This is a genomic window from Streptoalloteichus tenebrarius, from assembly GCF_024171885.1.
Classification (GTDB): Bacteria; Actinomycetota; Actinomycetes; order Mycobacteriales; family Pseudonocardiaceae; genus Streptoalloteichus; species Streptoalloteichus tenebrarius.
Window position 1 is genome coordinate 204,629 of the sequence record NZ_JAMTCP010000003.1, and the last position, 56,336, is coordinate 260,964.

At 71.6% G+C, this 56,336-nt stretch carries 55 protein-coding genes and 1 pseudogene (1 of these 56 cut by a window edge); 27 read left to right on the forward strand and 29 right to left on the reverse strand.

Features of this window, described 5'->3' with window-relative positions:
* The 4 genes from LX15_RS04590 to LX15_RS04605 form a co-directional block, all read right to left on the reverse strand.
* A partial coding sequence (locus LX15_RS04590) for a lanthionine synthetase LanC family protein (RefSeq protein WP_253668208.1) occupies positions 1-1,734 on the reverse strand: 1,734 nt, incomplete at its 3' end.
* The gene (locus tag LX15_RS04595) at positions 1,731-2,510 is read right to left on the reverse strand and encodes a thiopeptide-type bacteriocin biosynthesis protein (RefSeq protein WP_308213411.1); all 780 of its coding nucleotides are present in this window, start codon (positions 2,508-2,510) and stop codon (positions 1,731-1,733) included. The genes LX15_RS04595 and LX15_RS04590, both read right to left, overlap by 4 nt.
* Positions 2,511-4,778, reverse strand: coding sequence for a lantibiotic dehydratase family protein (locus LX15_RS04600; protein WP_253668209.1), 2,268 nt, complete (start codon positions 4,776-4,778; stop codon positions 2,511-2,513).
* Positions 4,779-4,876: 98 nt separating this feature from the next.
* The gene (locus tag LX15_RS04605; protein WP_253668210.1) at positions 4,877-5,062 is read right to left on the reverse strand and encodes an FxLD family lanthipeptide; all 186 of its coding nucleotides are present in this window, start codon (positions 5,060-5,062) and stop codon (positions 4,877-4,879) included.
* A gap of 684 nt (positions 5,063-5,746) precedes the next feature.
* On the opposite strand from LX15_RS04605, the gene LX15_RS04610 reads away from it, so the two are divergent.
* Positions 5,747-7,258: a peptide deformylase gene (locus LX15_RS04610; RefSeq protein ID WP_253668211.1), complete on the forward strand. Its 1,512-nt coding sequence runs from the start codon at positions 5,747-5,749 to the stop codon at positions 7,256-7,258.
* Positions 7,259-7,370: 112 nt separating this feature from the next.
* Entirely contained in the window at positions 7,371-7,499 is a 129-nt protein-coding gene (locus LX15_RS32965; RefSeq protein ID WP_253668212.1) for an Imm1 family immunity protein, read from the forward strand.
* A 387-nt stretch (positions 7,500-7,886) separates the two neighbouring features.
* On the opposite strand, the gene LX15_RS04620 is transcribed toward LX15_RS32965, so the two are convergent.
* The 6 genes from LX15_RS04620 to LX15_RS04645 form a co-directional block, all read right to left on the reverse strand.
* A complete protein-coding gene (locus tag LX15_RS04620; protein WP_253668213.1) occupies positions 7,887-8,093 on the reverse strand; it encodes a DUF397 domain-containing protein in 207 nt (68 codons plus the stop codon).
* 167 nt (positions 8,094-8,260) lie between these two features.
* Positions 8,261-8,470 carry a DUF397 domain-containing protein gene (locus tag LX15_RS04625; RefSeq protein WP_253668214.1) on the reverse strand — a complete coding sequence of 70 codons (210 nt, stop codon included), beginning with the start codon at positions 8,468-8,470 and terminating at the stop codon, positions 8,261-8,263.
* Positions 8,471-8,634: 164 nt separating this feature from the next.
* Positions 8,635-8,841, reverse strand: a complete 207-nt coding sequence (locus tag LX15_RS04630; protein ID WP_253668215.1) for a DUF397 domain-containing protein — start codon at positions 8,839-8,841, stop codon at positions 8,635-8,637.
* A 167-nt stretch (positions 8,842-9,008) separates the two neighbouring features.
* Positions 9,009-9,212 (reverse strand): DUF397 domain-containing protein, encoded by a 204-nt coding sequence (locus LX15_RS04635; RefSeq protein WP_253668216.1) that lies wholly within the window; start codon positions 9,210-9,212, stop codon positions 9,009-9,011.
* Between the two features lie 165 nt (positions 9,213-9,377).
* Positions 9,378-9,569, reverse strand: a complete 192-nt coding sequence (locus LX15_RS04640; RefSeq protein WP_253668217.1) for a DUF397 domain-containing protein — start codon at positions 9,567-9,569, stop codon at positions 9,378-9,380.
* Entirely contained in the window at positions 9,566-10,426 is an 861-nt protein-coding gene (locus tag LX15_RS04645) for a helix-turn-helix domain-containing protein (protein WP_253668218.1), read from the reverse strand. Before LX15_RS04645 ends, LX15_RS04640 begins: the two co-directional genes overlap by 4 nt.
* Before the next feature lie 292 nt (positions 10,427-10,718).
* Between LX15_RS04645 and LX15_RS04650 the strand changes: the two genes are divergently transcribed.
* From LX15_RS04650 to LX15_RS04680, 7 genes are all read left to right on the forward strand, one after another.
* The gene (locus LX15_RS04650; RefSeq protein ID WP_253668219.1) at positions 10,719-11,069 is read left to right on the forward strand and encodes a hypothetical protein; all 351 of its coding nucleotides are present in this window, start codon (positions 10,719-10,721) and stop codon (positions 11,067-11,069) included.
* Positions 11,070-11,071: 2 nt separating this feature from the next.
* Entirely contained in the window at positions 11,072-11,443 is a 372-nt protein-coding gene (locus LX15_RS04655) for a hypothetical protein (protein ID WP_253668220.1), read from the forward strand.
* A 438-nt stretch (positions 11,444-11,881) separates the two neighbouring features.
* Positions 11,882-12,145, forward strand: coding sequence for a hypothetical protein (locus LX15_RS04660; protein ID WP_253668221.1), 264 nt, complete (start codon positions 11,882-11,884; stop codon positions 12,143-12,145).
* Positions 12,146-12,176: 31 nt separating this feature from the next.
* Positions 12,177-12,467 carry a hypothetical protein gene (locus LX15_RS04665; RefSeq protein ID WP_253668222.1) on the forward strand — a complete coding sequence of 97 codons (291 nt, stop codon included), beginning with the start codon at positions 12,177-12,179 and terminating at the stop codon, positions 12,465-12,467.
* Entirely contained in the window at positions 12,464-12,670 is a 207-nt protein-coding gene (locus LX15_RS04670; protein ID WP_253668223.1) for a hypothetical protein, read from the forward strand. Before LX15_RS04665 ends, LX15_RS04670 begins: the two co-directional genes overlap by 4 nt.
* Positions 12,671-12,672: 2 nt before the next feature.
* Entirely contained in the window at positions 12,673-12,882 is a 210-nt protein-coding gene (locus LX15_RS04675) for a helix-turn-helix domain-containing protein (protein ID WP_253668336.1), read from the forward strand.
* Positions 12,883-13,322: 440 nt separating this feature from the next.
* The gene (locus LX15_RS04680) at positions 13,323-14,132 is read left to right on the forward strand and encodes an alpha/beta fold hydrolase (protein ID WP_253668224.1); all 810 of its coding nucleotides are present in this window, start codon (positions 13,323-13,325) and stop codon (positions 14,130-14,132) included.
* Between the two features lie 104 nt (positions 14,133-14,236).
* Here the strand turns inward: LX15_RS04680 and LX15_RS04685 are convergent, their stop codons facing one another.
* From LX15_RS04685 to LX15_RS32190, 4 genes are all read right to left on the reverse strand, one after another.
* The gene (locus LX15_RS04685; RefSeq protein WP_253668225.1) at positions 14,237-15,412 is read right to left on the reverse strand and encodes a glycoside hydrolase family 27 protein; all 1,176 of its coding nucleotides are present in this window, start codon (positions 15,410-15,412) and stop codon (positions 14,237-14,239) included.
* Positions 15,413-15,600: 188 nt separating this feature from the next.
* Entirely contained in the window at positions 15,601-16,212 is a 612-nt protein-coding gene (locus tag LX15_RS04690) for a DUF6461 domain-containing protein (RefSeq protein WP_253668226.1), read from the reverse strand.
* Between the two features lie 67 nt (positions 16,213-16,279).
* A complete protein-coding gene (locus tag LX15_RS04695; RefSeq protein WP_253668337.1) occupies positions 16,280-16,966 on the reverse strand; it encodes a NucA/NucB deoxyribonuclease domain-containing protein in 687 nt (228 codons plus the stop codon).
* Between the two features lie 276 nt (positions 16,967-17,242).
* Positions 17,243-17,377 (reverse strand): hypothetical protein, encoded by a 135-nt coding sequence (locus LX15_RS32190; RefSeq protein ID WP_301303993.1) that lies wholly within the window; start codon positions 17,375-17,377, stop codon positions 17,243-17,245.
* 252 nt (positions 17,378-17,629) lie between these two features.
* On the opposite strand from LX15_RS32190, the gene LX15_RS04700 reads away from it, so the two are divergent.
* From LX15_RS04700 to LX15_RS04710, 3 genes are read left to right on the forward strand one after another with little or no spacing between them, the layout of a single operon-like run.
* The gene (locus LX15_RS04700; RefSeq protein ID WP_253668227.1) at positions 17,630-18,253 is read left to right on the forward strand and encodes a glycosyltransferase; all 624 of its coding nucleotides are present in this window, start codon (positions 17,630-17,632) and stop codon (positions 18,251-18,253) included.
* 8 nt (positions 18,254-18,261) lie between these two features.
* The gene (locus LX15_RS04705; protein WP_253668228.1) at positions 18,262-18,486 is read left to right on the forward strand and encodes a hypothetical protein; all 225 of its coding nucleotides are present in this window, start codon (positions 18,262-18,264) and stop codon (positions 18,484-18,486) included.
* Between the two features lie 14 nt (positions 18,487-18,500).
* The gene (locus tag LX15_RS04710) at positions 18,501-18,971 is read left to right on the forward strand and encodes a hypothetical protein (protein ID WP_253668229.1); all 471 of its coding nucleotides are present in this window, start codon (positions 18,501-18,503) and stop codon (positions 18,969-18,971) included.
* A 1,294-nt stretch (positions 18,972-20,265) separates the two neighbouring features.
* On the opposite strand, the gene LX15_RS04715 is transcribed toward LX15_RS04710, so the two are convergent.
* The 5 genes from LX15_RS04715 to LX15_RS04735 form a co-directional block, all read right to left on the reverse strand.
* The gene (locus tag LX15_RS04715; protein ID WP_253668230.1) at positions 20,266-20,712 is read right to left on the reverse strand and encodes an Imm1 family immunity protein; all 447 of its coding nucleotides are present in this window, start codon (positions 20,710-20,712) and stop codon (positions 20,266-20,268) included.
* Between the two features lie 33 nt (positions 20,713-20,745).
* The gene (locus tag LX15_RS04720) at positions 20,746-21,192 is read right to left on the reverse strand and encodes an Imm1 family immunity protein (RefSeq protein ID WP_253668231.1); all 447 of its coding nucleotides are present in this window, start codon (positions 21,190-21,192) and stop codon (positions 20,746-20,748) included.
* A 51-nt stretch (positions 21,193-21,243) separates the two neighbouring features.
* On the reverse strand, positions 21,244-21,690 hold the full coding sequence (locus LX15_RS04725) for an Imm1 family immunity protein (RefSeq protein ID WP_253668232.1): 447 nt from the start codon (positions 21,688-21,690) through the stop codon (positions 21,244-21,246).
* Positions 21,687-22,433 (reverse strand): DddA-like double-stranded DNA deaminase toxin, encoded by a 747-nt coding sequence (locus LX15_RS04730; RefSeq protein ID WP_253668233.1) that lies wholly within the window; start codon positions 22,431-22,433, stop codon positions 21,687-21,689. Before LX15_RS04730 ends, LX15_RS04725 begins: the two co-directional genes overlap by 4 nt.
* Positions 22,434-22,694: 261 nt before the next feature.
* Positions 22,695-23,552 (reverse strand): SDR family oxidoreductase, encoded by an 858-nt coding sequence (locus LX15_RS04735; RefSeq protein ID WP_253668234.1) that lies wholly within the window; start codon positions 23,550-23,552, stop codon positions 22,695-22,697.
* Between the two features lie 270 nt (positions 23,553-23,822).
* On the opposite strand from LX15_RS04735, the gene LX15_RS04740 reads away from it, so the two are divergent.
* Positions 23,823-25,013, forward strand: coding sequence for a glycosyltransferase family 4 protein (locus tag LX15_RS04740; protein ID WP_253668235.1), 1,191 nt, complete (start codon positions 23,823-23,825; stop codon positions 25,011-25,013).
* A 100-nt stretch (positions 25,014-25,113) separates the two neighbouring features.
* Positions 25,114-26,223: a glycosyltransferase family 4 protein gene (locus tag LX15_RS04745; protein WP_253668236.1), complete on the forward strand. Its 1,110-nt coding sequence runs from the start codon at positions 25,114-25,116 to the stop codon at positions 26,221-26,223.
* Here LX15_RS04745 and LX15_RS04750 read toward each other — a convergent pair.
* Positions 26,141-27,154, reverse strand: a complete 1,014-nt coding sequence (locus LX15_RS04750) for a glycosyltransferase family 9 protein (protein WP_253668237.1) — start codon at positions 27,152-27,154, stop codon at positions 26,141-26,143. The two genes, LX15_RS04745 and LX15_RS04750, sit on opposite strands and share 83 nt — an antisense overlap.
* Positions 27,155-27,211: 57 nt before the next feature.
* Here LX15_RS04750 and LX15_RS04755 point away from each other — a divergent pair.
* A pseudogene (locus LX15_RS04755) lies at positions 27,212-29,020 on the forward strand (glycosyltransferase); the annotation flags it as partial.
* Between the two features lie 16 nt (positions 29,021-29,036).
* Positions 29,037-29,960, forward strand: coding sequence for a dihydropteroate synthase (folP, locus tag LX15_RS04760; RefSeq protein ID WP_253668239.1), 924 nt, complete (start codon positions 29,037-29,039; stop codon positions 29,958-29,960).
* Positions 29,961-30,144: 184 nt separating this feature from the next.
* Here folP and LX15_RS04765 read toward each other — a convergent pair whose 3' ends face one another.
* The 3 genes from LX15_RS04765 to LX15_RS04775 form a co-directional block, all read right to left on the reverse strand.
* Entirely contained in the window at positions 30,145-32,295 is a 2,151-nt protein-coding gene (locus LX15_RS04765) for a catalase (protein WP_253668240.1), read from the reverse strand.
* 398 nt (positions 32,296-32,693) lie between these two features.
* On the reverse strand, positions 32,694-33,893 hold the full coding sequence (locus LX15_RS04770; RefSeq protein ID WP_253668241.1) for a M20/M25/M40 family metallo-hydrolase: 1,200 nt from the start codon (positions 33,891-33,893) through the stop codon (positions 32,694-32,696).
* Positions 33,894-34,005: 112 nt separating this feature from the next.
* Entirely contained in the window at positions 34,006-35,547 is a 1,542-nt protein-coding gene (locus LX15_RS04775) for an AbgT family transporter (protein ID WP_253668242.1), read from the reverse strand.
* Positions 35,548-35,689: 142 nt separating this feature from the next.
* Here LX15_RS04775 and LX15_RS04780 point away from each other — a divergent pair, with 142 nt between their 5' ends.
* Positions 35,690-36,775 carry an Lrp/AsnC family transcriptional regulator gene (locus LX15_RS04780; protein WP_253668243.1) on the forward strand — a complete coding sequence of 362 codons (1,086 nt, stop codon included), beginning with the start codon at positions 35,690-35,692 and terminating at the stop codon, positions 36,773-36,775.
* A gap of 246 nt (positions 36,776-37,021) precedes the next feature.
* Here LX15_RS04780 and LX15_RS04785 read toward each other — a convergent pair whose 3' ends face one another.
* Complete coding sequence (locus LX15_RS04785) at positions 37,022-37,291, reverse strand: hypothetical protein (protein ID WP_253668244.1); 270 nt, start codon at positions 37,289-37,291, stop codon at positions 37,022-37,024.
* Positions 37,292-37,717: 426 nt separating this feature from the next.
* Between LX15_RS04785 and LX15_RS04790 the strand changes: the two genes are divergently transcribed.
* Positions 37,718-38,587, forward strand: coding sequence for an NmrA family NAD(P)-binding protein (locus LX15_RS04790; protein WP_253668245.1), 870 nt, complete (start codon positions 37,718-37,720; stop codon positions 38,585-38,587).
* 199 nt (positions 38,588-38,786) lie between these two features.
* Here the strand turns inward: LX15_RS04790 and LX15_RS04795 are convergent, their stop codons facing one another.
* A complete protein-coding gene (locus tag LX15_RS04795; protein ID WP_253668246.1) occupies positions 38,787-39,773 on the reverse strand; it encodes a malate dehydrogenase in 987 nt (328 codons plus the stop codon).
* A gap of 249 nt (positions 39,774-40,022) precedes the next feature.
* Here LX15_RS04795 and LX15_RS04800 point away from each other — a divergent pair, with 249 nt between their 5' ends.
* Positions 40,023-40,415, forward strand: coding sequence for a type III secretion system chaperone family protein (locus LX15_RS04800; protein ID WP_253668338.1), 393 nt, complete (start codon positions 40,023-40,025; stop codon positions 40,413-40,415).
* Positions 40,416-41,303: 888 nt separating this feature from the next.
* Positions 41,304-41,852 (forward strand): G/U mismatch-specific DNA glycosylase, encoded by a 549-nt coding sequence (mug, locus tag LX15_RS04805; protein WP_253668247.1) that lies wholly within the window; start codon positions 41,304-41,306, stop codon positions 41,850-41,852.
* 25 nt (positions 41,853-41,877) lie between these two features.
* On the opposite strand, the gene LX15_RS04810 is transcribed toward mug, so the two are convergent.
* On the reverse strand, positions 41,878-43,605 hold the full coding sequence (locus LX15_RS04810; RefSeq protein ID WP_253668248.1) for an EAL domain-containing protein: 1,728 nt from the start codon (positions 43,603-43,605) through the stop codon (positions 41,878-41,880).
* A gap of 168 nt (positions 43,606-43,773) precedes the next feature.
* A complete protein-coding gene (locus LX15_RS04815) occupies positions 43,774-44,967 on the reverse strand; it encodes a lycopene cyclase family protein (RefSeq protein WP_253668249.1) in 1,194 nt (397 codons plus the stop codon).
* 633 nt (positions 44,968-45,600) lie between these two features.
* Here LX15_RS04815 and LX15_RS04820 point away from each other — a divergent pair.
* From LX15_RS04820 to LX15_RS04830, 3 genes are all read left to right on the forward strand, one after another.
* Entirely contained in the window at positions 45,601-47,175 is a 1,575-nt protein-coding gene (locus tag LX15_RS04820) for a deoxyguanosinetriphosphate triphosphohydrolase family protein (RefSeq protein ID WP_253668250.1), read from the forward strand.
* A gap of 166 nt (positions 47,176-47,341) precedes the next feature.
* Positions 47,342-47,980, forward strand: a complete 639-nt coding sequence (locus tag LX15_RS04825) for a hypothetical protein (RefSeq protein ID WP_253668251.1) — start codon at positions 47,342-47,344, stop codon at positions 47,978-47,980.
* Positions 47,980-48,795: an acVLRF1 family peptidyl-tRNA hydrolase gene (locus LX15_RS04830; protein ID WP_253668252.1), complete on the forward strand. Its 816-nt coding sequence runs from the start codon at positions 47,980-47,982 to the stop codon at positions 48,793-48,795. Before LX15_RS04825 ends, LX15_RS04830 begins: the two co-directional genes overlap by 1 nt.
* A gap of 169 nt (positions 48,796-48,964) precedes the next feature.
* Here LX15_RS04830 and LX15_RS04835 read toward each other — a convergent pair whose 3' ends face one another.
* Positions 48,965-49,747, reverse strand: coding sequence for an SDR family oxidoreductase (locus tag LX15_RS04835; protein WP_253668253.1), 783 nt, complete (start codon positions 49,745-49,747; stop codon positions 48,965-48,967).
* Positions 49,748-49,945: 198 nt separating this feature from the next.
* Between LX15_RS04835 and LX15_RS04840 the strand changes: the two genes are divergently transcribed.
* The 4 genes from LX15_RS04840 (at position 49,946) to LX15_RS04855 (ending at position 55,436) form a co-directional block, all read left to right on the forward strand.
* Complete coding sequence (locus LX15_RS04840; protein WP_253668254.1) at positions 49,946-51,574, forward strand: ABC-F family ATP-binding cassette domain-containing protein; 1,629 nt, start codon at positions 49,946-49,948, stop codon at positions 51,572-51,574.
* 231 nt (positions 51,575-51,805) lie between these two features.
* The gene (locus tag LX15_RS04845; RefSeq protein WP_073480963.1) at positions 51,806-52,015 is read left to right on the forward strand and encodes a helix-turn-helix domain-containing protein; all 210 of its coding nucleotides are present in this window, start codon (positions 51,806-51,808) and stop codon (positions 52,013-52,015) included.
* Between the two features lie 67 nt (positions 52,016-52,082).
* On the forward strand, positions 52,083-52,898 hold the full coding sequence (locus LX15_RS04850) for an enoyl-CoA hydratase/isomerase family protein (RefSeq protein ID WP_253668255.1): 816 nt from the start codon (positions 52,083-52,085) through the stop codon (positions 52,896-52,898).
* A 528-nt stretch (positions 52,899-53,426) separates the two neighbouring features.
* Positions 53,427-55,436, forward strand: coding sequence for an ABC transporter ATP-binding protein (locus tag LX15_RS04855; RefSeq protein WP_253668339.1), 2,010 nt, complete (start codon positions 53,427-53,429; stop codon positions 55,434-55,436).
* A 127-nt stretch (positions 55,437-55,563) separates the two neighbouring features.
* Here the strand turns inward: LX15_RS04855 and LX15_RS04860 are convergent, their stop codons facing one another.
* On the reverse strand, positions 55,564-56,336 hold the 3' portion of the coding sequence (locus LX15_RS04860; RefSeq protein WP_253668256.1) for an MFS transporter. The gene runs 424 nt beyond the window's last position; 773 of the gene's 1,197 nt are visible here — the last part of the coding sequence; its start codon lies beyond the right edge, outside the window; its stop codon occupies positions 55,564-55,566.

Here is a 56,336-nt window from a genome sequence, read left to right on the forward strand (position 1 = left end):
GTCGTAGGGGGCGTGGTCCGGCTCGCCGAGGGCGCCGTCGCCGGTGATCACCCGCACCCGGTCGTAGCCGGTCTCACCCAGGGCGGCGCGGGCGTGGTCGGTGACGTCGGGGTGGATGTCGACGGTGGTGACGCTGCCGGTCGGTCCGACGAGTTCGGCCAGCAGGGCGGCGTTGTATCCGGTTCCGGCGCCGATCTCCAACACGCGGTCGCCGGGTCGCGGGTCGAGCTGGCCGAGCATCATCGCCACCACGGTCGGCACGGAGACGCAGCTCGCCGGCCGATCCTCGCCGGGCTTGATGGTGATCGCCTTGTTCGCGTACGCCTCCTCGACCGAGGCGGCGGGCACGAACCGGTGCCGGGGCACGGCCCGCAACGCCTGCTCGATGCGCTCGGAGCGCAGGTGACCGGCGGTGCGGATGTGGCTGATCATCTGCTCGCGCAGGTTCTCGGGGCGGGTGCTGGGGGCAGTGCTGGTGAAGTCGGTCATCCGGTTCCTTTCGTGTGTTGTCACCGATTCGGGCGAGCTGATCGGTGCACCCGAGGGCGGGGCGGTGAGCAGACAGGCGTCCCATGTGGCGCCTGCGGGGAGGTCGGTGAGCGCGACGCCAGCGCCGCCTTCCAGCATCCCGCTGAGGTCCGAGGATGTCCGCGTTTCCTGGGTGCGGCGGCTCCACCAGCGGTGTTCCAGCCGGGCGAGGTCCTCGGCGTCTTCGCCGCCGGCGAGCATTCGGCGGGCGGTGTGCACCAGCCCAGCCCATCCGTGGCAGAGCGTGTCGTCGCCGAGCTGGTCGAGCTGGGCGTCGTCGGTGATGCACGCGACGAGCGCCGACTTGGCCTCGGTCTCTTTGGTGGGGGCGTCCAGTGCCTGGCCGGCCAGGTGCAGGGCGCGAGCCAGGCCAGGGGTGCCGTAGCACCAGGACGGCCGTTGCGGCCCCGGCGTCGCGACGGCGGCGTTGGTCCATTCCCGGCGCGAGATCATGCCCGGCCACCACGGTTGGTTCTCCGGGCCGCAACGCCAGGAGCTGAGCCACCGGTCGGTAAGCTCGACCGCCTCAGCCTGGCCGGGCACGGTGATGCCGCCGATCATGGCGACGGACAGCAGCGCCAGCGGCCCGGCGATGCCGTGCGCCATGCCCAGGTTGGCGTGACCGCCGGGCCAGCGGGGATCGAGGCGGCCGGACGGCCCGTCCGCGGTCCACCAGCCGGGCAGCCGAGCGCCGTCCACGGTGATCTCGCCGGTCAGCCGGACCACGTAGGCCAGCACGTCGCGCAGCAAGGCACCGCCGGGGTGACGCGGATCGGTCTGCACGGTGTGCAGCAGGTACACCCCGAGTCCGGTCAGCCCGTTGATCAGGTCGAACTCCCGCAGCGCGGGCAGTTCACCGTGGTCGATCCGCTCGTGCGCCCGGTCCAGGCGGGTGCGGATGATCCCGGCGATGTGCGCGTCGAGTTCGCGCAGCACACCGTGGTAGGCGGGCAGACCAGCGGTGCGCAGCACGAACGCGACCGCCGGGGCGCCCCGGTACAGGCTGGCGTCCGGGTCGGCGGCCACGCCGCCGCGGGTCATGGCCCTGACCCAGTGGTGGGCGCTGCCCCAGTCCCCGATCCCGGCACGGGCGTAGCCGATGTGCAGCAGCGCCAGCCCGGCGGCTCCGTTCGCCAAGGATTGGCCCCAGCCGGGCTCGGGATCGTGCTCGGGCGGTGGCGTGTGCGGGGCGGTGTAGGTCGTCACCGGGCCGCTCCGCAGGGACGGTGTCGCCAGGCGAGCGCGGCACGCCGGGCCAGGCGGCGGCAGGCGCGTTCGCTGTCCCGGTCGATGCCGATCAGCCGGTTGTGGTGCAGGTGCAGCAGCGACTCCAGCACCACGTCAGTGTTCGTTTCCGGGGGCAGCGCCTCGCGGTAGCCAGCCAGCGCGTCGGCGCGCCTGTTCCAAGCCCGCTCGATGTCACCGTGCCAGCCAGTCAGCGACCGCACCCTGGCCGGGTCCGTGGCGAGCCAGATCGCTCGCTCCGCCACCGCCCGGTCGACGGTGGCGGCCGGGACCGGCCTGGCGGTCAGCCAGCCCATTGCCTCGCCGATGTCGCCCACGAAACCGGCGACGATGCCCACCATGTTCGCCACGACCAGCGCGAGATTCGGCTCCACCGCAGGTAGATGCCGCAACAGCGCGGTCACGGTGGCGGAGTCGGCGACGAAGACGTTCTCCGCGGCTTCCAGCGCCTCACCCTGCCCGTAGCGGCCGACCTCCGGGAAGTAGGTGTCGAACACCAACCGCCCGACCAGTCCCGCTTGCCGCATCCGCGCTGTCCACTCCCCGACCGCTGCCGAGCACGCAGCGTAGCGGCCAGGGGTGGTGTGCAGCCGCAGCCGCAGGTGGTCTGTCTCCTGCGGGCTGCGGTAGCGCAGCCACCAGCACGCGGGGGTGCCCAGCGAGGTCAGCAGCTCGGGAAGGTGGGCGGTGATGATCTCGCCGATCCGTTCGGGGTGGGTGAACAGCTTCGCCGAGATTCAGGCGGTTTCCGGGGTGGCGGGCAGGTGCCCGTGGGTGTTGGTCACCGCGGGTAGGGCGCCGGACAGCGGGTGGGGTGCCGGCGGCCGGGTGGTGACGAGGGGCAGCGCGATCTCGTGGGCATGACCGCCGATCCAGCCGTAGTCGGCGGCCGGGGTGGCCGCGAACAGGATGGCCTGGCCGTGCCGTTTGAGGTGGGCGTGCAGGAGGGTGGCGTGGGTCGGCTCGTCGAGGGTCAGGCGCAGTGTGCGATCGGCGTCGCGGAGTTCGACCACATCGGGGCAGTCCCAGCGGCGCCGCCACTGGTCGAGCACCTGCCGCCACTGGCCGGGACTGGCCTTGCCGGGTGGGAGGTCGTCGGGGGTCAGCCGCCATTGGGCCGGGGACAGCACGGTGCGCCGGTAGCGCACGCACGGCAGGAACGGCAGCCGGAGCTGCGGTCCCCAGTCGAACTGGTACCAGGCGGCGGAGAACGCCCTGGGCAGGTGCGCCAGGAACCGGGCCAGTGGCGGGGGCTGCTTGTCCAGCGCGAGCGCGTGGAACACCTGCGGCTCCACGACCTGGTGCCGCGAGAGGCTGACCAGGTGCAGTCGGTCACCGGTCGCGGTGATGGCCAGGTCGTCCATCGTGAGCAGGCTCTCCTCGCCCGGCCGGCGGTGTTCGCCCAGCGGGAGGATGTGGTCGAGGTAGGCCGGGACGCGGCAGATGTTCTCCGCGTGCGGGTACAGCGGCCCGAACGACATCTGCGCCCGCAGTGCCCCGTCGGTGGCGGCGGGCAGCGTCCTATATGCCTGCGCCAGGCCGGTACCGGTGGCCGTCGGGGTGAACCGGCTGGTGAGGGTGCCGGCCGAGCGGGCGGGCGCGACGGAGAGCAGGAACTCGCCGCGTTCCAGCGCCTGCGTGGAGACGGCGTGGACGCGAGCGGACAGCTCCACATGCGGCGGGATGCAGTGATCGTCGAACGCCTCGTCGGTCAGCTCGCCGATCATTTTGTCGGTGAGGACGATCTCCCGGGTGCCGTCCGCCATCGCCTGCCAGGCCAGCGCCAGCAGCCGCACGTCCCGTTCCGAGGAACCTGGGGCCGGCGTGGGCAGCACGCTGCCGCGGTACCCCGCCGGATACCCCAGCCCGGAGTCCGGGTCGAGGACGTCAGCCAGCGGCACCAGCGTGCCCATGCCGTACTTGTCGAGGAAGGCCGCGTGGTAGTCGCGCCAGACGGTTTCGCCGGTCGGCTGCCGGGTCAGGCGCAGCAGGGCGCTGGCGGCCCGCTCCATCTCCTGGGCGACCTGGTGGGGCAGTGCCACTGCGCAGTCCAGCAGCAGGTCCACCGCCAGCGGGGTGCGGCCCTCCGGGGAGAGGTCCCGCATCCGGCGGGTGACCGTGGCGCGGATACGGCTCTGCTCGACCCGCGGGGTCGCCTCATGATTGTGACGGCGCAGCTCGTTCAGGATGGCGTCGAGGTTACCGATCAACGCCGCGACGTCGGCGATGGAGGCGGCGTCGACCTCACGCAGCCGGTCCATCAGATGTGCGAACGGGTCGGTGACGGTGAACGGGGCGCGCAGGCTGGTCAGCAGGTAGCCCTGCCGCACGAGTTCGGTGAGCATGTCCCGCGCCCGCGACCGTTCGGTGGTGAACTCCTCGGCCAGCGTGTCGATCAACGTCCCGAACCGGACCGGGGTCGCGGCCAGCTCGGCCACGGCCGCGACCGCGCGGGTGTGGCGGATGGTCACCCTGTTCGACCCTTGCGGCACTTCGAGTCGCCCGCCGCGGCGCACGGCGAGGTCGGTGACCACCACGTGCAACCGTTCCAACAGGTCGGGGCACCGTTCCAGGCGCCCAGTGATGTCAGCCAGCCATCCGGTGTTGGCACGGGCCACGCCCCGATGGTCCTCGCCCCAGGCCGCCTTCGCGGTCCTGGCCAGGACCGCGGGAGCCACACCGGCGAACAAGCCGAATGGGGTGGGGCGACCGATGCTGCGTAACAGGTACCGCGCGGTGGACAAGGTGGCGCTGCGGATCTGCTTGCCGCTCACGGTGTGTCCGGCGCGGATGGCGTCCACGCCTTCGCCCAGGGACGGGCTGGCCTGGCGCACGGCGTCGGCGAGATCGGGCCGGGACCACGTCTGCTCCAGCCACCGCCCGCACCCGTCAATGTCGGTCAGGTCGGGCCAGTCGTGCCAGGTGTCGGTCAGCGGTGCAGCAGCGGCCCGCAGCAACGCGACGTCGACGTGGCGGTAGAGCGGTTTCCTGTCGCGGGCACGCATCCAGCAGTCCTCCAGGCCATTGGGAGCGAGTGGGCGGGGAGGTGCCGGGGCCCGAAGACGTCTTCCGGCCCCGGCACCTCACGGTCGGCAACAGACCGTCACACACCGCCGCTGACGCAGGCGGACGCGCAGGTGGGGTCGCAGCCGTCGTCGGTGCCGCCCTTGCAAGCAGCCAGCGGATGACCGGCCGGAACGTCGGTGATGATCTGCACGTCGAGGGCGAACGGGTCCTCGACGGCGGTCATCGTCTCGACCGGGGTCTCGACGATGGTTAATGCGGACATGTCCTCTCCTTCCCTGGTGCACGGGTTTTCCCTCTCAACCCGGTCACCGAAGCCGATGTGGAGCAAGGCTTTCGGCGGCCAGGAGCTGGTTGCGCCAGACAGGATCGCCGGCTGCGCGGGGGAGTCCGTGGTGCTCGGTTTGGGGCGGATGCCGGGGGAACGCGCCACGTCGAGGGCCGTGGCCGCGATGCGGGCCCCAGCGGCGCGACGGCCCGCCGACCGGCCGACACCATCCGGGGCGCTGCGGGCAGCAGCGTGCTCGTCGGGTTGGTGGAAGCTCAGCGGGCTGCGCGGGCAGGTGCGGCGCGCGCACGCAGCGACCAGCTTCCCCAGTCGAGTGGATCGGATGCCGCACTCTTCGATCCGGCCAGACAGAGGAGACCTTTGTCGCGGCCGGCACCGACCCCCGGACACCACCTGCGCGCCAGCCCGGCGCGGATCGGCCACGGGAGGACGGCCAAGCGATTCCGGTGCCCTTTCCCATCCATGACTCGGCGTGCGGATTCCGCGAATCGTCTGGTCACCACAGGCGATCACGACAGGCCCACCCTCATCCTGAACTGATCGGAAGCGCACGCTGACAGGCCAAGAAGACCTCCCCCTGCGGATGTGCCACTAGGCTGAGGAGCGACTCACGGTGCGTTCACGCACACTCACGGCCCCCCGAGCTGGGTGGAGGCGGCGATGACGACAGGCTCGACCAGCACCACCGACACCGGCGAACCGGGCACCGAGGTGAACGTGTTCGCCGTCGAACTCGAACGCTGGCGCGACGTGCGAGGCTTCTCCCGCACCGGGCTGGCCAAGGCCATGGGCTACGACCGCTCCTACGTGTCCAAGGTGCTCTCCGGTGCCGAACCCCCCTCCGAAGCCTTCGCTGGGCACGCCGAAGCCGCGCTGCGCGCGGGCGGAGCCCTGCGCGCAGCCTTCCACGAGTTCGAAGCCCACCGCCCCACCAAAGTCCGCCCACCAGCGCCACCGGTGGTTGATCAGCAAACCGGGAGCCTGGTGGTCGATCACGACGACGCCACCCTGCGTTACGACGACGGCGTCTACCGACTCATCCAGCGCCGTCACCTGCTTAACCAGGGCGCTGGACCAATCACCCGCTACCTGATCCGCATCTCCGTCGACCGCTTCCCCGGCGACCCGGAACGCTCGAATCAGCTCTACAGCGAGAACCCACTCACCTGGGACGAGATCGACCTACACGCCTGGCACGGCCAGACCCGCTCCAACCCGATGGACTGGACAGCCCACCACGACCGCGCCGCGTTCAAGGAAGTCTGGCTTCTGTTCGCCGGCGAGCACGGACACTTCCCCCTGTACCCAGGGGAATCCTGCTGGATCGAATACGAGTACACCGTTCGCGGCGATCACTGGGGCAACTGGTTCCAGCGTGCTGTCCGGCTCCCGACCCGCACCCTGTCGGTCTGCCTCGATTTCCCTGCGGACCTCTCGGCCGCCGTGTGGGGACTGCACACCTCGATGACCGCGCATGCCATGCCCTTTGCCACCGCGATCACGCGGGACGACAACGGCGACCGGCACGTCTTCTCCTGGACATGCGAGGACCCGCCGCTCCACGCCCGCTACCGACTCGAATGGGACTTCCGCGGCCGCGACAACACCGACGACGGCCCACCGCCCGCACCGAACGAAGTGATGGCCTCCCTCGGCATCGTGCAGGACACCGATCCGGCGCTGCGGCGAGTCGCCCGCCGCTTCGACCTGCCGGCCGAGGCCGAGGACGCGCGCCGCGTGGTGACGGCGCTGAACTCCACAGCCGAGCGGGTCGCCCAGGCGCACACCTTCGGCAAGGGCATGGGCATCGCCGCACCGCAGATCGGGATCGACCGTGCCGCCGCGATCATCCGAACCCCGGATGGTGAGACGATCACCCTGTTCAACCCCACCATCATCGAGTCCGCGGGCGAGATCGACGAGCAGTACGAGGGCTGTCTGTCCTTCTTCGACGTCCGGGGCCAGGTTCCCCGCTCCCACGTGATCCACGTAGAGCACACCACCATCGACGGGCAAAAGAAGATCACCGTGTTCGAGCGTGGCGTGGCCCGCCTCGTCGCCCACGAGATCGACCATCTGCACGGCCACCTCTACACCGACCGGATGCGTGATGGAGTCAAGCCCATCCCCGTCGAGCAGTACCGCGGCACCGGCACCACCTGGAAATACTGACGGGCGGCTGACCTTCCGCCGGCGGCCGGACCAGCCGACGAACCTGGGCGAAAGCCTGCCCCAGGTCTGCGAGAACCTCGGCGAGGACGAGGGAGAAGGGGGCGAGCCTCCGGTGTGGTTCGAGGTGGGCTTCCCGCCCCGCGCCGAGGTGCTCGCCGAACTCGTGGTGGCGGCGCTGGACGAGTACCGCGTGACCGGCCGCCGGCCCACAGCGGTGCGCTGGCAGCCGATGGAGCTGTGAACCGCTTGGCAACGGCTGATCTGCCCGTTGCTCACGCTTGATGTTCCTGGTCGAGGGGCGGGGCCCTCGGGCCTCACGCGCATCCCCACCACGGACAGCCCCCACCCGCCCTGGGGGGCGAGCCCCGCTCCAGCCTATCCGTCCAACACGGAACCTCCAAGAGCATCACGCTCCGCTGTGGATAACTTCGGGGGATGTGGATAACTTGGCCAGGACTGTCATACCGAGCTGGGACAATCCCGCCGGAGGAACCCGCGCTGTGTCGCTTCACCAGCGCCGACGCACGGCCGCTGCCCAACGACACTGTCGCCGTACCTACCTCGAAAGGCTGCATGTGAAGCACCAGGGGGTGAGGCCGTCGGCCTCATCCCCGGGGCGCTCTCAAGGTCAGCTCAGGTCGAGTCGGCCAGACTTCACGGACTCGACGAAAGCGGTGAACGTGGCCGGGGTGAAGACGAGTGCTGGACCGGTGGGGTTCTTCGAGTCCCGCACGGCGGCGACGTCCGCCACGGACGCCACCTCAACGCAGTGTGCGTTGGTCGCTCCGCTGCGGCTGGACTTGCGCCAGGTCGTCCTGTTCCGGTTCGGGGGCATCCCGCGCTTCCTTCCGCCTCTGGGGCTGAGGCTTCGAGGGTGCCGGGGCGGGGGTTTGGCTTCCGTTGGTCGTGTCAGGCGGAGGTGCTGCGCCTCTCGGAGCGGTAGCGTGAGAACGCGACGGCGGGGGGCCATCTGGTCTGGCCCCCGCCGTCGGTCCGCCAGGGTTAGCTCAGGTCGAGTCGGCCAGACTTCACGGACTCGACGAAAGCGGTGAACGTGGCCGGGGTGAAAACGAGCGCTGGGCCGGTGGGGTTCTTCGAGTCCCGCAGGGCGGCGATGCCGTCTCGGTTGCCCGCCACCTCGACGCACTGGCCACCGTGGTTAGCGCTTCGGCTGGACTTGCGCCAGGTCGTCCTGTTCAGGTTCGGGGGCATCCCGCGCTTCCTTCCGCCTCTGGGGCTGAGGCTTCGAGGGTGTCGGGGCGGGGGTTTGGCTTCGGTTGGTGGGGTCAGGCGGAGGTGCTGTGCCGCTGGGAGCGGTAGCGTGACATGCGACGGCGGGGGCCAACACGCCTGGCCCCCGCCTCAGTCCGACCTCATCAGCGCAGGTCGAGTCGGCCAGACTTCACGGACTCGACGAAAGCGGTGAATGTGGCCGGGGTGAAGACGAGCGCTGGGCCGGTGGGGTTCTTCGAGTCCCGCACGGCGGCGACGTCCGCCACGGACGCCACCTCAACGCAGTGTGCGTTGGTCGCTCCGCTGCGGCTGGACTTGCGCCAGGTCGTCCTGTTCAGGTTCGGGGTCATCCCGCGCTTCCTTCCGCCTCTGGGGCTGAGGCTTCGAGGGCGTCGGGGCGGGGGTTTGGCTTCCGTTGGTCGTGTCAGGCGAAGGTGCTGGGCCGCTGGGAGCGGTAGCGTGAGAACGCGACGGCGGGGGGCCATCTGGTTTGGCCCCCGCCGTCGGTCCGCCAGGGTTAGCTCAGGTCGAGCAGCCCCTGCTTCACCGTGTTGACGAACGCGGTGAACGCCACCGGCGCGAACACGAGTGCCGGGCCGGTGGGGTTCTTCGAGTCTCGCATCGCAGCGGCATCCTTGACTGCCGCGACTTCGACGCAGGCACCGTTGCCCTGGCTCCTGCTCGACTTGCGCCAGGTCGTCCTGTTCAGGTTCGAGGTCATCCCGCACTTCCTTCCGCCTCTGGGGCTAAGGCTTCAAGGGTGCCGGGGCGGGGGTTTGGCTTCCGTTGGTCGTGTCAGGCGGAGGTGCTGGGCCGCTGGGAGCGGTAGCGTGACATGCGATGGCGGGGGCCAACAGGTCTGGCCCCCGCCGTCGGTCCGTCTGGGTCAGCTCAGGTCGAGTCGGCCCTGTTTCACGGTGTTGACGAACGCGGTGAATGCGGCCTTTTTCGGCGTGAGCTGGCCACCAGCCCGGTTCTTGCTGTCCCGGATCGCGACCGTGCCCGGCCCACCACCGATCTCGACGCACTGGCCGCCGTGGTTCCCACTGCGGCTGGACGTCTTCCATGTGTTGATCAAGTCGTCACCTCCTTCCGTACCCGCTCAATGAACACCATCGACTCGGCTGGACTCAAGCTCGTGATGCGCAGGGCGTTCATCACGGCGACCAACCGTTCGACTTCTTCGGGCTCGTCGACGAAGGTTCCTCGAACGACGCTCTCCAGATAGCCGATCCCGATCAGCGTGGTGGTGAACCCGAACACCGAGAAGGAGCCTTGCATGCTGGCGTGTGCACCAGCGTTCGCTGGGGTCACCTGAAGCTGTATCCCAGGTTGACGAGCGATCGCCATCAGATGGTCGAGCTGATCAGCCATGACCTGCGGTCCACCGACGACGCAGCGCAGCGCGCCCTCCGTCACGATGGCCCACACGCTCGGCGGGTTGCTGCGCTTGAACACCGCCTGCCGCTCCATGCGCTGCTGGACGAAGCCTTCGATTTCCTCGATGGACAACGCTGGAGCCGAAGCGGCCAACACCGCCCGCGCGTACTCCGGGGTCTGGAGCAGCCCGGGCACCGCCACGGCGTCGAACGACTCGATGGTGGTCGCGCTCTGCTCCAATCCCAGGAACAGGTCGAAGTCCTTGATGTTGGACTCGATGTGCGTCCAGGGATCGGTGACCTTCGCGGCCTCCACGAGTTGGCAGAAGTCGCGGATCTTCTCGGGCACGCCGTAGAACGTCAGCAGGCGCTCGGTGATCTGGGGCTTGGGCAGATGCCTCGCGGTCTCAAGCTGGGCCAGGTTCGCGCGCGACACGCCTGTGGCGGCTTGGACCTCCTCCTGGCTCGCGCCGACGTTCTTCCTGAACCGGACGAGCTGGAGCGCGATGTAGCGCTTGATCAGGGGCGGACTGATTCGCATCCATGACTTGGTCATGCCGGGACAGCCTCCAGGGCCTGGAAGATCTGACGGTTTCTCACATGTGAGATCCACCCGATAGGAGCATGGTGTCCGGGTGGCCGTCGCTCTACAGTCAACTAACAAGTGAGGTAGTGACCTGTAGCACAAGTTCACCGCTGACGTAACGATAGCGCCCGCCGCGCCAACCTGTTCGCCACCCCCTGGGTTGTAGCGCGACGCGGCGGTCTTCCCTCGGCGGACCCGCCTTCTCGCTCCACGTCAGGGTTTCGTCGCGCCATCTTCACGACGACACATGGGAGGTCTTCCCGTGATCCAGTTCGTGACTGCCGGCATGGTCGCCATGCTGCTCGTCGGCCTGGTGTTCGCCATGGCCCGACCCGCGCCAACCCAACCCGTCGGCACGCCCTCATCCCTGCCCCGCCACGCGCTCCGGCCCCACGGCGGCGGGGTGCCCGCCTCCGACCTTCTCCGCCGTCACCGGTGGAACCGTCCACACCGGACCTCTCACGCGAGAAACCCAGACACCCCCGAAACTTCCGCCGAGACTCAACGCCTGATCGAACGCACCCTGGACCGGCTCCACCGCCTCGGCCCCACCCCCACCCTCGGGTCCGACCCGGAGGCCACCACACCCCTGCCCGTGCTGCGGGAGGGCTAGCCATGGTCGTGAAATGGCGTCCGAAACACCCCCTGCCCTCGGCCCGCCACCGGATCCAACTGTTCCGCATCGAACGCGGCCGGCGCGTGCTGCGTTTCGAACACACCGAGCCCGAGGACGACGACTACTGGCACATCGTCCCCGGCGGACCCGAGGTCTACGCCACCGCCTACGCCCACGCCTACTTCCTCAAACACCACATCCCCGCCGGACAACGCTGGATCATCGTCGTCGACGTCCTCCCCACCAGCAAGGGCGACAGCCCGCAGCGGTTGTGCGAGGTGCACCTCGCCGTCCCACCCGAGGACGACATCGCCGAGAAACGCATCGGCCCACCCCAGCCGATCCTCAGCTACCTCCTCCGCACCCCCTAACCCCGGCCCGGCCCAGCGTGACGCGCCCCGACCGCACCCCACGCGCTGGGTCTCCCCAGGGGTGGCGGGGGCCGGCCCCCGGACGACCACGTCCCGGCCCCGCCACCCCCACCAACGCCTCACTCACACCTCTCCGCATCTGTCCACTGTGGAGGACGCCGTGACCACCCCGCACCCACGCCTGCCCGGCCTCACCTAGGTCGGCCACGCCGGACAACTCCACGCCTATCCCACCCCCACCCGTCCGAGGCTCATCACCGTCACCACGCTCTGCCGCCTCAATGTCGCCCCCGCCACCGGCAAGCCCCTTCCCGACTGGCCCTCCTGCTCGGCCTGCGCCACCCTCGCCCGCCACATCGCCCGCTGGCAGTCCACCCCCGAACCCGACCACACCACCCCCGATTCCCCTCACACGCACAACCCCACGAAAGCACCAGCATGCTCACCACCAGCGAGTTCGGTCTCGCCCTGGCCGAAAGCATCGCCCTGACCGCACCCCTGCGCCTCCAGCACTGGAACCAGTGCGTGAGGGTCGTCTGCTACGCCTGCGCCCGAGACAACACCATCCCCGCACCCCCGCCCGGGATCACCGTGGTCGACGACTCCCACTTCCAGCCCGGCCCACCCCTGCGGGAGCGCTACCGGCTCACCTGGTTCCTGATCCTGCTGCTCCTCCTCGCCGCCGGCCTCAGCCTCGCCTGACCCGCCCTGACACTGAAAGCGCCGACCTGTCATGCGATTCCGCACGAAACTGTGGAAGATCCTCCGCAGGAAACCCTCCACTGTGGACCCTCGGGTCCTGATGCCGAACCTCCGGGTGCTGCACCACCCCACCCCCGAGGAGACCGCCGCGTGGGAGGCCTCCATGGCCCCGCTGCGTCGCCGCCGGGTCCGGGTCGTCCTGCCCGTCCCACCCCGGGCGCTGCTGGCCTATGAACTCCGACAGCGCGAACTTCGACAGGAAAGCGTCAGCCAGCGCAAACGCGGCCAGCCTCGCCGCTCCTGGTGGAGGCGAGGTCGGTGACCACGTTCGTGATCAACCTGGCCGCGATCGCCGTCGACGTCATCATCATGTCCTGGCTGCTGCTGCCACCCGTGTTCCGCCGGGCCGCGCAGTTGTTCCGCCGGGTCCGCAGGGACCTCCGCCGCTGGAACCACGAACGCCGACAGCGCAGGGACGAGCCACCCACGACCCCGACGACGCAGGCCACGAGGAGCACGCGTTGAAGATGCAACCGGCTGCCCGGATCACCGGTCGGCTCCGCCAGCAGGTCGCCGCCGACCTGAAGAAGAAGTACGAGAAAGGAGCGAGCATCCGTTCCCTGGCGAGGGCCACCGGCCGGTCCTACGGGTTCGTGCACCGCATCCTCATCGAGGCCGGAGTCCAGCTCCGCGGACGCGGTGGCGCCAGGCGAAGGACCACCCGAAAACGACGATGACACCAGTGCCCCTGGCGGTCCCCGCACGGCCCTACCGCACGCACGCGAGGTCAGAAAGTATCGGCCCCGCCCACGCGGGGATGGTTCGACCATGTGTTCGTCCCACCCGATGGTGGTCCAATCGGCCCCGCACACGCGGGGATGAGCCGGACAGTCGCTACCTCGCGATCACCACTCGTCGCCTGGCTGCTGCTGCCACCCGTGTTCCGCCGGGCCGCACAGCTCTTTCGCCGGGTCCGCAGGGACCTCCGCCGCTGGAACCGCGAACGACGACAGTGCAGGGAACAACAACGCAGGGAACAACAACGCAGGGAACAACGCTGACCATCCGGTGCTCGCCATGACAGGATCAGAGGATGGGTTTCTCTTCGTCGGGCCAGGTCACGACACCGATTCTGGACATCGCGTACGAAAGTGCCGGTGACCCCGCCGGGACACCAGTGATCCTCCTGCACGGGTTCCCGTACGACGTCCGGGCCTATGACGACGTCGCGGCGATCCTCGCCGACCGGGGCGCACACGTGCTCGCGCCCTACCTGCGAGGCTTCGGGCCGACGCGGTTCCGTGACGACGCGACGCCCCGCTCGGGCCAGCAGGCCGCGCTGGCGCAGGACCTCCTCGACTTCATGGACGCCCTCGCCATCGACAAGGCCGTCGTCGGCGGCTACGACTGGGGTGGCAGGGCCGCGTGCATCGTGTCGGCCCTGTTCCCCGAGCGTGTGCGCGGCCTCGTCACCGTCGACGGGTACAACGTCCAGCACATCGCCAGCTCCGGCGAGCCCACGAAACCGGAATGGGAGAGGACCTACTGGTACCAGTACTACTTCCACTCCGAGCGCGGCCGTCTCGGGTTGGAGCGCAACCGCGAGGAACTCTGCGAGCTGCTGTGGCGCACCTGGTCTCCCACCTGGGAGCAGGCGTCGGCGGCTTTCCCCGCCAGCGCGCCGAGTCTGCACAACCCCGACTTCGTCGACGTCGTGATCCACTCCTACCGGCACCGGTACGCGCTGGTCGAGGGCGACCCCCGCTACCAGGAGTTGGAGGACCGCATCGCGCGGCAGCCGCTCATCACCGTCCCGACCGTCGTGCTCGAAAGCGGGGCGGACGGCGTCGGCGGGCCGAGGGCGTCCGGCGACCGGGACCTGTTCACCGGCCCGTACGAACACCGGTTCCTGCCGGGTGTGGGCCACAACGTTCCGCAGGAGGTTCCCCAGGCTTTCGCGGACGCCGTCGCGACTCTGTTGTCCTGACCGGGTTGTCCTGATCCTGTTGCCCTGACCGAGTTGTCCTGATCCTGTTGCCCTGACCGTCGATCCTCCCGGCGCCAGGCGGGAGGGTTTCCTCACACAGCAAGTCATTCAGTAGGCCAGATCCGGTACACGACCACGTCGTGTACCGGAACCTCGGCCTCGACCAGCGTGCCGGTCCTGGTCTCCTCGCCAGTCCACAGGTCGCGCAGGCGGTAGCCGGAGGCGAGCGGCAACCCCGTCTCGTCCGGGCGCACACCGACCGTGCTCGGCGCGTCGCCCCGGTTGAGCAACACGATCGTCACCGAGCCGTCCGACATCGGCTTCGCCCACACCTCCTGGTCTCCGTCGTCACGCACCCGGCGTCCCTGCATCCCGCCCCAGTCCTGGTTGACCGCGATCAGGTCGCGGTTGAGCAGGATGCGCCGCGTCGCCTCGGACATCTCCGCGACGTCGTTGCCCGCGATGAGCGGCGCGTTGAGGAGCGCCCACAACGAGAAGTGCGCGCGGTACTCGGACTCGGACATGCCGCCGTTGCCGACCTCCAGCATGTCCGGGTCGTTCCACCCTCCCGGCCCGGAGTGCTCCTCCAGCCCGGCCTGGCGGTCGAGGATCCCCAGGACGCTGTCCCAGGTGTCCTTGATGTCCTGGGTCGTGCGCCACAGGTTGCCGCCGACCTCACGGCCCCACTCCCACGGCGCGTTCTCGCCCCACTCGCAGATGCTGTAGACGATGGGCCGACCCGTGGCGCGCAACGCCTCACCCATCCGCAGGTAGCGCTCGAACGCCGGCCGGCCGAGGTTGTCGCAGTTGTCGTACTTCAGGTAGTCGACCTGCCATTCCGCGAACGTCCGCGCGTCGACCTCCTCGTGGTCCAGGCTCGCGGGGAGCCCCTGGCAGGTCCGGGTCCCGGCCGAGGAGTAGATCCCCAACCGCATCCCGCGCGCGTGGACGTAGTCGGCGAGCGCCCGGATGCCGGAGGGGAACCGGTCCGGGTCGGCCTGGAGCCTGCCTTCGGCGTCCCGTTCGGGCGCCATCCAGCAGTCGTCGATGTTCACGTGGTCGTAGCCGGCGTCGCGCATGCCCGACGACACGAGCGCGTCAGCCGTGCGACGGATCAGGTCCTCGTCGATGGCGCAGCCGAACCTGTTCCAACTGTTCCAGCCCATCGGCGGGGTCGCCGCGAGAGGCTCCTCGCGCCTGCCGTGCTCGGCGGCGTGCGCCGGGGCGGCCAGACCGGTCAGGAACACGACACCCGTGAGCACCACGAGAGGAAGACGCACGGCTACCTCCACCCCGAGCAGGGCATGTCCGAGCACCCGGATTGTCGACGAGGAGGCGCGCCGCGGCCACCGCATGGCCGCGCTGGCCCGGACCGACCGGCACTTTCACAGCCTGCCCACCCTTGACCAGCGCTGGCGCAAGCCGCGGAACCAACACGCCTGCCAGGGGCACACCCAACCCCTCACGTCTACGGCTGGCGCGCGTTGTCCACGTCCCGCAGCATGGCGTCAGGGTCGGGAATGCGGTAGGTGGGCAACGCGGTTTCCGTCCATTCCCGCTCGAACACGAGCCCGGTCTGGTGCTCCATCAGCGCCATGCAGGTCTGCCACGCCGAGTCCGGGTCCGCCTCCGGCCCGATCGACCACGGCGGCCGAATCTCTCCTGGTTGCGTGTCGGGCGCGATCGGGTACAGCGATTCGAAGTACGCGGTGACCTGGCCGTCAATCGCCTGACATACCGTGCCGGACGCATTCACGGTCCAGTACACGGAGAAGAACCGTCCGCCGTTCGCCGAGCACCGACGCGCGATCTCCGGGATACTGCCCGTCCACCCGTTGTTCTCCATCGCCACGACATGCCCGGCCGTGTCGAGAACCTGAACGTGGAACCGCAACGGTTCCAGTCCGCCCGGTCCTTGCAGGTCTCCCGCTTCCGGGAACGTGTAGTAGCCAACCGGGTTGCCGGCCTCGCCACCATAAGCGCGGATCACCTCATCAGCCGTGCGCCCCTCGATCACGGCGGCCGTCCACGCCTCGATATCCCGTGCCCACGTGTATTTCCCGGCCAGTTCGGTCAGCACAGACCCTGCTCCTTGGCGATATCCGTGCCCGTGAACGGAGCGGACGCGATCAGATCCGGGTACGCGATCACCACCAGGAACCGATCCCCGTCCTTGGGGTACTGCCTGCCGTACGAGCCCCCTGACAACTGTTCTCCCGGCCCGGCACCTCTTCCGTCCGCGCGCCACTGCCGCCTTCGTCCGTGGCCGCCATCGGGTATTCATCGCACGACCCACCGTAGGGTCTCGGGAAGCTACGCGGGCACGCCGCCGCCCGGTTGGCCGCTTGCCTACTCCGGTTCATGGTCAGGATGCCCGGACGGCCCGACTCCCACGCCAACTTCGTGTTGCGCGCGATGAACGGCATTCGGGAAGCGTCCACGATCAACACCGTGAGGTCCCCACACTGTCGCGCAGAGATCATCTGTTGCACCGTGCATTGCTTCGCGGCTGACGCGGCGGCCCTCGCGACCACCACCCGGTCACCCCCTTCCCCGATGATCTCCGATCCGTCAGCGATGCCGCCGAAAATGCCGGTCACCGTGTCAATGACCTTGTTCGCGCCGAACACCGCGACCAGGCCCACCACGATGACCACCGGGAGCAGTACCCCGCCCTTGGTGCGTGTCGCCACCCGAGACCCCTCGCGCTCGTTCCGGGGAGCGCCATGCGCGGGGACGCGGGCGCTACGTTGCGCGCCGAGGGTAACGAGACGTACCGACACCGTGACCGTTCCGCGCGCGCCGTTCACACCCACGGACCAGCCCGCGAGCATGATCAACCGGTCGATCCCGTGGGATCCCGTGGGATCAGATATGGCCGTCCGATGCCGCCCAGTGCCGTGTGTGGTCACTATCCCGCAAGCTCTGACCTGCACGGACAGTGGTTTTCGCTGGTCAACCGGAAGGGAGGACATGAGGTCGAACACCCATGCCCCGCCTCCCCTCCACCTCACCGCTGAGGTACCCCGGGTTCGCGCGCTCACGCATACCCGTGTTGGCGAGGAGGACGGCGCGGCGCGTGTGCTCCGCGCGCCGCGCCGTCTCGGGGGTCAGCCCTGCCCGCGTCGCGTCAGGTACTCCTCGATGACGTCCGCCCCGCGGCGCGCACCGCCGCAGTTCCGGATCGTCTCGCGCATCCGCGCGGTGTTCGCCCGGATCCGCTCGTCCTCGTGGACCTCCGTCACGGCCGCGCGCAGGCCCTCGGCGGTGAGGTCGGCCTGCGTTGGGTTGGTGGCGGTTTCGCGGGGTGGGAGAGCGCATCGAGGCTCTGGTGTCGTTGTAGGTGGGGTACAGAAACGGGGGCGGAGTGGCACGCGGATGCGGACAAACTTTGTCGAAGTGGCACCAAGGCCGGGTGGGGAGGCGTTTGGGTGGGGCGGAGCGGCGCAATGGGAGCGCGCTGCGGATGAACAGGTGAACGAAGACACCGAGGGGACATGAGCAAGCACTTCGCGTTCCTCAGCCCGCCCGTGTACGGCCACGTCAACCCGACCCTGCCGCTGGTCGAGGAGCTCGTCCAGCGCGGGCACCGCGTCAGCTACGCGACCGGCCGCGCCCTGGCCCCGACCGTGGCCGACGCGGGAGCCACCCCGGTCCCACTGCCGACCGAACCACCCGCCAACGCCCTGACCGACCTGAAGTTCACCACCGAGGGCCTGGTCGGCATCCTGCGCGGCGCCCTCGCGGGCACCAGGGCCGAGTTGCCGATCCTCCTCGACGTCTTCGGCGCGGACCGGCCGGACGCGGTGTGCCACGACCAGATGTCGTTCTCCGCCGTCCTGCTCGCCCACCGGCTCGGGGTGCCCCACATCGCGCTGGTGCCGACGTTCGCCGGCAACGAGTCGTTCTCGCTGTCGAGCGTGCTGATGTCGGAGCCGATCGACCAGGACCACCCCAGCCTGGCGGAGGTCAACGCGGAGATGCGGGCGCTGGGCGCCGAGCTGGGCCTCAAGGTTGACGAGGTTGATCCCCGCCCGATCGAGGGCACGGTCCCCGACCTGAACCTCGTGACGATCCCGAGGGAGTTCCGTGGGCGACCGCGTACTACTACAAGTACCTGAAGGAAGAGGTGCTGCCGAAGACGTCCAAGGCGGCCAGAGAGAACAACTCCGACTGGGACAACATGGACATGTACTACTACTGGGGCCACGACAAGGCACCCAACATCTCCCGGCCCGACGGCAAGGACTGGGAGGGTCAGCCACTAAACCACCGGAACGACATTCGCAAGATCCGGGACAAGGCGGATAAGATCATGTGTCACAGCGGTGTGTACATGTGCATCCCTAAGTAGGAGGAACCAGGGGTATGAGGGCGAAAGTGCTGACGTACGCGGTGGGGGTCCTGATGGGGATCGGTCTCTTCGTGGCATTGGTCAGCGGCGGCCTCTGGCTCCTGATATCCACCGCCCCCAGCGTTGACGGGAAGATGGAGGCGGTGCTCGGCCAGGTCCGTGTGGCCGAGCACCGCCTCGGCGGACGTCAGTTCGAGAACGTCCAGGACCGGCGTTTCCTGACCGCCTACTTCGTGGGCGCCCCCACCACCGGGAACGTCGAAGCCCTGGTGAAGGGACCCTTGCTGCACCCCTTCTTCGACCCGGAACGACAGACGGAACGGCCCCAGGGGCCGATCGACGGCTGCGGGATCTTCGGCAGCGGCATCCGCCTGCCAGCGGGGAAGGTGCCCGCCGAGGGTCTGTCTACAGAGGACGCCGAAGCGGTGCGGGCGGGCAGGTTGGAGATCATCCAGGTGAGCATTCTCTGTAGCTCCAACTGGTAAACGCCAGGACCAGGATCTCCCTCTCCCGTTTGTTCGTTCCTCGCCAGTGTTGCGCGCTCCGGTGTGTGGAAGATGCCCTGTCTTCACAGACTGTGCCGATGGAGCAGCCTGGTCGAGTACGAGGCCAACAACGAGCAGATCCGGCGGTACGAAGTCGACAGGTTCTGTTGACCCTGGTCGACCCGGGACGTGCCCGGACAGTCTGAAAGATACACGGGATGTGGCTTCTGGCACGGCTGGTCGCCGACATCGCGATGAGCAGCGGTGCATGCACGACGTCGCCAGCACGCCCAAGTCCAAGCCTTAAACGCAGGACTTGACGGCTTCCACGCGAGCGTGACGCCGACAACCGACCCGGCAACGCCCCGGGCGACGCACCGGACACATCCACAGATGGTGGAATGCCCGAAGGTCAGGCACACGCGCCGAGGGGGCTCTACAGCGGCCTGGGGTTCGCACTCCGCCTTTGACCGGCCAGCACGCGGTGGCCTCGCGGTCTACCTGATGTCTCCACCCTGGAGCCGCTGCTGCCTCTACACGCAGGTGAGGAAGCAGGGTGAACTCTCAGGCGCAGCCGACCGGTGCCGAGCCTGCCGCACGAAACTCGGCAGGGACGAACGGAACTCGGTAGGGTCGACGCGGCCCTAGCCGGGCAACTCGCGAGTTCCAACGGTCGGACTTGGCCTGAAGTCCGAACCTCACCGTGTAGCTCATCCTTGTAGACATGCGTACCAATGGTGTCGTGAATGACGAGTACCTGACCCGGAGCGAGTACTCGGGGAAGCAGTTCGTGGCAGCCTAACCATTCCTTGTCAACTTCGTTGTTACCCAGAATTCGTCCGGCTTTGTTCGGGCGGGTGGGTAATCGGGCGCGGGTTTGTCTTCCCCACTCGCGGTCCACGGGGAAGGGGCGCTGAGGTTCTGGCGCTGGCGCAACACTGCGGAACCAACACGCCTGCGATGGTGGCACCCAAGCCCCACGTCTACGGCTGGCGCGCGTTGGCCACCCGAGACCCCTCGCGCTCGTTCCGAGGAGCGCCATGCGCGGGGGCGCGACACTACGTTGTGCGCCGAGCGTAACGAGACGTACCGACACCGTGACCGTTTCGCGCGCGCGTTCACACCCACGGACCAGCCCGCGAGCGAGATCAACTGGCGGATCCCGTGGGATCAGATGTGGCCGTCAGATGCTGCTCAGTGCCGGGTGTGGTCACTGTCCCGCAAGCTCTGACCTGCACGGACAGTGGTTTTCTCTGGTCAACCGGGGCGGCACCGACACTTGGTGTTCTCTGCGTCACCATCCGTCGGCTGGTTGCCACTCCACGCAGGTTGGTCGGTGTCCGCCGGACTCGTGGAACTCGTGGACGGCGGCCCGGAGTTGGTCGAGGGTGATGGCCGCGTTCGCGGGGAACGGTGTGGCGGAGTCGATGTCGCGGTAGAGCCGTGGAGCGCGGGCAGGGGCTGGTTCTGCGAGTGACACCTGGGCGCCCTCGTAGTCCGGGCCGTAGTACCGCAGGGCCGCCATGTTCGCCTGGGGATCAACATCCATCGCAAGCTCCTGGGCGGGCATGTCGTTCCATTGCAGTCCATCAACCACGTACATCGCGGGGTTGTGGTTGAACGTGGCGGCAGCGGCGATGATCCGGTCCAGGGCGGCGTCGACTTCTTGTCGGGTACGCGCGTACATCGGCGTGGCCTGGTCGACCGCCGACTGTAGGTAGATCTCCAGCGTGTAGTTCATGACGCTGATCGTTGTATTTGACATCTTGAGTCGTCACCATCCGTCGGTTGGTTGCCATTCCACGCAGGTTGGTCGGTGTCCGCCTGAGTCGTGGAACTCGTGGACGGCGGCCCGGAGCTGGTCGAGGGTGATGGCCGCGTTCGCGGGGAACGGTGTGGCGGAGTCGATGTCCTTGTGCAGGCTGGCGCCGGAAACGCTCCGATCGGAGTGGGTCATCCAGGGAGAGTCGTAGCCCGGCCCGACCCAGGCGAGTGCCGCGGCCCCGCGCTCGGGGTCGACGTCGATCTTGAGTCCGTGGTCGGGAAACCGGAGGGGGCCGAGCCTTGGGCGCTCCAGTACGAAGGCCGTTGGGTTGTGGTTGAACGTGGCGGACGCGGCGATGATGCGATCCAGTGCGGCATCGACCTCCTCCGCGTTCCGGGCGATGATCGTGGCGTCATCGGTCACGGCTTCCAGGCCGAATTCCAGCGTGTAGTTCACGGCTCTGGCGTTCCTTGGTTGCGGGGCTTGTTGGTCGCGTGCGTGGCAACTTCACCAGCCGTCGGCTGGCTGCCAGTCCACGCATGTCGGCCGGAGCCCACCGGACTCGTGGAACTCGTGCACGGCGGCCCGGAGGTGGTCGAGGGTGATGGCCGCGTTGGCGGGGAACGGGGTGGCGGAGTCGATGTCCCGGTACAGGGGGGAGGCGTTCCCCGTCGGAAGGTTGGACAACGACATGGACGGACTGTCGGAGCCGGGGCCGAAGTACACGAGCGCGGCGATGTTCTCCTCAGGCGCGACGTCGAACTTCAGGCCGTGCCCTGGCTTGTCCTTCCACTTCGGGCCTTCGACCACGTAGGCGGTGGGGTTGTGGTTGAACGTCCCCGCGGCGGTGAGGACTCGTTTGATTGCCGCATCCACCTCCTCAGCGGTCCGCGCGGTCATCGGCAGCGCGTCCTCGGCCTCGGATTGCAGGTAGATCTCCAGCGTGTACGTCATGGCTGTGGTGTTCCTCGGTAGATGTGTGTGCCTGTGGTGTCGTGGATGACCATGGTTTGTCCGGGGAGCAGGACTTTGGGGAGCAACTCGTGACAGCCGTACTGCTCGCGATCAATCTTGTTGTTGATGGCCAACTCGGCGTACTGGGTGTTGCTGGCACGCATCCGGTACGCCACCTTCAGCTCCACGTGAGTGGCACCGCCTGGATTCTTCATGATCGCCGGCACCATCCCCTGCTCGACCATGAGCTTGGCTAGGGCGAGGTCCACCCCGTCCTCCTCTCGGCCGGAGCGAACTGGATGCTCGATGCCGTCTTCGTCGACGTAGATTCCCAGAGTCGGCCCCTTGTCGTTCGGGCGGGTGGGTAATCGCGCACGGGCTCGTTGTCCCCACTCGCGGTCCACGGGGAAGGGGCGCTGCGCTGCTGGCGCGGGTGCGGGCGCTGGGGCTGGTGGTGCGGGCGCCAGGTTTGCCGGTGCTGGTGGGGCGGCCAGGTTGTCGGCGAGGTTGTTGAGTCTGGTGCGGAGTTCGGCGAGGAGCTGGGTGACCTCCGCCAGTTGGTGGAGGGCGGAGGCGAGCCAGGTGGAGACCAGGGCGGGTTCCTCGGCCCAGCTTCCCTCCATGACCGCCGCGAACACGGTGTGGCAGTCCTGGAGGGCGTCCACCGCGATCGCGATCTCCTGGTCGGGGAGGCGGTCGGCGATGGCGCGAACAGCGGCGGCGACCTCCTCGATGGCGGACACGGGGCGAGCTTCGCGATCCCCACCGACAGAAGGAGGGACGTTCGCCGCGAGATCACCCGATTGGGCACCGGCGCGGTGTGGTGGCAGGCGATCAGGACAAGCGGGTGCCCGGCCACCACGGGCGCACGTGGTGGCCGGGACGGCCGATGACGGAAACGCCCAAGCCCCATGACCGCGGAGCCTGGAAGAACTGCCGGTCGATGGGGACGGCACGCGGGGTCCCGTCGGCGCGCAACGCCAGCGGTTTCACTCCCGCTCGGGTCAGCCCGGCATCGTCTCTCCGCCCAGCGGCGAGATGACCTCGCCGGTGTAGTAGGAGGACAGCCGGTTCGCGGCGAGGAACACGTAGGACGGGGCGATCTCGTCGGGGTGCGCCGCCCGGCCGAGGGGCACCTGCTCGCCGAAGCTCTCCACCTTCTCCGACCCGAAGGTCGACGGGATCAGCGGTGTCCACACCGGACCGGGGGCGACGCAGTTCACCCGGACGCCCCGATCGGCCAGCGCCTGCGCGAGCGCGTATGTCAGGGCGATCACCGCGCCCTTGGTGGCCGAGTAGTCGATGAGCGTCTTGTTGCCCCGCAGCCCGTTCACCGACGCGGTGTTGATGACGCACGACCCCTCGGCCAGGTGCGGCAGCGCCGCCCACGTGGTCCGGTAGAAGCTGTGGATGTTGACGTCGAAGGTGCGCATCCACTGCTCCTCGGTGACCTCCTCGGGGGAGGACACCGGGCGCTGCATCGCGACGTTGTTGACCAGCAGGTCCAGCCCGCCCAGCTCGTCGACGGTCTGGCTCACCGCGCGGCGGCACTGCTCGCCGTCGGCGAGGTCGCCCGGGATCAGCACGTACCGCCGCCCGGCCTCGCCCACCAGCTCCGCGGTGCGCCGGGCGTCCTCGTGCTCGCTCAGGTACGCGATGGCGACGTCCGCGCCCTCCTTGGCGAAGGCCACGGCGACCGCGCGGCCGATGCCGGAGTCACCACCGGTGATGAGGGCCCTGCGCCCGTCGAGCAGGCCCCGGCCCTCGTAGTCGGCCATGGAGTCCTTCGGCTCGGGGCGCATCTCCCCGGTGACGCCCGGCGGCTCCTGCTGTTGCGGGGGCAGGCCCTGAAGCTCGCTCATCGGGTTGTCTCCCTCCTCGACGTTCCCACGTCGGCTCGGCGTGTCCCGTCAGGACCCGTGGGGCGGCGGTCCAGGGTGGACCGCCCTCCGGACGAGTGAGGACGCGCGTACTTCGGCACCAGCGGGATACCCAGAACCGGCGCCGTCCCGGCGGCGCGCCCCCGAAGGCGCTCCGGGCGGCTCCCTGCCGGTCGCCGCGTGGTCGCCGCGTCCACGCGGACGCACGGTCCGCCGTCGGCGCGACGGCGGGGCAACCGGAAGGGGGATGCGATGCGTGTCCTGCGGTTGTCCTCGGTCTTCGAACCCGCGCGGGACGGGGAGTTGCCGCCGGCCCGCTTCGATCCCGTCGGCGGCATGCAGACCCACACCGGCGAGCTGACCCGCGCGCTCGACGCCCTCGGCGTGCGCCAGACCGTGGTCACCACGGGACCGCCGGGCAGGGTCCGGTGTTCCACGTTCGGCCGCCACGCCGTGCTCGTCCGGCTCGGAGCCGGCGTCGCCTGGTTCCGCCAGTGCTACGCCCTGCCGGCCGCCCGGCTCGTGCCCCGGCTGGCCGCGCGGGCCGACGTCGTGCACGCCCACCTCGGCGAGGACCTGGCGATCGTGCCGATCGCCGTCCTCGCGGCGCGCTGGCACCGCCTGCCCCTGGTGCTCACCATCCACAGCAGCCTCCGCCACACGTTGGCGGTCAACGGCTTCCGCTCCGCGTTGTTGCGCGTGGTGGGCGGCGTGCTGGAGGGATACGGCGAACACCGCGCGCACGCGGTGATCACCCTCACCACGCGTCTCGCCCGCCTGCTCGCGGCGGACGGCGTCGCCCCGGAGCGGCTGCACGTGATCCCGTCCGGGGTTCGGCGCGCGCTGTTCCACACCGTCGACGGCGCTCCGCTGGCCGACGTGCCCCGGCCCCGGGTGCTGTTCCTCGGCCGACTGCACCGGCAGAAGGGCGTGGCCGATCTCGTCCGCGCGCTCACGCTCGTCCCGTCGGCGCGGCTCGTGCTGGCGGGCGACGGCCCGGAGCGGGACCGCCTCGCGCGGCTGGCGGACGCGCTGGGCGTGGCGGACCGGGTGCGGTTCCTCGGGTTCGTCCCGCACGACCGGGTGCCCTCCCTGCTCCGGGACGCCGACCTGCTGGTCATGCCGTCGCGGTACGAGGAGTTGGGCACGGCGCTGGTGGAGGCCCGGCACGTCGGGGTGCCCGTGGTGGCCACGCGCGTGGGCGGCATCCCGGACGTCGTGCGGGACGGCGTCGACGGCCTGCTCGTCCCGCCCGGTGACATTCCCGCGCTGGCCTGCGCCCTGCACCGGCTGGTGCACGACCCGGCCCTGGCGCGGCGGCTGGCCCGGCAGGCGCGCGCCCACGCCGACCAGTACACGTGGGAGGTCCTGGCGGGGCAGGTGCTCGACGTCTACCGCGAGGTGCTGCGCGAACGCGCGTTGACCCCGCAGGGGGACGGGTGATTCCATGGCCGACCCGTCGCCGCCTCCGGACGGCGTTCCCCCAGTTCCCCTTGTTCCCCCTGTTCCTCCAGTTCCCGCGCCTGGCCATGAGATCAGGGCCGTGTTCATTGTGGACAGTGACGCGTTCGGCGGCGCCGAGATCTACGTGCGACGGCTCGTGCGGCTGGCCCCGCCCTGGTTGCGTTGCCACGTCGTGGTGAGCGAGGAGGTGTCCGAGCACTTCGTCGGCCGCTTCCCAGGAACAGACGTCGTGGTCGTGCCACTCGCCCGACACCGGCCGACAGCACCTGCGATCACCGAGGCGTTGGCCGCGTTGCATCCAGACGTCGTGCACGTGAACCTGGTTGACCCGGCGAGCAACCAGGCGGCGCTGTCCGCCGCGCTCGCGCTCGCGCCGACGGTCGCCACCCTGCACCTGGAGGGGGAGACCGGCCACGGCTCCGCCTGCGACCGGCTCCAACGCACCTACAGCCGGCTCACCTCCGTCATCGCACCCTCGGAGCCGATCGCACGCCAGCTCGTCGGGACGCTCGGCGTCCCTCCCGCGCGCGTCGTCCGGGTGCGGCACGGAGTCGACATCCCGCCCCGCCCCCGACCTCCGGTCGACCACGAACCACCCGTCGTGGTCGCCGTCGGCCGTCTGACGCCGCAGAAGGGGTTCGACCTGCTGTTCGACGCCGTCGCGGAACTGTGCGCGCGAGGACGTCGGCTCCGGGTGGTCGTCGCGGGCGAGGGCCGCGACGCCGCCGCGCTCCGCGACCGGGCCGACGGACTGCCGGTCGAGTTCAGGGGACTCTGCCGGGACGTGCCGGCCCTGCTGGCCTCCGGCGACGTGTTCTGCCTGCCGTCGCGCCGGGAGGCGTTGTCGTTGGCGTTGCTGGAGGCGGCGGCCGTGGGGCTGCCGGCGGTCACCACGGACGTCGGCGACCACCGGTCGGCGTTGGCCGGGGCGGCCTTGATCGTCCCGCCCGGCGATCGGATCGCGCTGACCGAGGCGCTCGGGCACCTGCTCGGGGACGTGGCGTTGCGGCGCGAGCTGGGAGCCAGGGCGCGGGAGCGCGCGGTGCGGGACTTCGACGCGCGCGGAATGGCGGCGCGGACGGCGGCGGTGCTGGCCAGCGCGGCGCTCACCACAGTAGACGGTCCACTTCGGACAGAACAGCGTCGGCGGGGAGGCGGAGGGCACACCGGAAGTCGATGGGGCAGGTGAGATGCGGACAGGGGTTGCAGCCAACCGCGACCCGGCAGACGCGGTGCCGGGGGCCGGGGTGCGCCCAGCGGACGGGGTCGCCGGAGAGGAAGACGACCACGGTCGGCGTACCCACGGCGGCGGCGAGATGGGCTGGGCCGGTGTCGTTGCCCACGAGCAGGGCCGCGTGCCGCAGGACCAGCGCGTAACCGCCGAGCGACGTCCGTCCGGTCAGGTCGTGCGCCGGCCGGCGCATCGCGCCGCGCACGGCGTCGGCGAGGTCGCGCTCGCCGGCGACCCCGCCGATCACCACCGCGTACCCGCGCTCGACCAGCGCATCGCCCACCTGGGCGAACCGGTCGGTCGGCCAGCGCCGGCTCGCACAGCTCGCCCCGGGGTGCAGCACGACGTAGCGGCCGGGCCGCAGCCCGTGCTCCAAGGCCAGACGTCGGAACTCCTCGTCATCACCGGGCAGGGTGGTGAACACCATCCGGTCGGCGTCTGGCCGCAGCCGCACCCCCAGATGCTCCACGCAGCGCAGGTGCCGCCAGACCTCGTGCTCCTCCCGGGGGTAGGCCAGATAGGTGGGGGCGTCCTCGTCCCGCCACCACCCCTCGGCCCGGAACCCGCCCCGCGCCGTCGCGCCGAGTCGCGCGGTGACCTCGTTGGCCGCCGGGTTGTCCCCGTAGGTCTGGATCGCCAGGTCGAAGCGGCGCTCCCTGGCCAGGCGCAGGAACCTCGGCCACGCCAGCGGGTCCGGCGGCCGCTCCGGGATGCCCGGGAAGCCGGGGAACGGCAGCAGCTCGTCGACCTCGCGCCGCATGTGCGCCAGCAGCGGGGCGGTCTCGGGCCAGGTGATCACGGTGACCCGCAGGTCGGGCCGGAACGCGCGCAGCGCCCGCCACGCGGGCCACGAGCAGAGCAGGTCCCCCAACCCGACCCGGGGGCGCACGAGCGCCACCCGGCGCACGCGCGGGTCGCGCAGCGGCGGCGGGAACCGAGGGTCAGCGTCCTGATGCCGGCCTACGGCCAGGCGGCCTTCCTCGGCAGGGCCGTCGGCAGCCTGTTCGCGCAGACCTGCCCCGACTGGGAACTGGTGGTCGTGGACGACGGGTCGCCCGACGACACGCGCGCCGCGCTCCGGCCGTTCCTGTCCGACCCCCGCGTGCGGTGCCACCGGCTGCCCGACAACCGCGGCCTCGGGGCCGCGCTCAACGTCGGGCTGGGGCTGGCCCGCGCCCCGCTCGTCGCCTACCTGCCCTGTGACGACCTCGTCCATCCCGACCACCTCGCCGCGCTGCTGGCCGTGCTCGCCAACGAACGGATCGTGCTGGCCTGGTCCGGTGTCCGCCACCACAGCGGCCTGACCAGCCAGGCGGGTCCGGAGGGGCACGGCCTGCAACTCGTGCAGGTCATGCACCGGCGCACCCCGGACCGCTGGCGGGAGCGCGACGACGTGGAGAGCGACGACCTGGAGGAGCTGTTCTGGAACGCGCTGCGCGCCAGGGGAGGAGCCGCCGGCACCGGGCGGGTGACCTGTGTGTGGACCGACCACCCCGGGCAACGGCACAAGGCGATCCGGGAACGCCACGACGGCGGGCTCAACGTCTTCCGGCACCGCTACCGGGTCCGGCAGCCCTTGCGCTTCCACTCGCGGGACTCCGGCCTGGTCGACGAGGTCGCGCTGTACCGAAGGTTCCGGGAGTGGCGCCCGCCGCGCGCCGACGGCCTCCGGATTGTGCTGGTCGGGGAGCTGTCGTTCCACCCGGAACGGGTCCTCGCGCTGGTCGAGCGCGGTGCCCGGCTGTACGGGCTGTGGACCTCGGACGGCCTCGGCTCGAACGCCGTCGGCCCGATGCCGTTCGGTCACGTGACGGATCTGCCGCGCGACGACTGGCGCGCCGCCCTGCGCCGGCTGCGGCCGGACCTGCTCTACGCGCAGCTCAACTGGCGGGCCGTGCCCTTCGCCCACGAGGTGCTCGACGCGGCGGGCGGCGTGCCGTTCGTCTGGCACTTCAAGGAGTCGCCCCAGCTCAGCATCGCGCGCGGGGAGTGGGGCCAGCTCGCGGCGCTCTGCGCCCGCGCGCACGCCGTGATCTTCTCCAGCCCCGAGGAGCGGGAGTGGTTCCACCTCGCGCTGCCCGGTCGCCTCGACGCGGAGCGCACCCACGTCCTGGACGGCAGCCTGCCCAAGGCGGACTGGTTCGCCGGAGAGCCAGCGCCCCGACTGTCCTCAGTGGACGGAGAGCCGCACACGGTGGTGCTCGGCCGCCCGCTCGGGCTCGACCCCGACCTCCTCGACGCGCTGCGCGCGCACCACGTCCACGTCCACTTCCACGGGCTCAGCGACGGGCCGGGTCCCCAGGGGCAGTGGCGCTCCTGGCTCGGCACGGCGTTGCGCCGGGGCGCCGGCTACGTGCACGTGCACGCCGCGGTCGACCAGCGGGGCTGGCTGCCGGTGCTGTCCCGGTACGACGCGGGCTGGACGCACCTCTTCACCAGCCACAACGACGGCGACCTGCGCCGTGCCACGTGGGACGACCTCAACTGCCCCGCCCGGATCGGCACGCTCATGGCGGCCGGGCTGCCGATGCTCCACCGGCGCAGCCCGGGGTCCACGGTGGCCGTCGCCCGCCTCGTGGAGCGCCTGGGGATCGGCCTGCTCTACGAGGACGTTGAGGACCTGTGCGCACAGCTCCACGAGCCGAGCCAGGTGAGGGCCGCGCGTGACGCGGTCAGTGCGCACCGCCACCGGTTCACGTTCGACCACCACGCCGACGCGCTGCTCGCCTTGTTCGAGCGGCTGGCCGGCGGCTGAGCGGGGAGAGGACGTCATGCGACTGCGGCTGGGACGCGACAACTACGACATCACCTACCGGCCCCTGGTGATGGGCATCCTCAACCGCACCACGGACTCCTTCTACGACGCCGGGCGCTACTGGCACCTGGACGATCTGTTGCGCCACGCCGAGGACCTGGTCGCGGACGGCGCGGACCTGCTCGACGTGGGCGCCCGCCCCGGCGGGGTCGGGGTGCGCGAGGTCTCCGTCGCCGAGGAACTGGACCTCGTGGAGGAGACCGTCGCCGCCCTGCGGTCGCGGGTCACCGTGCCGTTGTCCGTCGACACCCGCCGCGCCGTCGTGGCGGAACGCGCCTTCCGCGTCGGAGCCGTCGTCGGCAACGACATGAGCGGCTTCCGCGATCCCGACTACCTCGCCGTGGCCGCGTCCTTCGGCGCGACCGTCGTCGCCACCCACATCCGGCTCCCGCCCGGCGTCCCCGACCCCGAGCCGGTCTACGACGACGTGGTCTCCGACGTCCGCGCGGCGCTGCGCCACCTCGCGTCGCTGGCGAGGGACGCGGGCCTGTCCCGGGAGCAGGTGATCCTGGACCCCGGTCTCGACCTGGGCAAGACGTGGTGGCAGTCGGTGCGCCTGCTCGCCGCGATGGACCGCTACGCGGCGCTCGGCCACCCGCTGCTGCTGGGCGCGTCCCACAAGATCTTCCTCGGGCGGCTGCTCGGGCTCGACACGCACGAGCGGGGACCGGCGAGCGTGGCGGCCGCGACGATCGGCGCGCTGCGTGGCTGCCGGGTGCTGCGGGTGCACGACGTGCGCGGTGCTCGGCAGGCCGCCGACCTCGTCGCGGCGATCCTGCGCGCGGACGAGGAGAACGCCGACAGCACAGGGGGCGCGCGGAGCGGGAGCGCGTCCGGCGAGGGGAACGCTGGTCGCCGGACGGAACGCGCCACCCAGTAGTCAACCCGTGGGGGGGAAGACCGCCGAATCTGTCCACAGAGGACAGTCGCTTGTCGACGGGACACCCGAGACCGGCGGACGGGACACCCGAGACCGGCAGGAGGTCACAGGACGCCGCAGGACGCCGCCCCCGCCCGGACCGTCGCGGGGCCGAGGCGGGGGCGGCGCGGGATGGTCAGGTCCGTCAGGCCGGCACGCCGTCGGTGCTGCGATCCCAGGCGCGGTGCCGCGCCAGCGCCTCGCAGAACGCGTCGGCGAACTCCGTCGGCAGGTCGCCGCGCGCCGCCGAGGACGTCACGACGCCCTGGTCGACGACGACCGACTCGTCGTCCCTGGCCAGCTTGACGCTCGCCCACGGCTGGTCGAGCAGGTCGATCCCGGCGCCGAAGGCCGCCACCGGCTTGTGGTGCTTGAACGCCTCGGCCACGAAGTGCACGGCGTAGCCGTCGGAGGCCAGCATCCGCACGCTGTCCGGACCGCACGGCACCACCACGCCGTCGTAGAGCACCGACGCCATCGTGTTGATCGCCCGGTCCACCGGGAGCTCCTCGCCGTCGGCCGTCCGCACCGCGCCGTCGTGCGGCGCCAGCAACTCGGGCATGGTCCCGCGTTCCCTGAGCTGCTCCACCAGCGTCCGCACCCCGACGCCGTCCACGCCCTCCGCGACGAGGATGGCGACCTTCCTGGTGGCGGGGCTGACCGTGCCGCCCAGGGACATGGTGATCTGGCTCAGCGCGGGGGAGCTGCGCCCGTGGTTCGGCGTGACCTCGCGCTCCGGCGGGTTCACGCCGACGCCGTTGGCCACCATGACCGCCAGGTTGTGGTCGACGTGGTTGAGCTGGTCGACCACGGCCTGGCGCACGTGCTTGTGGTCGACGTGGCCCAGCTCGAACCGGAAGGCCGCGACGATGTGCTTCTTCTCCGGCTCGGTCATGCTGTTCCAGAACAGCGTCGCCTGGCTGTAGAAGTCCTTGAAGCTCTCGCTGCGCTTGCGGATCTTGTGGCCCTCGACCTTCTCCTGGTAGTGGGAGAAGACCTCGGCCCCCGGCGCGGCCAGCGCCGGGCAGCCCCCGCCCAGGCTGTTCTTGAAGTAGCTCGTCCGTCCCTTGTGGATGAACGACTGGTGGTAGCCGTCGCGCTGGTTGTTGGTGACCGGCGCGACCGGCCGGTTCACCGGGATCTGCGGGAAGTTCGGCCCGCCCAGCCGGATGAGCTGGGTGTCCAGGTAGGAGAAGTTCCGCGCCTGCAACAGCGGGTCGTTGGTGAAGTCGATGCCGGGCACGACGTTCGCGGTGTGGAACGCGACCTGCTCGGTCTCGGCGAAGAAGTTGTCCGGGTTCCGGTTCAACGTCATCCGCCCCACCGGGCGGACCGGGACCTGCTCCTCGGGAATGATCTTGGTTGAGTCCAGCAGGTCGAAGTCGAACGCGAACTCGTCGCTCTCCGGCACGAGCTGCACGCCCAGCTCGTACTCGGGGAACTGCCCGGTCTCGATCGCCTCCCACAGGTCGCGCCGGTTGTAGTCGGGGTCCTTGCCGCCGATCTTCTGGCACTCGTCCCACACCAGCGAGTGCACGCCGAGCACCGGCTTCCAGTGGAACTTCACGAACGTGCCGCGCCCCTCGGCGTTGACCAGCCGGAAGGTGTGGACGCCGAAGCCCTGCATCATCCGGTAGCTGCGCGGCAGCGCCCGGTCGGACATCAGCCACATGATCATGTGCAGTGACTCGGGCTGGAGCGAGACGAAGTCCCAGAACGTGTCGTGCGCCGACTGGGCCTGCGGGATCTCGTTGTGCGGCTCCGGCTTCACCGCGTGCACGAAGTCGGGGAACTTGATCCCGTCCTGGATGAAGAACACCGGCATGTTGTTCCCAACCAGGTCGTAGTTGCCCTGCCGGGTGTAGAACTTCGTCGCGAACCCCCGCACGTCCCGCACGGTGTCGGCCGAGCCACGCGACCCGGCCACCGTGGAGAACCGGACGAAGGTCGGGGTCCGCACGGCCGGGTTGGTCAGGAACTCCGCGACCGTGTACTCGGCGAGCCAGTCGTCGTAGGGCTGGAAGACCCCGTACGCGCCCGCGCCGCGCGCGTGCACCACCCGTTCGGGAATGCGTTCGTGGTCGAAGTGGGTGATCTTCTCCCGCGCGTGGAAGTCCTCCAGCAGGGTCGGCCCGCGCTCACCGACGGTCAACGCGTCGTCGGTGTGGTCGATCCGCACCCCCTGGTCGGTGGTCAGCTCGGTGCCGGTCAGGTCGAGCCGCACGTCGTCGAGCTGGCGCTGCTTGTCGTCCGCCCCGCCAGGGTCGGTGTCCCGTCGATCGGACGAGGTTGACATGCGCACCTCCGCATCAGGTCTGCCTGGTCACGCCGCTCCCGTGACGAGCCGGGGGAGGCGTCGCGGGTGCCCTCGCGCCCTCGCGACCCCGCACACCCAGTGGCCCCCCGCGGCGAGTGCGTGGCGCGCGCGGCGTCGCCCGCGCGCCGGAAGGGGCGTACCCGTCCGGACCAGCCGGGAAACCCGGCGTACCCGGCGTGAGGGGGTGACGCGGCCGTGGGGCGCGCACGCGACGGGCGGGCCGGGGAAGCCCCGGCCCGCCCGTGCGCGTGACCGTGTCAGTCCTGGTCAGTCCTGGTCAGTCCTCGTCCGTCTGATCGGTCCTGGTCGGTCCTGTGTCGCTCCGGTCGGTCCTGTGCTGGTCCGGTCGGTCCTGTGTCGGTCCTGACTGGTCCTGCTCAGTGGTCGGAGGCGGTGGCGGCCTCCTGCGGCGTGGTCGTCGCGAGCCGGGCGACCACCCCGGCGACCAGCGCCGCCTGGTACGGCATCCGGTCGACCAGCACGTGCTCGGTCCTGGCGTGCGCGCCGCCACCGACCGCGCCAACCCCGTCGAGCACCGGGCGGCCGAGGGCCGAGACGAAGTTGCCGTCGCTGGCGCCGCCGACGCTGACCTCGTCGAGGACGCCGCCCAGCTCCCGGGCGACGCCCCTGGCGATGTCCAGCAGACCCCTGCTGCCGAGGTTGGGCGTCATCGGTGGCCGGTTCCACTCGCCCGTCACGCGCAGCTCGACCCGGGGGTCGCTGACCTCCATCCGGGCCAGCTCCCGCTCCACGCGGCGCATCTCCGCCTCGGTGCTCACCCGGACGTCGACGTCGGCGTGGGCGCGGCCGGCCACCACGTTGGTGCGGGTGCCGCCGGCGACCACACCGGGGTTGAGCGTGGTGCCGGCCCCGGGGTCGGCGATCGACCGCAGGGCCAGCAGCGCCTCGGCCAGCGCCGTCACCGCGCTCGCGCCCTTCTCCGGCTCCAGCCCGGCGTGCACCTCCACGCCCAGCGTCTCCACCCGGAACAGGCCGATGCCCTTGCGCCGGGTCTTGACCCGCCCGTCGACGCCGGGCTCGGGCACCAGGGTGGCGACCGCCGCCTCCGCGGCCCGCTCGATCACCGGCCGGGAGCGCGTGCTGCCGATCTCCTCGTCCGGGGTGAACAGGAACCGCACGGCGGGGTGCGGGAGGCCGAGCCGACGCAGGGCCGCCACGGCCCACACGGCCTGGACGATGCCGGCCTTCATGTCGAACGCGCCCGGCCCGCTGGCCACCCCGTCGACGACCGTGAACGGCCAGTCGGCCAGCGTGCCCGCCGGCCACACGGTGTCGTAATGGCCGACCACGAGGACCTCGCCGGCGTCCCCGGCGTCGCCCCGGACCACCGCCTCGACGATCCCCGCTCCGTCGTCGTCCGGCCGGAGTCGGCGCAGCGCCACGTCGGGCAGGCGGGTCGGCAGCCAGTCGTGCAGCAGGTCCGCGGTGCGGTCGAGATGGTCCTTGTCCGTGCTGGGCGACTCGCTGTCCACCAGCAGCGCCAGGTCGGCGACCAGGTCGTCAATCCGGGCGGTGAGCCAGCCCAGGGGCTGGTCCGTCGGCGTCGCCGACGTCATGGGTGTCCTCCTCGGTGTCGACAAACAGTGCGGTCAGGTGCGGTCAACGGTCGTGGTCGACGTCGGTCGACGGTCATGGTCGACGGTCGCCGTCGACGGGGCGGTCGGCGGCTCAGCGGATCGGAACGCCCGGCCCCAGCGGCAGCCCGAGCCCCCACCAGGCCATCAGGACGGCGACCCAGGTCGCGAACATCGCGGCCACGACGGGCAGGGTCATCGAGGTGAGTGTGCCGATGCCGACGTCCTTGCGGTACTGCCGCATGAACCCGAGCGTCATCACGAAGTAGGCGCTCATCGGGGTGATCGCGTTCGTGCACGAGTCCGCGATCCGGTAGGCGGCCTGGGTCAGCTCGGGGGAGACCCCGAGCAGCATGAACATCGGGACGAAGACGGGGCCGATCAGCGCCCACTGGGCGGAGCCGCTGGTCACCACCAGGTTGATGAAGGTGACCACGACCATCATGCCGAGCAGCAGCAGCGGGGCGGGCACCGAGCCGCCGTGCAGGAAGCCCGCGCCCTTCACCGCCACGTACGGCCCCAGGTTCGTCCACTTGAAGTAGGCCAGGAACTGCGAGATCGAGAAGAACAGCACCAGCGCGGGCGCCAGCGGCTTGGTCCCCTCGGCCATCAGGCGCGGCACGTCGCCGGCGCGGCGCACCGTGCCGACCGCGAGGCCGTAGGCGAGCCCGGCCAGGAAGAACAGCACGAAGATGACGACGGCGACGTCCTTGAGCAGCGGGGAGTCGAGGATGCCCCCGTTCTTGCCGCGCAGCGGCGAGCCCGACGGGACCAGCGCCACCACGCAGGCGAGCAGGACCAGCCCCGCCGCGACGCCGGCCCACCGCAGGCCCTTCCGCTCGGCCGCGCCCAGCCGCATGTCCCTGCCCGCGTCGGCGGTGGCGGCCTCGGCGGCGTCCGCGTCGATGCCGATCGCGTCCGCCCTGCGCACCAGGACCTTCTCCGTGACCAGGGTGATCACCCCGGCCAGCACGACCGACGACGCCAGCGCGAAGAAGTAGTTCGCCAGCGGCGACACCGTGTAGGAGGGGTCGATCAGGTGCGCCGCGGAGGTGGTCAACCCGGCGAGCAGGGTGTCGGTCGGGGTCACCAGCGGGCTCGCGTCGTACCCGGCGGACAGCGACACGAACGCCACGACGACGCCCAGCAGGGGGTTGCGGCCGCGCACGGCGAACACGACCCCGCCCAGCGGGACCAGCACGACGTAGGCGCTGTCGCCCAGGACGTGCGCGGTCATGCCGGTGAACGCGAGCGCGAACGTGAGCCAGCCGGCGGGGACCTTGACGATGCTCGCGCGCAGCAGCGCGTGCAGCAGGCCGGTCTCGGTGGCCAGCGCGACGCCGAGCATCACCACGAGGATCAGCCCGAGCGGCGGGAACGACACGAAGTTCTCCACCGCGTCGCCCACCATCGTGCGCAGGCCCTCGCCGGAGAGCAGACTGCGCACCACGATCGTCTTGTCCTGGCCGGGCGCCTGCGCGGTCGCGCCGCTGGCCAGCGCGCTGACCACCAGCAGCACGCCGCTGAGGATCCAGAACAGCCAGAACGCGTCGGGCAGCTTGTTGCCGGCGCGCTCGACGGCGCCCAGGAAGCGCAGGAGCGCCGGCTCCCGTCGTCGTAGCCCGGTGTCAGCCATGCGTCACTCCTCGTGGGCACCTTGGACGTGCGAAGACGTACGATATGGACGGGAAGGGAAACATCTGCGTACCGATGCGTCAATAGGCAACCAAGAATCGTTCGATTTCGACATGGCATCGGTCGGACCTAAGATCCGTCCCATGGGTAGAGCGGCGCGCCGACCGGCGGCGGAGGCCGCGCGCCCGGCGCCGGCGCGGACCGACCCGGGCAGCGCGGCCGGCGTGGCCGGCGTGGATCTTGACGAGGTGGACCTGGACGTCATCGCGGCGCTCCAGCTCGACCCGCGCGCGCCGTTCGACCGCATCGCCGACCTCCTCGGCGGCTCGGGCCGCACGGTCGCCCGCCGGGTCGAACGGATGGTCGACGCGGGGATCCTGCGGTTCGTCGGCGAGGTGCACCGGTCGTTGCTGTCCGAGGGCTCCCGCGTCCACAGCTTCGTCCGGACCGAGCCGCAGCGCATCAACGACGTCGCGGCGGCGCTGACCGAGATGCCCGAGGTCGCCTTCTGCTGCACGACGGCGGGCCGGGCCAGCGTCTACTGCACGGCCGTGCCCGCCGGCGGCGCGCGCGCCGACTTCCTCACCCGACGCCTGCCCGCCGTCCCCGGCATCCTCGCCACCCGCAGCGAGATCGAACTGCGGGTGCTGCGCAAGGCCTCGTCGTGGCGGCTCCCGCGCCTGACCCCGGCCCAGCGCAGGGAGCTGACGCGCCCCGAGGGGGAGTTCGCGCTGCGGCCCCGACCGCTGTCGGAGGAGGAACGCGGCGCGGTCGAACTGCTCCGCGCCGACTCCCGGCTCGCCTTCGCCGACCTCGCCCGCGCCCTCGGCATGACGCAGCCCAGGGCGCGCCGGCTCGTGCTCGGCCTGTTCGAGGAGGGCCTGGTCCGGCCGAGGGTGGACATCGAGCCGTCGGCGCTCGGCTACCGCACCGAGGCGATCATCAGCCTCAACACGCGGTTCGGCCGCACCGCCGCCGTGGCCGACGCCCTGGCCCGATACGAGGGCACCCGCTACGTGGCCAGGGTGGCGGGCACCGCCAGCCTGTTGTGCCAGGTCGTCTTCCGCGACGAGACGGCCCTCGCCGACTTCATGGACGGTCAGCTCTCCGGCGTGGACGAGGTGGTGCAGGCGGAGGTCTCGGTCATCCTCGACGTCACCAAGCGCCTGTGGATCCCCCGCCACGGCGCCCTGCTCGGCGAGCCCCGCTTCCCCGACCTCCTGGCCTGATCATCCGTCCTCAATGGACGGACTGTGTGACTTCTCTCCTTGTCCGGTCGGAAGTTTCTCCGCGAGTCCACATTGGACATCTGATCTACCGCTCGGGTGATCGGCGGGGACGCGAGGGGTGGGGACGGCGGTCGTGGCCGGCGCTGGTGGGCGCGGCGGGCACGAATCGGCGGCGGGACCCGGTCGTCCCGCCGCCACTCGTCGTGGTTGGTTCGTTCCTCGGCTTCGCTGTGGGGGGTGCTCCGGCTACCCGGAGCGCGGGGCGTACGTGGGCTGGCGGGTGGAGCCGAGCAGCAGGCGGGACAGCCAGACCGGCATCCAGGAACGCGTTTCCAGCCAGCGGAACCCCGCGTAGACGCCGCTGATCGCGACCGGGACGAGGAGCGTCGTGGCGAGGCCGCGCGCGTCGTCGGCCAGGTCGCCGGGCAGCAGCCCGACGCCGACGAGCCACGCCACGGCCGTTCCCCAGAGACTGGGGACGAGGGTGCGCACGAGCGAGACCGCCTTGTCACTCACCGGGCACCTCCCGCGAGCTTCGGAGCGTCGATCGCCGTCTCCCCGGTGGTGCTTCCCTGGTTGCCCGACACGTTGACTGTGGTCACGAGCATCACCCCCTTGTGCAGGTAGGGGCGCCGGGAGGCGCGTGAGCCGAGTTTCCTCCCCGGTCGGGGCGCGGTCTCCCGCCCCGACGTGGATTTCCGTCGGACGGCCCAGCGGCATGGCACGGACGGCGCACCACATCGAGGGGACACGGCGTCGGTCAGGGCAGCGGGGGAGCCGCGCGGCGGCGCGACCGGCGGATCTGACCGGCGGATCTGACCGGTGGATCTCCGGCGATCTTTGGTGATCTCCGCTGATCTCCGGTGATCGAGGACGCGAGCTGTCCGGAACTCGTCCTAGTGTCGGCCGGACCCAGGAGTCAAGCAGTGAGGAGACGCACTGATGCGCATCGCGGTCACCACACCAACCGGCAACGTGGGGCGGCACGTGGTCCAGATGTTGCTGCGTGGCGGACTGCGCCCCACCGTTCTGCTCCGCGACCCCGCACGCCTCGCCCCCGAGATCCGGGACCGGGTGGACGCGGTGGCGGTCGACCAACGCGACCGCGCGGCGGTCGTCGCCGCCACCAGGGGCGTCGACGCCCTCTTCTGGCTCAACCCGCCCATCGTGTCCGACGACCCCGCGGGCGAGTACGCGCGCGTCGGCGCGAACACGGCGGCGGCGGTGCGGGAGAACGGCATCGCCCGCACGGTCTTCCTCAGCAGCGTCGGGGCCGAGAAGCGCCACGGCATGGGAGAGATCGACGGGCTCGGCCGCACCGAGGAACTGCTGGACGCCACGGGCGCGTCCGTGGCGCACCTGCGGTGCGGCTACTTCTTCACCAACCTGCTGACCCAGCTCGACGCCATCCGCGCCGGCGTGATCCCGGTCGTGCTCCCCCTCGACCACCCGATGGCGTGGGTGGACCCGCGGGACATCGCGGAGGTCGCCGTGCTGTGGCTGTTGTCCACCGACTGGTCCGGCCGCCACGTGCGCGGGGTGCACGGCCCCGAGGACCTGAACTGGCGACAGGCCACCGTCATCGTTTCGGAGGCCATCGGACGTCCGCTGCGGGCGGAGCAGATCCCTGACGACGAGATGCGCCAGATGCTGCGTGGTGCGGGTCTGAGCGAGGGGATGGTTGAGGGCATCATGGGCATGTCGACGGGACAACGGGACGGGTTCGTCCCCGAGCAGCCGCGCACCGTCGAGACGACGACGCCGACCTCGCTCGCGTCCTGGGCCTACGCGGTGCTGCGCCCCCTGCTCTGACTCCCGCCGCCTGTCCGTCCACAAAGGACGGACGGAGGATCGACCCGGAAAGCCTGGCGCGCCGCACCTTCCGGATGCGGCGGGACGCGGCGGCGCCGCCGGCGGGGGAGAACCCGCCGGCGGCACACCGCGTCGTTGACCGCGTCGTTGACCGCGTCGCGACAGTGTGTGGCAGTGCCGCGACGGTGCCGTCGCTGGCTCAGACCAGGCCGAGCTGCTTGACGGCGTCGCGCTCCTCGGCCAGCTCCGCGACCGAGGCGTCGATCTTCTCGCGGGAGAACTCGTCGATCTCCAGGCCCTGGACGATCTCCCAGCGGCCGTCGCGGGACACGACCGGGAACGAGGAGATCAGGCCCTCCGGCACGCCGTAGGAGCCGTCCGACGGGATCGCGGCCGAGGTCCAGTCACCCTCGGGGGTGCCGTTGACCCAGTCGAAGACGTGGTCGATGGCCGCGTTGGCCGCCGAGGCCGCCGACGACGCGCCCCGGGCCTCGATGATGGCCGCGCCGCGCTTGGCGACGGTCGGGATGAAGGTGTCCCGCAGCCACTCCTGCTCCACCAGCTTCGCGGCGACCTCGCCCCGCACCTCGGCGTGGAACAGGTCGGGGTACTGCGTGGCCGAGTGGTTGCCCCAGATCGTCATCTTCTTGATCTCGGACACCGGGACCTGGAGCTTGCCGGCGAGCTGCGACAGCGCGCGGTTGTGGTCCAGCCGCGTCATCGCGGTGAAGCGCTCGGCCGGCACGTCGGGCGCGTTGGCCTGCGCGATGAGCGCGTTGGTGTTGGCCGGGTTGCCCACGACCAGCACGCGCACGTCGTCGGCGGCGTGGTCGTTGATCGCCCGACCCTGCGGCTTGAAGATGCCGCCGTTGGCCTCCAGCAGGTCGCCGCGCTCCATCCCCTTGGTGCGGGGGCGGGCGCCGACGAGCAGCGCGACGTTGGTGCCGTCGAAGGCCTTCGCCAGGTCATCGGTGATGTCGATGCCCTGAAGCAGCGGGAACGCGCAGTCCTCCAGCTCCATCGCGGTCCCCTCGGCGGCCTTCACCGCCTGCGGGATCTCCAGCAGCCGCAGCTTCACCGGCGTGTCGGGGCCGAGGAGCTGACCCGAGGCGATGCGGAACAGCAGGGCGTAGCCGATCTGGCCGGCCGCACCCGTGACGGTGACGTTGACAGGAGCCTTGGCCATGACTTCCTTTCCCCTCAAGGGATGCTTTTGGCGGGGATGCTAGTCGCCGTCCGCGCTGGCCAGTGGCCCCCGTCCGCAACGTCACGTGGCGCGCGGCGACACGCGTGGGTCTGCTCACACCGCGCTCACGTTCCGGTCCTCGCGCGGTCACGGCGCGCCGCCCGGTCAGTTGCTTTCCGTGACCGCGGTCGCGGGCTACTCTCGGGCCGCCGCATCGTGTTGATCAACGAGGCCGAGGGGGACACCGGCATGGCGACCTGGGACGACCTGGTCAGTTTCGTGCGCGAGGAGTACACGGTGGTCGGGCAGACCGACGGAGAGCTGCGCGTGCTCGTCGAGTTCGACGACGAGCGCAGCCAGCTCGTCGTCCTCTGCCGCGAGGTGCTGGACCGCCGCCACGAGTGGGTGCAGATCGCCTCGCCGTGCGGACTGGTCGCCCACGTCGACCTGGTCGGTCTACTGGAGGAGGTGGGCAGCGCGACGGTCGCCGGCGGCGCGGCGATCATGGGCGACCACGTGGTGATCCGGCACTCGCTGCCGCTGGAGAACCTCGACCTCAACGAGTTCGTCGACCCGATGAGCCTGGTGGCCGGCACCGCCGACCAGTTGGAGGAGCAGTTCGCCGGCGGGGACGCCTTCTGACCGACCGGCGCCCCTTCCGGAACGGCCCTCAGGTCCGGAACGGCCCTCGGGATCGGTCGGTCTGTCTCGGCCGGTGTGGCTGGGCCGGTGTGACTGGGCTGGGACTCGGCTGGTGTGACTCGGCTGGTGTGACTGGCCGGTCCGAATCAGGCCGTCTGACTGGGGTCCGTCTGACCCGGTCCATCTGGATCAGGCGTCTGACTCGGCCCGTCTGAATCGGTCCACAGTCGACAGTCGCCCGGACCCGCCGGCGGCCGTCGAACGGCGGAGTCCGCGGTGGCGCCGTCGACACGGCGGGGGCCGCGCCGTCCCCCGGGAGGCTCGCGTGGCGCGCGGGCGCGAGGCGGGCGTCAGCCCGCGTCACCTCCCGACGTCGTCCCCCTGGGACCACCTACTGAGCTGTAGTAAGGGGGACCCCCTTTTCAGATCATGGCAGTGGGGTCTGACAGTTCTGGTGGTTCCGGCTGTTGCCGCGTGGGTGAACTCGTGGCTGGACCGGGGGATGTCTTCGCGTGCTCCCGGTGACGCCCTCCATCGCTCCCGGCGGCGCCCTCCTTCGCGGCGACGTCCTCCCTCGCTCCCGGTGATGCCCCTGGGACCATCTACTGAGCTGTAGTAAGGGGGACCCCCTTTTCAGATCATGGCAGTGGGGTCTGACAGTTCTGGTGGTTCCGGCTGTTGCCGCGTGGGTGAACTCGTGGCTGGACCGGGGGATGTCTTCGTGTGTTCCCGGTGACGCCCTCGCTCCCAGGCGATGCCCTCGCTCGTTGGCGGTGTCTTCACTCCTGTCGACGATGTCGTTCTCGACGACGACGACGTTCGCCTGCGGCGCCGCCCCACCAGAACGCCCATGCTCCGCCGCCCCGCCGAGTCCGTGCGAGACTGCGGGTGATGACCCGTCCCACCCCTGAGCAGCTCGCCGCGGCCCGTGACCGGGCCATCCCCGAAGTGATCGCACCCGACCTGGACGTGGTGTTCTGCGGGATCAACCCGAGCCTGTACTCCGGGGCCACCGGTCACCACTTCGCCCGACCGGGGAACCGCTTCTGGCCGGCCCTGCACCGCTCGGGTTTCACCCCGCGCCAGTTGCGGGCCGACGAACAGCACCTCCTGCTCGATTTCGGGCTCGGCATCACCAACCTCGTCAACCGCGCGACCGCCCGCGCCGACGAGCTGTCCGCCGACGAACTGCGCGCCGGCGCCGCCCGCGTCACCGCGCTCGCGCGCCAGTACCGCCCGCGCGTCATCGCGATGGTCGGGATCACCGCCTACCGCACGGCCTTCGGGAACCGGCACGCGCGCGTCGGACCGCAACCCGAGCGGATCGCCGATGCGCACGTGTGGGTGCTCCCCAACCCCAGCGGCCTCAACGCGCACTACCAGATCGACGACCTCGCCGCCGAGTTCCGCGCGCTCCGCGAGTCCCTGGGGCGCTGACCGCCGACGCGGCCCTCGACCCCGGTCACGCCACCCCGCCGACCGGGCCGGCGTGCGCGGGGGAGCGGGAGTGCGCGCCGGCGGGCGCGCCGCGCAGCACGTCGACCCTCGGCGACCCCGGCCGCCCCAGCACCCAGCTCGACCCCAGCAGCGCCTTCGCCTGCTGCTTCAACGGCGCGAGCAGTCGCGACACCTCCCGGTGGTCGGCCACGCTGCCCGGCGCGCACACCAGGGTCGCCAGGGACAGGCTGATCGGCATGCCCGCGACCGACCTCGGCGCGTCGAGCACCGCCGTCGCCAGGGGCACCAGGTCGTCCAGGTCGGCCACCACCAGGAAGTCGTCGCCGCCGACGTGCCCGACGAACACCGACCGCAGCGGCGCCGCCGCGTCGGTGAGGCTGCGGCCGATCGAGCGGATCAGGTCGTCGCCGGCGGCGAAACCCGCGCCGTCGTTGACCCGTTTGAAGCCGTCGACGTCCAGCCAGCACGCGGCGAACACCTCGCCGGCGGCGATGCGCCGGTGCACGTCCCTGTTCACCGCGTCGCTTCCCGGGAGCCGGGTCAGCGGGTTGAGCGCGGCGGCCTCCTCGACCTTCAGCTCGGCGACGCCCCGCACGATGTCGCTGATCCGCACCACGCCCAGGCACCGCCCCGCGTCGTCGACGACCACCACGTCGTCGTACCGGCGGTCCGGCTCGCCCCTGGCCACCGCGTCCAGCACCTCCATGGCGGTGGCCGCGCTGCCCACGGCCCTCGGCCGGTCGGCGAGCCGCTCCGCGCCCCGCTTGGCGTGCAGGGCGTGCCCGTACGGGCCGGTGACCGCCAGCAGGAACCGGTTCCTGTCGATCGTCCACAGGGGACGGTCCTCCTCGTCCACGAGCACGACCCCGGTGACCGTCGGCCGGTCGGCGAGCACCTGGCGCACCTCCTCCGCCGTCGCCGAGACGGGCAGCGCGACCGCGGGGTGCAGGAACTCGGTCACCCTCGGGCCGGCCATCACCACGGGCGCGCGCGGGAGCCCCGAGTCGGTGGCCTCCACGACCGGGGTGGCCATCGAGACCCGCTCGACCGGGCGTCGGGCGGCCGGCGCGAGCAGGCTGCCCTGCACCAGGTGCACCCCCATCCGCCGCAGGGCCGTGAGCTGATGCTCGGCCTCCACGCCCTTGGCCACCAGGCCGGCGCGGGTGCGCTGCGTGAAGTGCAGCAGCGCCTCCACGAGCGCGGCCCTGGCCGGGTCGTGCGGCAGGCCGCCCACCAGGAACCGGTCGACCTTGACCAGCTCGGGGGCCACCTCCGCGAGCAGGTTCAGCGGGCAGTCCACCTCGCCGACCCCGTCCCAGGACAGCCGGAACCCGGCCTCCCTCAGCTCGGCGAGCCCGTCGAGCAGCCGGTTCCTCGGCAGGTGCGCGAAGACGCCGCCCACGTCCAGCGTGATCTCCCGCGGGCCGCGGCCCTGGTCGGCCACGGCCCGGCACAACGGCTCGAACGCCGCCACCCCGAGGCTCGCCGTGTCGGCGAGCACGTTGAGGTGCAGCGGCAGCAGTGTGTCGTGCTCGCCGGCGGCCAGGAGGGCGCGCACGGCGAGCGCGACGTCGGTCTCGGCCAGCCGGTCCTCCTCGGCCGCGGCGCGCAGCAGGTCGTACACGTGACCGCTGGCCGGCCGGGCCAGGACCTCCATGGCCACGACGCCGCCCGTGTTGAGGTTGACCAGTGGCTGGAAGGCGAAGCGGACCTGATCCAGCACCGCAGACACGCGCCCATGCTGCCCAACCGGGTGGGGGGTATCGAGTCCCCCGCCTGCGGTTTCACCAGTTGTTTACCGCGCCGTTCCGTGGGCCGCCGCCGCGCTGCGCCGAACGGGTGGCCACGATGGTCTGGTCCGGTCGGTCCACCCGGGTGAACGCCGGTTGCGCCGGACGGGTCACGGGCGGATGCCGGGGAGGTCGGGCAGGCGCAGCCCGACCACGCCCAGCGCGAGGTGCGCCCGCAACCGCCAGGACGCCGAGCCGAAGAGGGCGGCCATGGCGGCGACCGTGCCGGTCACGTCCTCCCGGTCGGAGAGGTAGGCCCTGCGGTGGTGCGGCCGGAGCCGGAAGAAGGTCTCGAAGAACACGGGCACGCCCGAGGGTGGCAGGCCGAGCAGCACCTCCAGCCCCCGGCGGCGCAGCGCGTGCACCGCGAGCGCCGAGGGCGGCCACACCACGCGCCGCGCGGCGGCCGCCGCCGCGGCCGGCCCCGAGGGCAACGCCTCCGCGACCGCCCGCGCCACCCTCGGCGCCAGCGCCAGCGCCGCCGCCAGGCTGTAGCCGGTCGCCGGGTGCACCAGGGCCGAGGCCGCGCCGAACGCCACCACGCGACTGGCGCCCGGAGTCGGGAGATCCAACGGGAACCGCACGCGCTCCTCGGGCGCGTCGAGCTGGTCGATCTCGCGGCCCACGGCCGCGAACCGCGACCGCAGCCGGCGGCGCAGCACTCCGAGGGGGAGCCCGGGCCGGCGGGCCAACGAGGTCTCCTCGACCAGGACGCGGTCGCCCGGCATGGGCAGCGCGTACAGGAAGGTGGGGCCGTCGCCGGTCTGGTCCGGCGCCGGCCGCCAGTCCATGAACAACGCCTCGGCGTCGCCGAGCAGGGGCTCGGCCCACGCGCGGGGGACGGTGATCCCGACGGCGGTCTGCTCCGCCGCCGCTCCCCGCGACGGGCCGCTGCTGAGCGTCCGCGCGGCCCCGGTCGCGTCGACGACGACCGCCGCGACGAGGTGACGTCCGTCGGTCAGGTGCACGGTGCTGTCCGTGGCGGAGTGCAGCACGCGCCGCGCCCTGCCGGCGTGGACCGCGATGTCGGGGTGCCGGAGGTGGGCGCGCAGCCGCTCGTTGTCCAGCACCGCGTAGGGCGGGAGCGGATGGGGGTTGATCGCGACGGCGCGCGTGCGGTGCGCCGTGGCCGCGACCGCGTCGCCCGGGAGGTCGCGGGGCAGCTCGTCCCGCCAGGCGGCGTAGGTGGCACGCCACGGTCGGTCCGGGGCGGGATCGAGGAGGCCGGTCCGCAGGCCCGCGCGGGCACACGCGCCGGCGAGCGCGGTCCCTGCCGGGCCGGCGCCGATGACGAGCACGTCCACGGGGGCATCAGATCACGGGGACGTCCCGTCCGCCCGGGAAGGCCACCCGGGAAGGTCGCCGGGGAAGGTCGTCGGGGAAGGCTCGTCGGGGCGCGGCCACCGGGTTTTCCCGACGGTCGAACGGAATCCGCCATGCGACGTCGGCGTCCTCCTGGTCCGCCGAACGAGGCCGCGTTCACCAAAACGGCGCGCCCCCACCCGTCGGTGTCGATGATCACGCTTCTGGTGGTGTTCCCGGCGCGTCGGATGACTTTTCCGGAATCTGTCTTCCGGAGTCGGCCGGCGCCCTCGCCCGTGAATTCTCCACACGACCGGATTTGGCGGTGGTTGCAACAAAAACGAGACGCACATCGTATACGACACGCGAACGCCCCGTCGCTTCGCGCCGCAAGCGGTTCTCCCGTGTTCTCCCCGGCTTCTCCGGGTGTTCTCCGTGTTCTCCTCGGCCGCCGGCGCACATGACCTGGAGTCAGTGAAGCGGAGCAGGGGGAGTAATCAAACGATGATGGGACGTCTTTTCGGGACAGGAAGGCCCTGACGTGATCTTCCGGTCACCCCCGCCCTCCCGTCGGCGGTCACGGGGCGCACCAGCCCCGCGCCGCGATCCCCCGCTCGGCGGACTACCGTCGGGGCATGCGCGATCACGGGGTCGATCCGAGGGCGGTGCGTCGCTCCACCGGGGAGCACCGCACTCCCGTGTCCGCCGACCTGGTGGCCAGCCCGTTCCGGGTCGACCGCGACCGGGTGGCCAGCTCGCCGTTCTTCGCCCGACTGGGCGGTGTGACCCAGGTGGTCAGCCCGACCGGCTCCGGACTGCTCGTGCACAACCGGCTCACGCACAGCCTCAAGGTCGCCCAGGTCGCCAGGGCGATCGCCGAGCGGCTCACCGCCGACCCCGACACCGCGGTCCTCCTCCACCGACTGGGCGGGTGCCACCCGGACGTCGTGGAGGCCGCCGCGCTGGCCCACGACCTCGGTCACCCGCCGTTCGGCCACCTCGGCGAGCAGGTGCTGGACCGGCTGGCCCGGCACCGGTTCGGCCTGCCCGACGGGTTCGAGGGCAACGCGCAGTCCTTCCGCATCATCACCACCACCGACGTGCGCGGCCCCGCCGCCTCGGGCCTCGACCTCACCACCGCGACCCGCGCGGCCACGCTCAAGTACCCGTGGACCAGGCTGTCGCACCCCCAGCCCCACCCCAGGGCGATGCCCGTCCCGCCCCGGGGCGCGGGCGAGCCGGCCGACATGCCCGGCACCGGCTCCGCGAAGTTCTCGGTGTACGTCACCGAACTGGATGATTTCGTCCAGAGCCGCGCCCCGTTCACCGGACGGATCGACCCGTGGCAGCAGACGGTCGAGGCCGCGGTCATGGACATCGCCGACGACGTCGCCTACGCGATCCACGACCTGGAGGACTTCCACCGGGTCGGCGTCCTCCAGCACGCCACCGTCTCGGCCGAGCTGGCCGCGTGGCAGGCCGACGCGCTGGAGCTGGCGGGCGCGGACCGCGACGAGCTGGTCGCGCACTCCCGGCGGCCGGGCCGGTCCCTGGAGCTGCTGCGCCGCAGGCTGCACGTCAAGGACTCGTGGGTGGTCGACGACGACGCGTTCGCCGCCGCCGTGTCGACCGTGCGCAAGGAGCTGGTGGACGGCCTGCTCGCCGTGCCGTTCGACGGGTCGGTGGAGACCGAGCAGGCGGTGGCCGAGTTCTCCGCGCGCTGGACCGCCCGACTGTGTGACGGCGTCGCCGTGCTGGCCGAGCCCCACCCCCGGGCCGCGCACGTCGTGCTCACCACCGAGCACTGGCACGAGGTGCAGGTGCTGAAGTTCGTCCACCACCGCTTCGTGTTGGCCCGGCCCGACCTCGCGCTGCACCAGCGGGGCCAGGCGCGCCTGCTCACCGCGCTGGTGGAGGCGTTGGACCAGTGGCTCACCGACCGGCACGAGGCGTCCCGGCTGCCCCGCCGCCTGCACGACCTGGTGGAACTGGCCGGCGCCGAGTACGCGAGCCTGGCCGCGACCAGCCCGGAGCTGCTGGTCGGCGCCACGGGGGAGGCGCCGAGGGGGCGCGACGCGGTGCGCGCGTTGGCCAGGGGCCGGGGCGTGGTGGACTTCGTCGCCTCGCTCACCGACACCCAGGCGGCGGCCATGATGGACGCGCTGTCCGGTCGCACCGGACAATTGTGGACGGACGCGTTCGTGCTCTGATCAGCCCACGAGGTGATCACCCGGACAGGTGCTGCGGCCGTCCGCGGGGCGTCCCTAGGGTGGTTCGGCCGCCGACCGACCGACGAATCGGAGTCCACAATGGACAGCCGAGAGCGCGCGCGGGGCCGTGGCCGTCCCGCACCCGGTGGCCCATACGCTGTGCGGCGTGACCGCGATCGCCTCAGCCCTGGACCGCCCGTCCGCCCTCGACGGCGGGGGTGCCGGCGGGGGAGCGGGGGACGACGTGCGGCCGGCCGGTGAGACCGTTGACGCGTTGGCCGAGGTCGCGCAGTGCGTCCTCGGCGGCGACCCGGCGCGCACCGTCGACCTGGTCGACCTGCTCGACGGGCCGGTGGAGGCGCCCGTCGACGTCGTGCGCGCCGGCGACGACCTGCTGCCCCGGCTCGCCCACGAGGGCGCGCTCGGCGACACGTTGTGCCTGGCCAGGCGCGCCCTGCGGCCGGGAGGCCTGTTCGTGGCGGCCGTGCCGGAGCTGGACGGCCTGCGCCGGCTGCGCCCGACCGCGCCGCCGCCCCGCGTGCTCGGCCACGGCGAACGCCGACAGGTCACCGTGCAGCTCTGGGACTGGTCCGACGACGGCTCCTGCTACGGGCTGGAGGTCGTGCAGCTCGTCCGCCGCGCGGGCGCGTGGGAGATCGCGCGCACGGTCTCCACGCGCCACCGCGTCCTGACGCAGGAGGAGGTCGCCTCCGCGCTGGCCGACGCCGGGTTCGCCGCCGTGCAGCGGCTCGCGCCCGCCGAGAGCGGGCACCCCCTGCCCGTGTGGGTGGCGGTCGCGCCCTGATGAGCCGGGCCAGACAGGTCGCGGGCGGCGGCCGGGCGGTGGAGGTGTCGCCGGAGCGGCTGACCGGCTGGTTCGAGCGGTTCGCGGCGCGGCACGGCGGTGTCCGGGGCACGACGCTGACCGCGAGCCGGGTCGAGGTGCGCGCCGAGGACGGAGCCCGCGCCGAGGTGGAGGTCCCCTTCGGCGGACTGGACCTCGGTGAGCCGGCCGTCGGTGGCTCGGACGTCGGAGGGCTGGGCGTCGGAGGGCTGGGCGCCAGTGGGCTGGGCACCGGTGGGCTGGGCACCGGTGGGCTGGGCACCGGTGGGCTGGGCGTCGGTGGGCTGGGCGTCGCGGCCGGCGAGCATGAGGGCCTGGTGGTCGCGCCGCTCGTCGCCCACCTACTGCGGCCAAGGCGGATCGGGTTGGTGCTGGTCAGGCTGGGTGGGTGCAGCGTCGGCGTCGCCGAGGGCGGGCGGGTGACGGTGTCGTCCACCGACCGGCGCCAAGTGCACGGCAGGAACAAGGCCGGTGGTTGGTCGCAGCAACGGTTCGCCCGGCGCAGGGAGGGGCAGGCCAGGGAGGCGCTGCGCGCTGCCGCCGACACCGCGGCGCGGGTGCTGCTCCCGGTGGCGGCCGACCTCGACGCGGTGGTGCTCGGCGGCGACCGCGCCGCCCTGGCCGCGCTGCGGGAGGACCGCCGCCTCGGCGCGTTGTTCGCGCGCGCCGAGGAGCGGGTCCTCGACGTGCCCGAACCCCGGCGCTCCGTCCTCGACGAGGCCGCGGAGCGGGCGCGCTGCGTCGAGGTCGTCGTGTTCGAGTCAGCGACACCCTGACACCGCACGATGGAGGGAAGAAATCACCTGCTCGTGCGCGAGGTTGTCCACAGGCCGCCCAGTTATCCACATGTGGATCTTCGTGTCTCGCCCCGGCCTTCCTCTTGCCGATAGGCTGGTCACGGGGTGCCCCCCAGGGCGGGTGGGGGCTGTACCCGGGAAGGCGTGATCAACCGAGGGTGCCGGTGGCCAGCAGCCCGCCGTCGACGCGGACGACCTCGCCGGTGATCCACGAGGCCGCGTCGGAGGCCAGGAAGGCCACCATCCGGGCCACGTCCTCCGGAGCGCCCAGCCGCTTCATCGGGTAGCCGGCGCTGGCCTCCTCCTCGCGCCCGGTGTAGAGGGCCTCGGCGAACCGCGTCTTCACCACCGCCGGCGCCACCGCGTTGACCCGCACCTTCGGGCCGAGCTGCCAGGCCAGCTCCTCGGTGAGGCGGATCAGCGCCGCCTTGCTCGCGCCGTAGGCGGCGATCACCCCGGAGGACCGCAGACCCGCCACCGACGCCACGTTGACCACCGCGCCGCCGTGCTCCGCCATCCACGCCTTCCACGCGAGCTGCACGAACCCCAACGCGCCCACCACGTTGACGTCGAAGATCTTGCGCACCGCGTCGAGGTCGGCCTCCATCAGGAAGCCGTACACCGGGTTGATGCCCGTGTTGTTCACCAGCACGTCCAGCCGGCCGAACCGGTCGACCGTGCGCTCCACCGCCTCCGCGCGGTCCTCGGCCTTCCCGGCGTTGCCCGCCACCGCCAGCACGCGCTCCGCCCCGTCGGGGACGGTTCCGGCCAGTTCGTCGGCCGCTGCGCGCAGTTCGTCCGGTTTGCGTGCGGTGATCGTCACGCTGGCCCCCCTGAGGAGCAGCTCGGCGGCGATCGCGTGGCCTATCCCCCTGCTGGCCCCCGTGACCAGGGCGGTCCGGCCGGCGAAGTCCTGGGTGGGCTGCGTCATGTCGGCACTCTAGAGCCGGTTACCGTTCGGTAGCCAGGGGTTGTGCGACCGGTGGCACACAAAACTCGTTGAACACCCTCCGTACACTGTCCGGTGGTGGTTCTGCTGTCGGACTAGGCCCGGGGCGAGCCCGCCGGTCACGGTCGGTGGGCGTCATACCGCTACCCGCCCGACGCCACGATCTCTCGGAGTCCTCTCTTGATCACTGTGACCGACCTCGAACTGCGGGCCGGCTCCCGGATCCTGCTGTCCGACGCCACCCTGCGGGTCCAGCCCGGCGACCGGATCGGCCTGGTGGGCCGCAACGGCGCCGGCAAGACGACCACCCTGCGCGTCCTCGCCGGCGAGGGCCAGCCCTACGGCGGCGAGGTGCGCCGCTCCGGCGAGCTGGGCTACCTGCCGCAGGACCCGAGGGAGGGCGACCTCCACGTCACCGCCAAGGACCGGGTGCTGTCCGCCAGGGGCCTCGACGAGCTGCTGCGCGACATGGAGAAGACCCAGACGGCCATGGCCGAGCTGGTCGACGACCGGGAGCGGGAGGCCGCCGTCCGCCGCTACGGCCGGCTGGAGGAGCGGTTCGCCGCGCTGGGCGGGTACGCCGCCGAGAGCGAGGCGGCCAGGATCTGCGCGAACCTCGGGCTGCCCGACCGCGTGCTCGCCCAGGAGCTGGGCACTCTCTCCGGCGGTCAGCGCCGCCGGGTCGAGCTGGCGCGCATCCTGTTCGCCGCGGCCGAGGCGGGGGCCGGCGGCAAGTCCGGCACGACGTTGCTGCTGGACGAGCCGACCAACCACCTCGACGCCGACTCGATCGCCTGGCTGCGGGGCTTCCTCAAGGCCCACACCGGCGGCCTCGTCGTGATCAGCCACGACGTCGAGTTGCTCGACGCCGTCGTCAACAAGGTGTGGTTCCTGGACGCCACCCGGGGCGAGGTCGACGTCTACAACATGGGCTGGCAGCGCTACCTGGAGGCCCGCGCGGCCGACGAGAAGCGCCGCCGCCGCGAGCGGGCCAACGCCGAGAAGAAGGCCTCGGCGCTGATGGCCCAGGCCGACAAGATGCGGGCCAAGGCGACCAAGGCCGTCGCCGCCCAGAACATGGCCAAGCGGGCCGAGAAGCTGCTCGCCGGCCTGGACGCCGAGCGGGTGGCCGACCGCGTCGCCAAGATCCGCTTCCCCGACCCGGCCCCGTGCGGGCGCACCCCGCTCACCGCCGAGGGCCTGGCCAAGAGCTACGGGTCGCTGGAGATCTTCACCGGCGTGGACCTGGCCATCGACCGGGGCTCCCGCGTGGTCGTGCTCGGCCTCAACGGCGCCGGCAAGACCACCCTGCTGCGCCTGCTGGCCGGCATGGAGCAGCCCGACACCGGGCGCGTCGTGGCGGGACACGGCCTGCGCCTGGGCTACTACGCGCAGGAGCACGAGACGCTGGACCACGAGGCCAGCGTGTGGGCCAACATCCGGCACGCCGCGCCGGACGCCCCGGAGCAGCAGCTCCGCAACCTGCTGGGCACGTTCCTGTTCACCGGCGAGCAGCTCGACCAGCCGGCCGGCACGCTCTCCGGCGGCGAGAAGACCCGGTTGGCGCTGGCCGGCCTGGTCTCCAGCGCGGCGAACGTGCTGCTGCTGGACGAGCCGACCAACAACCTCGACCCGGCCAGCCGCGAGCAGGTGTTGGACGCCCTGCGGAGCTACCAGGGGGCCGTGGTGCTGGTGACCCACGACCCCGGTGCGGTCGAGGCGCTGGAACCGGAGCGGGTGATCCTGCTGCCGGACGGCACCGAGGACCACTGGTCCGCCGACTACCTCGAACTGGTCCAGTTGGCCTGACCCGGCCACCCGATCGACGGGACGCGCCTGAACCGGTCGGTGCACGCGGTTCGCACATCCGGCTGCTGTTTTGTTGATCTTGTTGCCCCGATGATCGGCGCGCGGTAACACGATGACCACGCACCGATGATTTTTCATGATCGCCTGGCGTTTACGGCTTTCGTGTTCGATCATTGCGGCGACAGGGGCCGCGAGTGTGGCCCGACCTGCTCGGAAGGAAGGCGGGACATGGTGGCTGACCTGAAGAAGGGCGCCCGCATTACCGGCGCCGCGCGGGACAAGCTGGCCGCTGACCTGAAGAAGAAGTACGAGAAGGGCGCGAGCATCCGTTCGCTGGCGGAGTCCACCGGCCGGTCCTACGGGTTCGTGCACCGCGTGCTCACGGAGTCAGGGGTGCAGCTCCGCGGACGCGGTGGCGCCACCCGCACCAAGAAGAAGTGAACAAGTAACCGTTTACGACATCGAATCGGAGACCGGCTTGCCGGGTTCGACAATCGAATCGGATCTGTTGGCCCGTGGTGGCGTCCGGCTGGACGTCGAGGGGGCCCGGGCGACCATCACGCTGGATCGCCAGGAGGTGCTCAACGCGCAGACCCCGCTGACGTGGGAGGCGCTGCGGGCGGTGGGGGAGGGGCTCGGCCCCGAGGTGCGCGTGGTGGTGGTCCGCGGGGCGGGCCGGTCGTTCTCGGCCGGCCTGGACCGTCGGTTGTTCACCCCGGAGGGCTTCGACGGCGTCCCTGGGCTGTTCGCCATGGCCGCCGAGCCGCGCGACCGGATCGAGGCGACGATCGCCGAGTTCCAGCAGGGCTTCGCGTGGCTGCGCGACCCGGCGCGGGTGACCGTCGCCGCGGTGCACGGCCACGCGATCGGGGCGGGGTTCCAGCTCGCGCTCGCCTGTGACCTGCGCGTCCTGGCCGAGGACGCGCGGTTGCGCATGGCCGAGACCAGCCTGGGCATCGTGCCGGACCTGGGCGGCACCCTGCCCCTGGTGCGCTGCGTCGGGTACGCCAGGGCGGTGGAGATCTGCGTGACGGGACGCGAGGTCGACGCCGAGGAGGCGCTGCGGATCGGGTTGGCGAACCGGGTCGTCCCGGCCGACCAGCTCGACGAGGCGGTCGACGACCTCGTCGCGCGGTTGCTCCGGCCACCGGCCGGGGCCGTGCGGGAGACCGTCGCCCTGCTGGCGCACGCGGAGAGCCTCGCCGACGCCGGAGAGGACGCCACGGGCGCCGAAGGCGGTGCCCTGGAGCGGCAGAGGGCGGCGGAGAGGGCGGCCCAGGCCCGGCGACTGGCCGACCTGGCGGCGGCGGTCGCCCGAGGCTGAGCCCGAGCCCGGGTTGAGGCCCGAGCCCGGGTTGGGCCTGGAGCCGGTGGGCGGCGTCGCCGGCTCCGCCGAGTTCCGCGCTGGGTCGATCCGGTCCGGGCGAACCACGGCGCTCGGCCGCGCGCCGCCACGGCGCTGGCCGTGCCCCGGCCAAGGGCGGGGCCGGGCAGGTCGGCGCAGATCGGTGCGGGACCGTGCGGGACCGTGCGGGGCAGCGGTCGGCGCAGGGCCGTGCGGGGCAGCGGTCGGCGCAGGGCCGTGCGGGGCAGCGGTCGGCGCAGGGCCGGTCCCCGTCGCGCTCCGGTCCCCGCACGCCTTCCTCGTTGTTCCCCCAGTTGTTCCCCGCGCGATGTCGGTGCTCACCGGCATGATGGGCGCGCCCGACCAGCACCGCGGTCGACGTCCGTCGTTCCCGTGTGACCTGGTCGATGTTCACGCAGCGTGAACCAGGGAAGCGGCGCGCTGCCCGCCGCGTTGTCCGTGCCACGGGACGTGTGCTCGGGGCGGGCGCGAGGAGGACTGGACAACGTGGATTCGACCTGGATGCTCATGGTCAGCGCCATGCGGCGGGCGGACGCCCCGCGTGGCGTGCGACGGGGCACCCTCCGGCGGGTGATGGCCTTCGCCCGCCCGCACCGCAGGGCACTGGTGGTGTTCCTCCTGCTCACGGTGCTCTCCGCCGTGGTCGGCGTCGCCACCCCGGTGCTGGCCGGCCAGGTGGTCGACGCGATCATCGGCCGGCGGGAGGTCGGTCTGGTCGTCACGCTGGCCGTGGTGATCGCCGTCCTCGCGGTCGTCGACGCCGCCGTCGGCCTCGCCGAGCGCTGGTTCTCCGCCCGCATCGGCGAGGGCCTCATCCTCGACCTGCGGCGCGCCGTGTTCGAGCACGTCCAGCGCATGCCGGTCGCCTTCTTCACCAGGACCCGCACCGGCGCGCTGGTGAGCCGGCTGAACAACGACGTGATCGGCGCGCAGCGCGCCTTCACCTCCACGTTGTCCGGCGTGGTCACCAACGTGATCCAGCTCGCGCTGGCCGTCGGCGTGATGGTCAGCCTGTCCTGGCAGGTGACCCTGCTGGCCATGCTGCTGCTGCCGGTCTTCGTGCTGCCGGCCCGACGCGTCGGCAGCCGGATCGCGCACCTCCAGCGGGAGGCGGCCACGCTGAACGCGGCGATGACCACCCAGATGACCGAGCGGTTCTCCGCGCCGGGGGCGACCCTGGTGAAGCTGTTCGGCCGGCCGGAGCGGGAGGCCGAGGAGTTCGGGGCGCGCGCCGAGCGGGTGCGGGACATCGGCGTGCGCAACGCCATGGCCACGCGGATCTTCATGACCTCGCTCACGCTGGTGTCGGCGCTGGCGTTGGCGCTGGTCTACGGGCTGGGCGGCTGGCTGGCGCTGACCGGTGGGCTCGCCGCCGGCACCGTCGTGACGCTCGCGCTGCTGCTCACCCGGCTCTACACGCCGCTCACCGCGCTGGCCAACGCCAGGGTGGACGTGATGACGGCCCTGGTCTCCTTCGAGCGGGTGTTCGAGGTGCTGGACCTGCCGCCCATGATCCAGGAGCGGGAGCGGCCGAGGACGGTGCCCGAGGGGCCGGTCTCGGTGCGGTTCGACAACGTGCGGTTCAGCTACCCGTCGGCGGACAAGGTGTCGCTGGCCTCGCTGGAGGAGGTCGCGGTGCTGGACAGCCGGGGCGGCGAGGAGGTGCTGCGCGGCATCGACCTCCACGCCGAGCCCGGACAGCTCGTGGCGTTGGTCGGCTCCTCGGGCGCGGGCAAGTCCACGCTGGCCTCCCTGGTGCCCCGTCTGTACGACGTGGACTCGGGCAGCGTCAGCCTGTCCGGTGTGGACGTGCGCGACCTGAGCTTCGCCTCGCTGCGGCAGACCGTCGGTGTGGTCACCCAGGACGGCCACCTGTTCCACGACACCATCGCCGCGAACCTGCGCTACGCGCGGCCCGACGCCGGTGACGACGAGCTGTGGGACGCCCTGCGGCGGGCCAGGCTGGACGATCTGGTCCGCTCGCTGCCGGACGGCCTGGAGACGATCGTCGGGGAGCGCGGGTACCGGCTGTCCGGCGGTGAGCGGCAGCGACTGACCATCGCCCGGCTGCTGCTGGCCCAGCCGAGGGTGGTGATCCTCGACGAGGCCACCGCGCACCTGGACTCCGAGTCGGAGGCGGCGGTGCAGGCCGCGCTGACCGAGGCGCTGGCCGGGCGGACGGCGCTGGTCATCGCGCACCGGCTCTCCACGATCCGCGCGGCCGACCAGATCCTGGTGGTGGAGGACGGCCGGATCGTCGAGCGCGGCACGCACGCCGAGCTGATCGCCCTGGACGGGCGGTACGCGGAACTGCACCGCACCCAGTTCGCGGACCGGTCGGCTCCGCCGACCGCGAACGACACGGCGGTCGACACGGCGGTCGACACGACGGTCGACGCGGTGGTCGACGGGTCGGCCGACGCGGCGGCCGTCCCGACGGCGGCGAGGCCGCTGACGAACGGGCTCGCCGAGACGCCGGCGGTCGCCGCCGGCTGACCGGGCTCCGCGCGCCCCGGGGTTTCCTCGGGTCGCCCCGGGTTCCCTCGGGCTTCCTCAGGTCCCCTCGGTCCCCTCCTCGACCGGTGTCCCCGGTCGGGGAGGGGACCTCGCTCAGCACCGGCGCTCAGCGTTGGTGCAGCTTCTCCTGGTGCGGCAGGGCCACGGGCGCGGTGAGGGCCACCACGGCGGCGGGCACGAGGAACGCCGCCACCGGGTGGAGGGCGTAGACCGGGACGAACGCCGTGGGCGCGAGCGCTCCACCGAGGAACCGGAACGCCTGCACGACCGACACCGCGCCGCCCCGGTTGCCCCCGGAGGCGGACAGCACCAGCGTGTTGAGCCCGACCAGGATGAGCTGGGTGGCCGCGCCGGCCACCGCCCAGGCCAGGGCCACCACGGGCAGCCAGGGCGCCAGGCCGACCCCGACGAGCAGGACGGCCCCGACCCCCGCGCCGGTCAGCACGCACCGACGCGCGCCGACCCGGTCCACCGCGCGCCCGACCCACCGGGCGGTCAGCAGGCCGACCACGCCGTACCCGGTCAGCAACAGCCCGCGCACGCCGGCGCCGAGCCCGAAGTGGTCGTCCAACCGCATCGCGACCAGGAACGACAGCCCACCGAGGCAACCCCAGCCGGCCAGGGCCACCAACCCGACCCGGAGCACCGCGGGCCGCCAGGCGGTGCGCAGTCGGGCCGTGGGCGTCGGGGCGGCGCCTCCAACGTCTCCGGCCTCGGCTCCCCTCGGCCGGTCCGGCAGGCCGAGCGCGGTGAGCGCGCCGCCGACGAACGCGACGCCGACGAACGCCCAGCGCCAGCTCGCTTCGGCGGCCAGGCCCCCGACCAGCGGCGCGGTCGTCTGCCCCGCCGCCTGGAGCGAGGCGAACAGCCCGAGCGTGC

Excerpts from the sequence above, each read along its gene's own strand:
- LX15_RS04710 (WP_253668229.1), top strand. The coding sequence starts at position 18,501 with ATGAGGGCGAAAGTGCTGACGTACGCGGTGGGGGTCCTGATGGGGATC.
- LX15_RS04835 (WP_253668253.1), bottom strand. The coding sequence starts at position 49,747 with ATGACGCAGCCCACCCAGGACTTCGCCGGCCGGACCGCCCTGGTCACG.
- LX15_RS04820 (WP_253668250.1), top strand. The coding sequence starts at position 45,601 with ATGCGCGATCACGGGGTCGATCCGAGGGCGGTGCGTCGCTCCACCGGG.
- LX15_RS04630 (WP_253668215.1), bottom strand. The coding sequence starts at position 8,841 with ATGACCCCGAACCTGAACAGGACGACCTGGCGCAAGTCCAGCCGCAGC.
- LX15_RS04635 (WP_253668216.1), bottom strand. The coding sequence starts at position 9,212 with ATGACCTCGAACCTGAACAGGACGACCTGGCGCAAGTCGAGCAGGAGC.
- LX15_RS04715 (WP_253668230.1), bottom strand. The coding sequence starts at position 20,712 with ATGAACTACACGCTGGAGATCTACCTACAGTCGGCGGTCGACCAGGCC.
- LX15_RS04665 (WP_253668222.1), top strand. The coding sequence starts at position 12,177 with ATGCGATTCCGCACGAAACTGTGGAAGATCCTCCGCAGGAAACCCTCC.
- LX15_RS04770 (WP_253668241.1), bottom strand. The coding sequence starts at position 33,893 with ATGACGTCGGCGACGCCGACGGACCAGCCCCTGGGCTGGCTCACCGCC.
- LX15_RS04775 (WP_253668242.1), bottom strand. The coding sequence starts at position 35,547 with ATGGCTGACACCGGGCTACGACGACGGGAGCCGGCGCTCCTGCGCTTC.
- LX15_RS04735 (WP_253668234.1), bottom strand. The coding sequence starts at position 23,552 with ATGAGCGAGCTTCAGGGCCTGCCCCCGCAACAGCAGGAGCCGCCGGGC.
- LX15_RS04645 (WP_253668218.1), bottom strand. The coding sequence starts at position 10,426 with ATGACCAAGTCATGGATGCGAATCAGTCCGCCCCTGATCAAGCGCTAC.
- LX15_RS04610 (WP_253668211.1), top strand. The coding sequence starts at position 5,747 with ATGACGACAGGCTCGACCAGCACCACCGACACCGGCGAACCGGGCACC.
- LX15_RS04675 (WP_253668336.1), top strand. The coding sequence starts at position 12,673 with ATGCAACCGGCTGCCCGGATCACCGGTCGGCTCCGCCAGCAGGTCGCC.
- LX15_RS04605 (WP_253668210.1), bottom strand. The coding sequence starts at position 5,062 with ATGTCCGCATTAACCATCGTCGAGACCCCGGTCGAGACGATGACCGCC.
- folP (WP_253668239.1), top strand. The coding sequence starts at position 29,037 with ATGCGACTGCGGCTGGGACGCGACAACTACGACATCACCTACCGGCCC.
- LX15_RS04700 (WP_253668227.1), top strand. The coding sequence starts at position 17,630 with ATGAGCAAGCACTTCGCGTTCCTCAGCCCGCCCGTGTACGGCCACGTC.
- LX15_RS04725 (WP_253668232.1), bottom strand. The coding sequence starts at position 21,690 with ATGACGTACACGCTGGAGATCTACCTGCAATCCGAGGCCGAGGACGCG.
- LX15_RS04625 (WP_253668214.1), bottom strand. The coding sequence starts at position 8,470 with ATGCCCCCGAACCTGAACAGGACGACCTGGCGCAAGTCCAGCCGAAGC.
- LX15_RS04795 (WP_253668246.1), bottom strand. The coding sequence starts at position 39,773 with ATGGCCAAGGCTCCTGTCAACGTCACCGTCACGGGTGCGGCCGGCCAG.
- LX15_RS04620 (WP_253668213.1), bottom strand. The coding sequence starts at position 8,093 with ATGCCCCCGAACCGGAACAGGACGACCTGGCGCAAGTCCAGCCGCAGC.
- LX15_RS04790 (WP_253668245.1), top strand. The coding sequence starts at position 37,718 with ATGCGCATCGCGGTCACCACACCAACCGGCAACGTGGGGCGGCACGTG.
- LX15_RS04600 (WP_253668209.1), bottom strand. The coding sequence starts at position 4,778 with ATGCGTGCCCGCGACAGGAAACCGCTCTACCGCCACGTCGACGTCGCG.
- LX15_RS04800 (WP_253668338.1), top strand. The coding sequence starts at position 40,023 with ATGGCGACCTGGGACGACCTGGTCAGTTTCGTGCGCGAGGAGTACACG.
- LX15_RS04740 (WP_253668235.1), top strand. The coding sequence starts at position 23,823 with ATGCGTGTCCTGCGGTTGTCCTCGGTCTTCGAACCCGCGCGGGACGGG.
- LX15_RS04695 (WP_253668337.1), bottom strand. The coding sequence starts at position 16,966 with ATGCTCGCGGGCTGGTCCGTGGGTGTGAACGGCGCGCGCGGAACGGTC.
- LX15_RS04765 (WP_253668240.1), bottom strand. The coding sequence starts at position 32,295 with ATGTCAACCTCGTCCGATCGACGGGACACCGACCCTGGCGGGGCGGAC.
- LX15_RS04830 (WP_253668252.1), top strand. The coding sequence starts at position 47,980 with ATGAGCCGGGCCAGACAGGTCGCGGGCGGCGGCCGGGCGGTGGAGGTG.
- LX15_RS04655 (WP_253668220.1), top strand. The coding sequence starts at position 11,072 with ATGGTCGTGAAATGGCGTCCGAAACACCCCCTGCCCTCGGCCCGCCAC.
- LX15_RS04780 (WP_253668243.1), top strand. The coding sequence starts at position 35,690 with ATGGGTAGAGCGGCGCGCCGACCGGCGGCGGAGGCCGCGCGCCCGGCG.
- LX15_RS04660 (WP_253668221.1), top strand. The coding sequence starts at position 11,882 with ATGCTCACCACCAGCGAGTTCGGTCTCGCCCTGGCCGAAAGCATCGCC.